Origin of the sequence: Bacteroides sp. AF32-8BH, from assembly GCF_003435205.1 — a bacterium.
GTDB classification, from domain to species: Bacteria; Bacteroidota; Bacteroidia; order Bacteroidales; family Bacteroidaceae; genus Bacteroides; species Bacteroides ovatus.
In genome coordinates, this window is the sequence record NZ_QVLZ01000046.1 from 1 (window position 1) to 55,006 (window position 55,006).

Annotated in this window: 45 protein-coding genes; 33 read left to right on the forward strand and 12 right to left on the reverse strand. The window is 41.1% G+C overall.

What is annotated here, in order from left to right:
• Positions 1-176: 176 nt before the first annotated feature.
• Positions 177-473 carry a thioredoxin family protein gene (locus tag DWZ47_RS24560; protein ID WP_117515006.1) on the reverse strand — a complete coding sequence of 99 codons (297 nt, stop codon included), beginning with the start codon at positions 471-473 and terminating at the stop codon, positions 177-179.
• A gap of 414 nt (positions 474-887) precedes the next feature.
• Between DWZ47_RS24560 and dapF the strand changes: the two genes are divergently transcribed.
• The 6 genes from dapF (at position 888) to DWZ47_RS24590 (ending at position 8,278) form a co-directional block, all read left to right on the forward strand.
• On the forward strand, positions 888-1,697 hold the full coding sequence (dapF, locus tag DWZ47_RS24565) for a diaminopimelate epimerase (protein WP_117515008.1): 810 nt from the start codon (positions 888-890) through the stop codon (positions 1,695-1,697).
• Between the two features lie 59 nt (positions 1,698-1,756).
• Positions 1,757-2,989 (forward strand): LL-diaminopimelate aminotransferase, encoded by a 1,233-nt coding sequence (locus DWZ47_RS24570; protein WP_004303699.1) that lies wholly within the window; start codon positions 1,757-1,759, stop codon positions 2,987-2,989.
• Positions 2,990-3,121: 132 nt separating this feature from the next.
• A complete protein-coding gene (locus DWZ47_RS24575; protein WP_074638830.1) occupies positions 3,122-3,883 on the forward strand; it encodes a hypothetical protein in 762 nt (253 codons plus the stop codon).
• Between the two features lie 144 nt (positions 3,884-4,027).
• The gene (locus DWZ47_RS24580; RefSeq protein WP_004303701.1) at positions 4,028-4,384 is read left to right on the forward strand and encodes a P-II family nitrogen regulator; all 357 of its coding nucleotides are present in this window, start codon (positions 4,028-4,030) and stop codon (positions 4,382-4,384) included.
• Positions 4,385-4,491: 107 nt separating this feature from the next.
• Entirely contained in the window at positions 4,492-5,931 is a 1,440-nt protein-coding gene (locus DWZ47_RS24585; RefSeq protein ID WP_117515009.1) for an ammonium transporter, read from the forward strand.
• A 157-nt stretch (positions 5,932-6,088) separates the two neighbouring features.
• Positions 6,089-8,278, forward strand: coding sequence for a glutamine synthetase III (locus tag DWZ47_RS24590; RefSeq protein ID WP_004303703.1), 2,190 nt, complete (start codon positions 6,089-6,091; stop codon positions 8,276-8,278).
• Positions 8,279-8,440: 162 nt separating this feature from the next.
• Here the strand turns inward: DWZ47_RS24590 and DWZ47_RS24595 are convergent, their stop codons facing one another.
• Positions 8,441-9,019 carry an HdeD family acid-resistance protein gene (locus DWZ47_RS24595; protein WP_004303713.1) on the reverse strand — a complete coding sequence of 193 codons (579 nt, stop codon included), beginning with the start codon at positions 9,017-9,019 and terminating at the stop codon, positions 8,441-8,443.
• A 173-nt stretch (positions 9,020-9,192) separates the two neighbouring features.
• Between DWZ47_RS24595 and DWZ47_RS24600 the strand changes: the two genes are divergently transcribed.
• The 3 genes from DWZ47_RS24600 to DWZ47_RS24610 all read left to right on the forward strand — a co-directional run bounded on the left by DWZ47_RS24600 (position 9,193) and on the right by DWZ47_RS24610 (position 12,986).
• The gene (locus DWZ47_RS24600; RefSeq protein WP_032846627.1) at positions 9,193-11,262 is read left to right on the forward strand and encodes an RNA degradosome polyphosphate kinase; all 2,070 of its coding nucleotides are present in this window, start codon (positions 9,193-9,195) and stop codon (positions 11,260-11,262) included.
• Positions 11,259-12,185 (forward strand): exopolyphosphatase, encoded by a 927-nt coding sequence (locus tag DWZ47_RS24605; protein WP_004317877.1) that lies wholly within the window; start codon positions 11,259-11,261, stop codon positions 12,183-12,185. The genes DWZ47_RS24600 and DWZ47_RS24605 overlap by 4 nt, the downstream gene beginning before the upstream one ends.
• A gap of 153 nt (positions 12,186-12,338) precedes the next feature.
• Positions 12,339-12,986: a GNAT family N-acetyltransferase gene (locus tag DWZ47_RS24610; RefSeq protein WP_004303716.1), complete on the forward strand. Its 648-nt coding sequence runs from the start codon at positions 12,339-12,341 to the stop codon at positions 12,984-12,986.
• A gap of 844 nt (positions 12,987-13,830) precedes the next feature.
• Here the strand turns inward: DWZ47_RS24610 and DWZ47_RS24615 are convergent.
• Entirely contained in the window at positions 13,831-16,176 is a 2,346-nt protein-coding gene (locus DWZ47_RS24615; protein WP_004303717.1) for an LruC domain-containing protein, read from the reverse strand.
• A gap of 366 nt (positions 16,177-16,542) precedes the next feature.
• On the reverse strand, positions 16,543-18,402 hold the full coding sequence (locus tag DWZ47_RS24620; RefSeq protein ID WP_004300098.1) for an SLC13 family permease: 1,860 nt from the start codon (positions 18,400-18,402) through the stop codon (positions 16,543-16,545).
• 337 nt (positions 18,403-18,739) lie between these two features.
• Here DWZ47_RS24620 and DWZ47_RS24625 point away from each other — a divergent pair, with 337 nt between their 5' ends.
• Entirely contained in the window at positions 18,740-20,365 is a 1,626-nt protein-coding gene (locus DWZ47_RS24625; RefSeq protein ID WP_117515025.1) for an ATP-binding protein, read from the forward strand.
• 76 nt (positions 20,366-20,441) lie between these two features.
• Here the strand turns inward: DWZ47_RS24625 and DWZ47_RS24630 are convergent, their stop codons facing one another.
• Both DWZ47_RS24630 and DWZ47_RS30755 read right to left on the reverse strand, forming a co-directional pair.
• On the reverse strand, positions 20,442-21,587 hold the full coding sequence (locus tag DWZ47_RS24630) for an iron-containing alcohol dehydrogenase (RefSeq protein WP_004300100.1): 1,146 nt from the start codon (positions 21,585-21,587) through the stop codon (positions 20,442-20,444).
• A 79-nt stretch (positions 21,588-21,666) separates the two neighbouring features.
• Positions 21,667-21,807 carry a hypothetical protein gene (locus tag DWZ47_RS30755; protein WP_004300101.1) on the reverse strand — a complete coding sequence of 47 codons (141 nt, stop codon included), beginning with the start codon at positions 21,805-21,807 and terminating at the stop codon, positions 21,667-21,669.
• A 359-nt stretch (positions 21,808-22,166) separates the two neighbouring features.
• Between DWZ47_RS30755 and trpB the strand changes: the two genes are divergently transcribed.
• From trpB to trpA, 7 genes are read left to right on the forward strand one after another with little or no spacing between them, the layout of a single operon-like run.
• A complete protein-coding gene (gene trpB / locus DWZ47_RS24645; protein ID WP_004303719.1) occupies positions 22,167-23,354 on the forward strand; it encodes a tryptophan synthase subunit beta in 1,188 nt (395 codons plus the stop codon).
• Positions 23,355-23,402: 48 nt separating this feature from the next.
• Positions 23,403-24,809 (forward strand): anthranilate synthase component I family protein, encoded by a 1,407-nt coding sequence (locus DWZ47_RS24650; protein WP_004311853.1) that lies wholly within the window; start codon positions 23,403-23,405, stop codon positions 24,807-24,809.
• 45 nt (positions 24,810-24,854) lie between these two features.
• Positions 24,855-25,421: an anthranilate synthase component II gene (locus DWZ47_RS24655; RefSeq protein WP_008651733.1), complete on the forward strand. Its 567-nt coding sequence runs from the start codon at positions 24,855-24,857 to the stop codon at positions 25,419-25,421.
• A 4-nt stretch (positions 25,422-25,425) separates the two neighbouring features.
• Positions 25,426-26,421, forward strand: coding sequence for an anthranilate phosphoribosyltransferase (gene trpD / locus DWZ47_RS24660; protein ID WP_004317865.1), 996 nt, complete (start codon positions 25,426-25,428; stop codon positions 26,419-26,421).
• A gap of 48 nt (positions 26,422-26,469) precedes the next feature.
• Positions 26,470-27,252, forward strand: a complete 783-nt coding sequence (gene trpC, locus DWZ47_RS24665) for an indole-3-glycerol phosphate synthase TrpC (RefSeq protein ID WP_004303722.1) — start codon at positions 26,470-26,472, stop codon at positions 27,250-27,252.
• A 26-nt stretch (positions 27,253-27,278) separates the two neighbouring features.
• On the forward strand, positions 27,279-27,902 hold the full coding sequence (locus tag DWZ47_RS24670; RefSeq protein ID WP_004300108.1) for a phosphoribosylanthranilate isomerase: 624 nt from the start codon (positions 27,279-27,281) through the stop codon (positions 27,900-27,902).
• Between the two features lie 18 nt (positions 27,903-27,920).
• Positions 27,921-28,691 (forward strand): tryptophan synthase subunit alpha, encoded by a 771-nt coding sequence (gene trpA / locus DWZ47_RS24675; RefSeq protein WP_004303723.1) that lies wholly within the window; start codon positions 27,921-27,923, stop codon positions 28,689-28,691.
• Between the two features lie 319 nt (positions 28,692-29,010).
• Here the strand turns inward: trpA and DWZ47_RS31140 are convergent, their stop codons facing one another.
• Positions 29,011-29,217, reverse strand: a complete 207-nt coding sequence (locus DWZ47_RS31140; RefSeq protein ID WP_004303724.1) for a hypothetical protein — start codon at positions 29,215-29,217, stop codon at positions 29,011-29,013.
• 208 nt (positions 29,218-29,425) lie between these two features.
• Between DWZ47_RS31140 and DWZ47_RS24685 the strand changes: the two genes are divergently transcribed.
• From DWZ47_RS24685 to DWZ47_RS24710, 6 genes are all read left to right on the forward strand, one after another.
• Entirely contained in the window at positions 29,426-30,466 is a 1,041-nt protein-coding gene (locus DWZ47_RS24685) for an asparaginase (protein WP_004300111.1), read from the forward strand.
• Positions 30,467-30,707: 241 nt separating this feature from the next.
• Complete coding sequence (locus DWZ47_RS24690) at positions 30,708-33,092, forward strand: LruC domain-containing protein (RefSeq protein WP_004303725.1); 2,385 nt, start codon at positions 30,708-30,710, stop codon at positions 33,090-33,092.
• Positions 33,093-33,326: 234 nt separating this feature from the next.
• Entirely contained in the window at positions 33,327-33,692 is a 366-nt protein-coding gene (locus DWZ47_RS24695; RefSeq protein ID WP_004300114.1) for a PleD family two-component system response regulator, read from the forward strand.
• Between the two features lie 17 nt (positions 33,693-33,709).
• Positions 33,710-34,867 (forward strand): sugar transferase, encoded by a 1,158-nt coding sequence (locus DWZ47_RS31145; protein WP_117515011.1) that lies wholly within the window; start codon positions 33,710-33,712, stop codon positions 34,865-34,867.
• Positions 34,868-34,878: 11 nt separating this feature from the next.
• Entirely contained in the window at positions 34,879-35,829 is a 951-nt protein-coding gene (locus DWZ47_RS24705) for a glycosyltransferase family 2 protein (protein ID WP_117515013.1), read from the forward strand.
• Positions 35,781-36,428 carry an acyltransferase gene (locus DWZ47_RS24710; protein ID WP_004303727.1) on the forward strand — a complete coding sequence of 216 codons (648 nt, stop codon included), beginning with the start codon at positions 35,781-35,783 and terminating at the stop codon, positions 36,426-36,428. The genes DWZ47_RS24705 and DWZ47_RS24710 overlap by 49 nt, the downstream gene beginning before the upstream one ends.
• 543 nt (positions 36,429-36,971) lie before the next feature.
• On the opposite strand, the gene DWZ47_RS24715 is transcribed toward DWZ47_RS24710, so the two are convergent.
• Positions 36,972-37,583: a helix-turn-helix transcriptional regulator gene (locus DWZ47_RS24715; protein ID WP_004300118.1), complete on the reverse strand. Its 612-nt coding sequence runs from the start codon at positions 37,581-37,583 to the stop codon at positions 36,972-36,974.
• Positions 37,573-38,277, reverse strand: coding sequence for a hemerythrin domain-containing protein (locus tag DWZ47_RS24720; RefSeq protein WP_004311871.1), 705 nt, complete (start codon positions 38,275-38,277; stop codon positions 37,573-37,575). The genes DWZ47_RS24715 and DWZ47_RS24720 overlap by 11 nt, the downstream gene beginning before the upstream one ends.
• A gap of 208 nt (positions 38,278-38,485) precedes the next feature.
• Here DWZ47_RS24720 and DWZ47_RS24725 point away from each other — a divergent pair, with 208 nt between their 5' ends.
• The 10 genes from DWZ47_RS24725 (at position 38,486) to ccsA (ending at position 50,423) form a co-directional block, all read left to right on the forward strand.
• The gene (locus DWZ47_RS24725) at positions 38,486-39,661 is read left to right on the forward strand and encodes a phosphoribosylaminoimidazolecarboxamide formyltransferase (RefSeq protein WP_004300121.1); all 1,176 of its coding nucleotides are present in this window, start codon (positions 38,486-38,488) and stop codon (positions 39,659-39,661) included.
• 134 nt (positions 39,662-39,795) lie between these two features.
• Positions 39,796-40,302, forward strand: a complete 507-nt coding sequence (gene fldA / locus DWZ47_RS24730; protein ID WP_004311873.1) for a flavodoxin FldA — start codon at positions 39,796-39,798, stop codon at positions 40,300-40,302.
• Between the two features lie 33 nt (positions 40,303-40,335).
• The gene (locus tag DWZ47_RS24735; RefSeq protein ID WP_004300123.1) at positions 40,336-40,698 is read left to right on the forward strand and encodes a DUF2023 family protein; all 363 of its coding nucleotides are present in this window, start codon (positions 40,336-40,338) and stop codon (positions 40,696-40,698) included.
• Between the two features lie 390 nt (positions 40,699-41,088).
• Positions 41,089-42,426: a hypothetical protein gene (locus DWZ47_RS24740; protein WP_117515015.1), complete on the forward strand. Its 1,338-nt coding sequence runs from the start codon at positions 41,089-41,091 to the stop codon at positions 42,424-42,426.
• A gap of 26 nt (positions 42,427-42,452) precedes the next feature.
• A complete protein-coding gene (locus DWZ47_RS24745) occupies positions 42,453-43,607 on the forward strand; it encodes an imelysin family protein (protein WP_008776579.1) in 1,155 nt (384 codons plus the stop codon).
• Between the two features lie 110 nt (positions 43,608-43,717).
• On the forward strand, positions 43,718-45,148 hold the full coding sequence (locus DWZ47_RS24750) for a di-heme oxidoredictase family protein (RefSeq protein ID WP_004311875.1): 1,431 nt from the start codon (positions 43,718-43,720) through the stop codon (positions 45,146-45,148).
• Between the two features lie 27 nt (positions 45,149-45,175).
• Positions 45,176-46,390 carry a porin gene (locus DWZ47_RS24755; RefSeq protein ID WP_117515017.1) on the forward strand — a complete coding sequence of 405 codons (1,215 nt, stop codon included), beginning with the start codon at positions 45,176-45,178 and terminating at the stop codon, positions 46,388-46,390.
• A gap of 23 nt (positions 46,391-46,413) precedes the next feature.
• Positions 46,414-47,127, forward strand: a complete 714-nt coding sequence (locus DWZ47_RS24760; protein WP_117515019.1) for a hypothetical protein — start codon at positions 46,414-46,416, stop codon at positions 47,125-47,127.
• 21 nt (positions 47,128-47,148) lie between these two features.
• Positions 47,149-48,303, forward strand: coding sequence for a Rid family hydrolase (locus DWZ47_RS24765; protein ID WP_117515021.1), 1,155 nt, complete (start codon positions 47,149-47,151; stop codon positions 48,301-48,303).
• Positions 48,304-48,323: 20 nt separating this feature from the next.
• Positions 48,324-50,423 (forward strand): cytochrome c biogenesis protein CcsA, encoded by a 2,100-nt coding sequence (gene ccsA / locus DWZ47_RS24770; protein ID WP_004317851.1) that lies wholly within the window; start codon positions 48,324-48,326, stop codon positions 50,421-50,423.
• Between the two features lie 317 nt (positions 50,424-50,740).
• Here ccsA and DWZ47_RS24775 read toward each other — a convergent pair whose 3' ends face one another.
• From DWZ47_RS24775 to DWZ47_RS24785, 3 genes are read right to left on the reverse strand one after another with little or no spacing between them, the layout of a single operon-like run.
• Positions 50,741-51,349 carry a TetR/AcrR family transcriptional regulator gene (locus tag DWZ47_RS24775; RefSeq protein WP_004300131.1) on the reverse strand — a complete coding sequence of 203 codons (609 nt, stop codon included), beginning with the start codon at positions 51,347-51,349 and terminating at the stop codon, positions 50,741-50,743.
• A 17-nt stretch (positions 51,350-51,366) separates the two neighbouring features.
• Positions 51,367-53,103: an ABC transporter ATP-binding protein gene (locus tag DWZ47_RS24780; RefSeq protein ID WP_117515023.1), complete on the reverse strand. Its 1,737-nt coding sequence runs from the start codon at positions 53,101-53,103 to the stop codon at positions 51,367-51,369.
• Positions 53,096-54,868: an ABC transporter ATP-binding protein gene (locus DWZ47_RS24785; protein WP_004300133.1), complete on the reverse strand. Its 1,773-nt coding sequence runs from the start codon at positions 54,866-54,868 to the stop codon at positions 53,096-53,098. The genes DWZ47_RS24780 and DWZ47_RS24785 overlap by 8 nt, the downstream gene beginning before the upstream one ends.
• Positions 54,869-55,006 lie beyond the last annotated feature (138 nt).

Here is a 55,006-nt window from a genome sequence, read left to right on the forward strand (position 1 = left end):
CAGAACTGTAAAATATAAAAGAGGTTGTGCCAACGTTTTGACACAACCTCGTTTCTTTTAAAGGAAAAATGAGCTTTTATAACAAACTAAATACCAGCATATTAAGAACACTCATTTTTTTCATCTGAAAAAGAAAAGGTCATTTTCATATATGCCAATAAAAGATTACAAACGATTTACTGGAAATCATCTAATACCTCTTTCAGCTCTCCTACCGTAAGCTCTCCTACCTGTCTCCATAATTCATGTCCCTTATGCAATAAAAGAAAGGCGGACACTGTTTCTACATTATGCGCATCGGCTATTGTTCTATTTTCTTCAGCATTCACTCTTATCAATTCTACAGTTCTCTTTTCGTAAGTCCGAAGCACAGGACCTATCCACTCATAATGAGGTGACCAGTCGGCATAAAATACTACCAACACCAAATGGTTGGTCTTAACTGCTGTTTCTAATTGTTTCTCTATATTCATATCTCTACGTTTTTATATTAATGATAGTGCTAAAACAATGAATACAGAAAAAGGTTCTTCAGCATATCCGGTGAGCAATATGATAGATAAATAGGGGTTTTCACTTTCATATCGTCAAAAGGAAAAGGATGTATTTCTTGTTTTTATAGCTGATTTCACCGATTATCAAGGCTAAATATTCTTCATATATTATGGAAGAATATGCAAAACAATTCATCCAAATAACAGTTTATTAATATATAAACAGGTATAATTTCAAATTATAACTAAATGTGGCCGTATATAAAGCGATTATAAGTTTGAAGAAAATAAATAGATATTAGATATACTTTTTAGCAAAATATAAAGCAAAAAGTCATATCTTTGCATCGTAATAAAACAAAAGGTTACAACAATCAACAAATATAAATCAAAATGACAACAAAGATTAAGTTCACAAAAATGCATGGAGCGGGAAATGACTACATATATGTAGACACAACCCAATATCCGATAGCCGACCCTGCAAAGAAGGCAATCGAATGGAGCAAGTTTCATACAGGAATCGGAAGTGATGGACTTATATTGATTGGTGTCTCTGATAAAGCGGATTTCAGCATGCGCATTTTCAATGCGGACGGTTCGGAAGCTATGATGTGTGGTAACGGAAGCCGTTGTGTAGGCAAATATGTATATGAATACGGCTTGACTGACAAAACAGAAATTACGCTGGATACACGATCAGGAATAAAAATCCTGAAACTGCATGTAGAGGGAAAAACAGTTAGTGCAGTCACCGTAGACATGGGTAGCCCGTTGGAAACAGAAGAGATTCAGTGGGGAGGAAAGTATCCTTTCCGGTCAACCAAAGTATCAATGGGTAATCCGCATCTCGTCACATTTGTTGAGGACATCACCCGGATTAATTTACCGGAAATCGGTCCTGAACTGGAGAATCATCCTCTTTTTCCCGACAGAACCAATGTGGAGTTTGCACAGATTGTCAGCAAAGACACCATACGGATGAGGGTGTGGGAAAGAGGATCGGGAATCACTCAAGCTTGCGGGACAGGTGCTTGCGCCACAGCAGTAGCCGCCTTCATCAACGGACTTACAGGAAGAAAAAGCGATGTAATCATGGATGGAGGGACAGTCACCATTGAATGGGATGAAATCTTCGGGCATATATTAATGACCGGACCGGCAACCAAAGTTTTCGATGGGGAGATTGAGGATGAGTATTAAAAAGTATTAAGTATCAGGTATTGAGTATTAGATTTTGCAGAACTTAAAACAATAACAAGATGGCATTAGTAAACGAACATTTTTTGAAGTTACCGGGAAGCTATTTATTCTCGGACATAGCGAAAAAGGTAAATACCTTCAAGATAACACATCCTAAACAGGATATTATCCGGTTGGGTATCGGTGATGTCACCCAACCGCTTCCGAAAGCGTGTATCGAAGCCATGCACAAAGCGGTAGAAGAGCTGGCCAGCAAGGATACATTCCGCGGATATGGTCCTGAACAGGGATATGATTTTCTGATTGAAGCAATTATAAAAAATGACTTTATTCCACGTGGGATTCATTTCTCGGCATCCGAGATATTTGTCAGTGACGGTGCCAAAAGCGATACCGGAAATATAGGCGATATTCTTCGCCATGACAATAGCGTAGGTGTTACAGATCCCATCTATCCGGTTTATATAGACAGCAATGTCATGTGCGGACGCGCCGGAGTGTTGGAAGAAGAAACGGGTAAATGGAGTAATGTTACTTATATGCCTTGCACAAGTGAGAATAACTTTATTCCGGAAATTCCAGACAAACGGATAGACATTGTTTATCTCTGCTATCCGAACAACCCGACAGGAACAACCTTAACCAAACCGGAACTGAAGAAATGGGTGGACTATGCATTGGCAAACGATACATTGATTCTGTTCGATGCCGCTTATGAAGCATATATCCAGGACGAAAATGTCCCCCACTCTATCTATGAGATTAAGGGAGCTAAAAAGTGTGCGATCGAATTCCGTAGTTTTTCAAAAACGGCAGGATTTACCGGAGTACGCTGCGGATATACCGTAGTTCCGAAAGAGCTTACTGCCGCCACATTGGAAGGAGACCGCATCCCACTCAACAGATTGTGGAACCGCCGCCAATGCACCAAGTTCAACGGTACTTCTTACATTACCCAACGGGCAGCAGAAGCTGTTTACAGTGCAGAAGGCAAAGCACAGATTAAAGAAACAATCGGCTATTATATGACCAATGCCAAAATTATGAAAGAGGGATTGGAAGCCACAGGACTGAAAGTGTATGGAGGAGTCAACGCTCCCTACTTGTGGGTGAAAACTCCGAACGGGCTTTCGTCATGGCGATTCTTCGAACAGATGTTGTATGAAGCCAATGTGGTCGGTACCCCCGGTGTAGGCTTCGGACCAAGCGGTGAAGGATATATCCGCCTGACTGCCTTTGGCGAACGTAACGACTGTATCGAAGCAATGAGAAGAATAAAAAACTGGCTATAAGAATTTTGAATAACTTCTCCTAGTCTATTCATAACCAGTGATTTTTCAATTTACTTGATAGTATTTCGCGCGCTACTATATATACATGGACCGTACATCCACATTTTTCTAACTATTAAAGGTAAAAAGACGATGAAAACGACGATTAACAAAAAAATGAGGGTAATAACAGTAGCATTATTACTGTCAGGGCTTGTCCCGTCTACAATGATGGCACAAGATAAGGTAGAAGCTTCCGTTGGAGCAGATCTGGTAAGTGGTTACATCTGGCGCGGCCAGGATTTAGGCGGAGTGAGCGTTCAACCCTCACTGGAAATCTCTTACAAAGGTTTCTCACTCGGAGCATGGGGATCGGTAGGATTCGAATCGACGGACACAAAAGAGTTCGATTTAACTCTTGGTTATTCGATAGGCGGTTTTAGCGTTTCAGTGACGGATTATTGGTTTAATACCCAAGTAGAAACTGGCATAGACGATGATGGAGAAACGATCTTTGCAACTAACAAGTATTTTAAATACGGAGCTCATTCAACGGCTCATGTATTTGAAGCACAAATCGGATATGACTTCGGACCACTGGCAGTCAACTGGTATACAAATTTTGCAGGTGCCGACGGCGTGAAAGAAAATGGCAAAAGGGCTTATTCTTCTTACCTCGCACTTAGCGCACCATTCAAATTGGGAGGTCTCGACTGGACAGTAGATTTAGGTATGGTTCCTTGGGAGACAACTTTCTACAATGGCTATACAAGTGGGTTCTGCGTATCAGACGTAAGTCTCGGAGCTTCCAAGGATATCAAAATCACAGATTCCTTCTCCGTTCCGGCATTTGCCAAGGTATCTGTCAATCCACGGACAGAAGGAGCCTACTTCGCATTCGGATTAAGTTTTTAAGAGAGAGAATATAGAATATCAAAGAGCGTATAGGGATCAGGTAGTTAGAGTTTAGATTTTATCGGTTTGTTGTATGGTAACCTACTATGGCTGCCACACCCTATACCTCTTTCTTTTACAGGTCAACACTAATATTTAAGGTATATGAAAAAGATTGAAGCTATTATCCGTAAAACCAAATTCGAGGACGTAAAAGACGCCCTACTCGAAGCGGACATCGAATGGTTCTCTTATTACGATGTAAGAGGTATTGGAAAAGCACGGCAAGGACGTATCTACCGTGGCGTAGTATATGACACCAGCACCATTGAACGAATTTTGATCTCTATTGTCGTACGCGACAAAAATACCGAGAAAACAGTGCAGGCTATCATCAAAGCTGCACAGACCGGAGAAATCGGTGACGGACGTATTTTCGTCATTCCTATCGAAGACGCTATCCGGATACGCACTGCCGAACGTGGTGACATAGCCCTCTACAATGCAGAACAAGAACGTTAATCGGCAGCGGCAAGGTGCCGCTCCCAGGTTTCCTTGCGGATTATAACGTTTATAAAGAGGTTTACAACATCACTAATAAATAATAGGTATAAAATAAGATAATTATTATGGATACAAAATATAAAAGCCATAGCTTCGTTAAGTTGTGGATAGCCACTACTATATTCATTTTGTGCTGTTTTACTACTGATATGTCGGCACAAAACGCAGCCGCTACCGATACAGTTGCAGCAGTTACAGAAACAATTACCGAAGTCGTTGCAGCTCCTGCCGAAGAAGCATCAGCAGCTCCCGATACGGTTGGTGAATTAGCTCTTGGATTAAATACTGTATGGATGTTGCTTGCAGCAATGCTCGTATTCTTCATGCAGCCGGGATTTGCATTAGTAGAAGCAGGTTTTACCAGAGTGAAAAATACTGCCAACATTCTGATGAAGAACTTTGTAGACTTCATGTTCGGCTCTTTACTATACTGGTTTATCGGTTTCGGATTGATGTTCGGCGCAGGCGGATTCATCGGAATGCCTCACTTCTGCGACCTTTCTTTCATTAATAATGGTTTGCCAACCGAAGGATTCCTCATATTCCAAACCGTATTCTGTGCGACAGCAGCTACAATTGTATCAGGAGCCATGGCAGAACGAACAAAATTCTCCATGTATATCGTCTACACCATCTTTATCAGTGTACTGATTTATCCGATATCCGGTCACTGGACATGGGGCGGAGGCTGGCTGATGAACGGTGAAGAAGGTTCTTTCATGATGAGTCACTTCGGCACTACATTCCATGACTTTGCCGGTTCTACAGTCGTTCACTCTGTAGGTGGATGGATTGCTTTGGTAGGTGCTGCCATTCTTGGTCCCCGTATCGGTAAATATGGTAAAGACGGCAAATCAAAAGCTATCCCAGGCCATAGCCTGACTATTGCTGCACTGGGGGTATTCATTCTTTGGTTCGGATGGTTCGGATTCAACCCCGGTTCTCAATTGGCAGCAGCAACCGAAGCCGACGCAATCGCTATTTCCCACGTATTCCTGACAACGAACCTGGCTGCTTGTGCCGGTGGTTTCTTTGCTCTGTTGGTGAGCTGGATGAAATATGGAAAACCATCCCTGTCATTGACACTGAATGGTATCTTGGCAGGTCTGGTAGGTATCACAGCAGGATGTGACACAGTATCTCCCGCAGGAGCAGCCTTAATAGGTGCGATATGTGGTGTCGTAATGATATTCTCCGTTGACTTCATTGACAAGTTTCTAAAAATAGACGATCCGGTAGGTGCATCTTCTGTACATGGTGTGTGTGGTTTTTTAGGAACAATTCTCACAGGTTTGTTCTCTACCAGTGAAGGTTTATTCTATGGATACGGTTTCGGATTCCTCGGTGCACAACTATTCGGAGCATTGGTAGTAAGTGCATGGGCAGCAGGCATGGGATTCATCATTTTCAAAACGCTTGATAAGATTCACGGACTTCGCGTTCCGGCACGTGTCGAAGAAGAAGGTCTTGACATTTACGAACACGGTGAATCTGCTTACAACTAAGTTACTTATAATTAAAAGTAAGTCTACTCATCAGTAAGTGAATTAGGCTATATAGATTAAAAAGATTTATCCCGGGCGGGCCTGACCGCCTTCCCGGGAACCACACAGAGAAAATTATTTGCTCTAACATATTTAACAACAAATCAAATTAGGTATTATGTCAAAACTTAGATTCAGAGTAGTAGAGACAGCTTTCAAGAAAAAGGCTGTTGAGGTAGCAACACCTGCCGAACGTCCTTCGGAATACTTCGGCAAGTATGTATTCAACAAGGAAAAGATGTTCAAATACCTTCCCAGTAAGGTATACAATGCACTGATTGATGCAATTGACAATGGTGCTCCGCTAGATCGCAGCATTGCCGACGAGGTAGCTGCCGGCATGAAGAAATGGGCTATCGAAATGGGTGTCACTCATTACACGCACTGGTTTGCACCGCTGACCGAGGGTACGGCAGAAAAGCACGATGCCTTCGTTGAACATGACGGCAAAGGTGGTATGATGGAAGAATTTACAGGTAAACTGCTCGTACAGCAGGAGCCGGATGCTTCTTCTTTCCCGAATGGCGGTATCCGTAATACATTCGAAGCTCGCGGATACAGCGCATGGGACCCCTCGTCACCTGCTTTCATCGTGGATGATACACTTTGCATCCCGACTGTATTTATCGCATATACCGGTGAAGCTCTTGACTATAAAGCTCCCTTACTGAAGGCATTGCGTGCTGTAGATAAAGCAGCCGTAGCCGTATGTCAGTATTTTAATCCGGAAGTGAAAAAAGTAGTTGCTTACTTAGGATGGGAACAGGAATACTTCCTGGTAGACGAAGGATTGTATGCCGCACGTCCGGACTTACTAATGACCGGTCGTACTTTGATGGGACATGACAGTGCCAAAAACCAACAGTTGGAGGATCACTACTTCGGTGCTATCCCCACCCGCGTAGCCGCTTTCATGAAGGACCTTGAAATTGAAGCGTTAAAATTAGGTATTCCTGTTAAGACTCGTCACAACGAGGTTGCCCCGAACCAATTCGAGTTGGCTCCTATCTTTGAAGAGTGTAACCTTGCTAATGACCATAACTTACTGATTATGTCATTAATGCGTAAGGTAAGCCGCCGTCATGGTTTCCGTGTACTACTTCATGAAAAGCCATTCAAGGGTGTCAACGGATCGGGTAAACACAACAACTGGTCTTTGGGCACTGATACAGGTATCTTATTAATGGGACCGGGTAAGACTCCGGAAGACAATCTACGTTTTGTTACATTCGTTGTCAATACATTGATGGCAGTTTATCATCATAACGGACTACTGAAAGCTTCTATCTCCAGTGCTACCAACGCCCACCGTCTGGGAGCGAATGAGGCACCTCCTGCAATTATCTCCTCTTTCCTTGGAAAACAGTTGTCGCAGGTATTGGATCATATCGAAAACAGTACGAAAGATGATTTAATCAGCCTTAGCGGTAAACAGGGAATGAAGTTGGATATTCCGCAGATTCCTGAATTACTGATCGATAATACAGACCGTAACCGTACTTCTCCATTTGCTTTCACAGGCAACCGCTTTGAGTTCCGTGCCGTAGGTTCCGAAGCAAACTGTGCTTCTGCCATGATTGCATTGAACTCGGCCGTAGCAAATCAATTGGTGAAGTTTAAAAAGGACGTGGATGCGTTGATTGAAAAGGGAGAACCCAAAGTTTCCGCCATTCTTGAAATCATCCGCGGATATATCAAAGAATGTAAAGCCATTCATTTCGACGGTAACGGTTACAGTGACGAATGGAAGAAAGAAGCTGCCCGTCGTGGACTGGATTGCGAAACCAGTGTTCCTGTTATCTTCGACAATTACCTGAAACCGGAAACAATTGCCATGTTCGAAGCTACCGGTGTAATGACCAAGAAAGAACTGGAAGCCCGTAACGAGGTGAAATGGGAAACTTATACGAAGAAGATTCAGATTGAGGCACGTGTATTGGGTGACTTGGCAATGAATCATATCATTCCGGTTGCCACTCAATACCAGACGGACTTAATTAATAATGTCTATAAGATGCAATCTCTTTTCCCGGCAGAAAAGGCTGCGAAATTGTCTGCTAAGAACCTGGAGCTTATTGAAGAGATTGCCGACCGTACAGCTTTCATCAAGGAGCATGTAGATGCAATGATTGAGGCTCGTAAGGTTGCAAACAAGATAGAAAGCGAACGGGAAAAAGCCATTGCCTACCACGACACGATTGTCCCGGCACTGGAAGAAATCCGTTATCACATCGACAAGTTGGAACTGATTGTTGACAATCAGATGTGGACGCTTCCAAAATACAGGGAACTGTTATTTGTGAGATAGAAAAAAATACGGTGAACGATAAACAGTAAACGGTGAACAAACTGCATTATCATTGCAGAATATTCACCGTTAGCCGTTCACTGTTATTGAAATTATCTATTTCTTTTGTTGGTTGTTTTAAGTTTGCGGGGAGGGGTGCTGTGAAGCAGTCCTCTTCTTTTTTTATTCGATAATCTTTGCGTCTTCAATATCATCATCGTCATGCATAACCGGAGCCTTCGGGCGGCGACGGGCAAACTTGAACCAGTTTATCAATTCGGAAAGAGAATAAACCAAACTGCTGATACCAATAATTATAAATGCAGTATTACGCGCTCCTGTCGGATTGAACAAAGCGATAATACCCGCAATAAGAATCAGCGAAGGAATCAGATAAAAAGCTCCCGGAACGGGCATCCACCGACGAGCCATCGACAAAGAAGCAATCTGTTGCACTCCTCCCATAATCAGGATAAATCCCAATAAAAACATCAGGACGTCTGCAAAGAATTCAGGCATCACAATCAGCCAAAGTCCGAATAATAAGCTACCGATTCCTTCTATCGGAAAACGGGGAGCTGCTTCACCTTCCGGTCTTTTCCGGCCGAAATAGCCAAAAAGGCTGATAACACCGGGAATCAAGAAGGCAACACCTACCGTAATGACAATATAACTGGCAGCCGCATTGGGCCAAATCACGAGTACCAATCCAATCACAAGTGCGAAGAGAATGCGAATAAGGGAATAATTCATTGTTTTCATAAATTCTATATTTTTTAACCGAGTCTGTTCCAATACTTTTGCGAATATAAGTGTTTCTACTGATATATAAAAATAACAAATAAACATTGTAATAAGTTCGTAATAATATCGTTATGACGATTACATCTCACATTGATATTTTTGCAGAAATTTTAAACAGTTCCTTTTTCACAATGAAACAAAGCGAAATAAAAAAGAAATACCCTTATGTAGAGCGTGACATCAGTTGGATGTACTTCAACCAACGTATTCTGCTAGAAGCCGCCCGTCCAGAAGTGCCACTGCTGGAACGACTCACTTTTCTTGGCATCTATTCAAATAACCTGGATGAATTCTTCCGTGTCCGTGTAGCGACTCTGAACCGGATCGTAGAATATGCCGATAAAAACATACAAGCAGAACAAGAAACCGCCGCCTGCACTCTGAAACAAATAGGAAAGCTGCACAATCGTTACTACAAGCAGTTTGAGGAGATATTCGCTTCCATTATGGAGGAATTGAAGAAAGAGAATATCTACGTCATCAAAGATGCGGAAATGACGGACGAACAGAAAGCATTCGTCACTTCTTTCTATCGCAACAAACTGAATGGTTCTACCAATCCGCTTTTCCTCAATGGAACCCGCCCGCTGGACGATCAGACAGATGAGGATATTTACCTTGCCATCCGTCTGCTGCGCAAAGATGAAACGGGAAAGATAAAGGAGAAAGACTATGCAGTGATTGAACTGCCGACCGGAGACTTCGGCCGTTTTATTCAATTACCTGATTCGGATGGAAAAACATATCTCATGTTTCTTGATGACGTGATCCGCTATTGTTTGCCGATGATTTTTGTTGGCATGAAGTACACAGATTATGAGGCGTACACTTTCAAATTCACTAAAGACGCCGAAATGGAAATTGACAGTGATCTGCGGACAGGGGTACTTCAGAAGATTTCCAAAGGTGTGAAAAGCCGGAAGAAAGGGGAACCGATCCGTTTCGTCTATGACGAACAAATTCCTAAAGACTTGCTGAAAAAGTTGACCGGTCGCCTGAACGTGGATAAGAATGACACGCGTGTAGCCGGAGGACGCTATCACAATTTCAAGGATTTGATGAAATTTCCGGTTTGCGGTCATCATGAACTGAAATATCCTGTTTGGGAACCTATCTTCAAGCCTGAACTGAATGGCATGGAAAGTCTGCTCACTTTGATTCGTCGGAAAGATCGTTCCTTACATTATCCTTATCATAGTTTCGATACTTTCATCCGTGTGTTGCGAGAAGCCGCTATCAGTAAAGAAGTAAAAAGTATCAAGATGACGCTTTATCGTTTGGCTAAAGACTCCAAAGTGATAAAGGCTTTAATCAGTGCAGCCAAAAACGGAAAAAAAGTCACAGTAGTTATCGAACTGTTGGCACGTTTTGATGAAGCGTCTAATATCAACTGGAGCAAGAAAATGCAGGATGCGGGGATTCATGTTATTTTCGGAGTAGAGGGTTTGAAAATTCATTCTAAATTGCTGCATATCGGCACTCGGCACGGAGATATCGCCTGCATCAGTACAGGAAATTTCCATGAAGGAAATGCACGTATGTATACTGACTATACCATTATGACTGCTCACCGTCCCATTGTCCGGGAAGTCAATGCCGTATTCGATTTTATCGAAAAGCCTTATACTCCTGTTGATTTCAAAGAATTGCTCGTTTCTCCCAATGATATGCGTAAACGATTCATTGCGCTTATCAACAAAGAGATAAAAAATAAGGAACAGGGAAAAGAGGCTTATATCCTTGCTAAAGTAAATCATATTACTGACCGTGCACTTGTTGAAAAGCTATACGAAGCCTCAACAGCGGGTGTTCAAGTGGAACTGGTAGTACGCGGTAACTGTTCTTTAGTGACAGGCGTTCCGGGTATCAGCGAGAATATACACATCAATGGTATTATCGACCGTTATCTCGAACATTCGCGCATTTTCATCTTCGCCAATGGTGGAGAAGAAAAATACTACATTGGTTCTGCCGACTGGATGCCTCGCAACCTGGATAATCGTATTGAGGTGGCGGCACCGGTCTATGATAAAGAAATCCAGGCAGATTTAAAACGAATTGTCTGCTACGGATTCCGGGATACGGCAAAAGGAAGAATTGTGGATGGTACAGGCGAGAACCGGGAAAAAGAACGGGAAGAGAACAGTGTCCCATTCCGCTCACAAGAAAAATTATATAACGAATACAAGAATACATTATGATAAGTATGAAGAAAGTTAATTATGCGGCAATAGATATAGGCTCTAATGCGGTGCGGCTGCTGATAAAATGTGTAAACGAGGAGAATGCGCCCGAATTAATGAGTAAGGTACAGCTCATCCGTATTCCGTTACGGTTGGGAGAAGACGCCTTTACTGTGGGGGTTATCTCTACAGAAAAAGAGAAGAAACTGATTCGGCTGATGAAAGCCTACAAACAATTAATGAAGATATATGATGTGGTAGACTATCGTGCGTGTGCCACCTCTGCCATGCGTGATGCACGTAATGGCAAGGATATCGTTCAGCAGATCGTCAAAAAAACGGGTATCCGTGTAGAAATCATCGACGGGCAGGAAGAGGCGCATATTGTTTACGACAATCATATCGAACAGTTATTTGCTTCAGGACAAAATTACTTGTATGTAGATGTAGGAGGTGGTAGTACGGAAATTAATCTCATCAGCAACGGTGAACTGAAAAATTCCCGTTCATATAATATAGGTACGGTACGTATGCTTAGCGGTATGGTAAAGGAAGAAGAAAAGGAAGCTTTGCGCACTGACCTGATAGGGCTTGCCACAGAATATACCCCTATCAGCATCATCGGTTCGGGAGGAAATATTAATAAGTTATTTCGTTTAGCGGACAAGAAAGACAAAAAAGCGTCTCTCCTACCCATCGAATCACTGCAAGATATATATGAAACATTAAAAGCCCTCTCTACCGAACAACGTATTAAGCAATATAAGTTGAAACCGGACCGGGCCGATGTTATTGTTCCTGCTGCAGAGATATTTCTCGAGATAGCTACTCATGTAAAAGCTACCGGAATTATTGTACCTACCATCGGACTGTCCGACGGTATTATAGACAGCTTGTACACGCAAAACATGAACAGGCCTGATTCTCCGCAATCTCGATGAATGAATATATAAAAAACTCCTGATACTAAGTCTGGATATACTAGTATCGGGAGTTTTTGTCTCATCTTGCTATAATGTATAGATTCATCTTTAAAAGAGTTAGGTATTCGGATTTTGTTCTTTATATTTGTGCAACTATATATTTGAAACAATATGGATATAAAACTTAGAATTGAGCAATCTTCGGATTATCATGAAACCGAAAACATTACACGGGAAGCATTCTGGAATCATTATTCTCCGGGATGTGACGAACATTACCTCCTTCATATTATGCGTAACCATCCTAAGTTTGTGCCGGAGCTCGATATTGTTGCAGAACATAATAACAAGATTGTCGGTAATGTTGTCTGCCTCAAATCATTTATCATGGCAGATGACGGTAACCAATATGAGGTTTTGAGCCTGGGGCCCATTTCTGTCCTCCCCGAATACCAACAGCAAGGTATCGGAGGAAGAATGATTGCACTTACCAAAAAATTAGCTTCCGAAATGGGATTTCGTGCTATTTTACTTTGTGGTGACCCGGATTATTATCTCCGACAAGGATTCATTCCTGCCGAAACATTAGGGATTCGCACTGAAGACAATATGTATGCTACTGCTCTTCATGTTTGTGAATTATATGATAATGCTTTAGCCAATGTAAAAGGCCGTTATATAGAAGATAAAATATATCAGATTGATAAATCTGCTGCTAATGAGTTCGACAAGCGATTTCCTCCAAAAGAAATTGTAGTTGGTACTCCGTCACAAAAACGGTTTAATCAGATAGTAGTGATGCAGAAAAAAGCGAATTAAGGTTGAATAACCTAAATCGCCTGATTTGTACATCTCTGGAGCTCGGTCCTGCTATGATATTAAGCAACTATCATTCAATATAGTTACCATTCTTCGTATCTTTGCAGTTACAAAACATTCAACATGAGAAATTTGAATTTACAAAAAGATACTACTGACACTTTGTAATTCTTAATCTATCAGGGATCGCTTCTTTCCTCCCTTTGGCTGAAGTAAAATTTTTCTGCCACTGTAGAGGGCTTTATTCAATTCACTATTCTACAATTAAGCATGATATATATACATTTTAATACGCGCACAGCATTTCTACAATCAAACGGGCATCACATGTACTAATAAAGTTCCCTTTTACTTTTTTCTTTTTACCATTATCAAAGCCCCAAATAGAAAAATCAATGGAAAGAAAGTAGGAAATTCTAACAACATTTACGATATAGCGACACTATCCCAATGGTTTGTTTACTTCATCCATAGCTTTTGATGACATTATCCGCATCTTTTACTTACTTTATCCTTATGTTTTTTACAAATATAGCGGCGCTTTTGATGTAAATATGCGGTGCTTTACGCAATAAAGGCATTGTTTTTCAATAAATCATGGGGATTTTCCTGCTAATAGAGAAGAATGATAGAACATGAGAGATAGCAAAACCCTTGATTACACGAACAATCGTCAGAATAATCAGAGATTCTAAAACTTTATGTATTTACTTTGTCATCGAATGGGTAATTACATAAAAAAGGAGAGCATTAAGGCAGCACTTACTTCCTACAATCTCCCCATAATCAATGCACACAAGTTCTTTTCGAATAAAACTGTTTGCAATATTTCTCTTTAATAGTTTTAGTACTGAATCACTTTATCACTACTAACTGTCTTATACCAATCAGTAGTTGAGCTCTGATCGTGTGCCCAATCTGCAAATTTAGAATATGCGTTCGTTATCACTGTTGTTTCTGTTGGATAAGCAAATTTATCAGGAACACACAAAGCCCATGTATTATTAACTGCCTTGATTACCTCAAGCACCTCATTATCCGCCAATTGTCCATTCGCCGTAGCCGAATTAAAATGAGTCAAATGAATTTCTGTTCTCTTTTGACCTATCCCCTGATAAGCAATGAAGAAGTCTAAACCATCTGTCACACTAGGGACGGATATTTCATTTTTAAGTTTGACGTTCACTTCAAGAGTATATATATCTGTAAGAGGAGTGCTAGCATTCCCAGTATTCAACATGGGGCGTTGTGCTCCTGTATATCCATATACATAATGTGCGTCTCCAAATAAAGGAATCACAAGTTCATTGCCATTGGCTTCATAAGATGCATTTTCAAATATACCAGAATTTAATGAGCCGGTACGTTGAGCAGCGCCTGCACCAAAACTTATCTCTTCCACATTATTTTTGTCTATTCCTCGTATTCTCAAACCAGCACCTAATTGTTTCACGGCACCAACTGCCCGAAGGTCAATTTTATATTTTAGTTCTTTCACATCATTACCGGCTGCAGGCAAAGTTACATTCAACACAATATCATTGAAATCGTAATCTCCTGCTTTCGGATAGTTATCTTCGAAAGCATAAGAATAAACTGCATATCGAATTTCTACATCATCCGGTTTTTCATCAGAGTTATACCCTTCTTTAACACAGTCACCGTCAGCAGGAAGTATAAATTCTGCTTTGCCCGGATTACAATAGGTAGCACCTTGCTGTAATCCCTTATTTACTAGCCATGCAAAAGGAGACCAGTTATAATGTGCTTCGCCTTTATATGTTTGATCTGTTATTTCACAAATGATATTATTACTTACTTTAGAAGCAGATTGAGCCAGACCGGAAGTATTATCTATTTCGTGAATTCTTAATAAGGCAGTTCCTTGTGTCGGACCGGTAACTGTTCTGAATAAATTAGCTTTGCCCGTACAAGTCAACATGGATTGTGCTTCCATCACGATATTATTATCATTTCCATTACCCGTCAATTCTTTGCAAATAGCTTCGGAAGTATTTCCCATAACAAGCGTACCAAATTGTAATTTTCCAGCTTTCAGATAACAACCGTTTTTAATATTAGTATTATTGTTGCCATCTATATTTTCGACTTCAATGGTTCCATGATTTATCAATGTCGTACCATTTGTAGAAGCATTATAAGAATTCAGTTTAAGTGTTCCATAATTCACAAAATCAACTCCGTTTCCACTTCCATCAATTTTCAAAAAGTCACAATCAATCGTACCCGCATTATAGTTTGTACGCCCAGCCGAACTATTTGTTATCTGAATACCTCTGTCACCAACAATACTTCCTCCCTGCATCACAGTTATATAAGAAGCCCGCGTTAATATCAGACTCCCATTTTTAGCAATCTCTATCTTTCCACCATTCTCAACGATAATTTCTGTAATATCAGAAAATTGATTACTATTCTCTATAACCCATGTGCTTCCTTGAGGAACGATTACTTTCACAGCACTTATTTCTCCATCTCTATTTCCAGTTGCACTAAATCCAGCTTTAAAAGTTCCTTCCTGAATCTTAAACCAACGCTCACTTTCTGTAAAAACAGGAAATTGACCATAACTTCCACCCCAGCCAGACTTTGCAGAAAGATCCCAATTAGCCTGAATGACAGTAGAAATTGCCTTTTTAGCACTAATAAAATCGGCTGTATAAGGAGCTTCCATGACTGGTATACTAGTCGTCACAGCTCGTGATATAGAACGTGTTGGCGTACCTTTGTCTCCAAAGTGCGCTGTCACTGTACCATTTTCAATCGCTGTCGGTTGGACCAGATAACGTTTGTGTTCATCTATACGCGCAACAAACACTTTATCAAGAGATGTTGCGCAATCCATCACCACATCCAAAGTCATACTTTGAGTGACAGTTCCTTCCGCTAAGAGTTTTGCTGTACTTTCCGGGCTTAATGGATCGGCATCAAATATCTGTATCTTATAATCTACTCCTTGATCCCCATTGATTGACACATGTGCCGTTACACTTCGTGACATTGTCCAATCACCATCAGAGTCGATGTTTTTTACAGGAAAAGTTTCTTCGTAAATTTGTTTCAGTTGATCTGCATTAAACAGATTTTTCTCATTATCAACGCAACTAATAAAACTGATAGAAGATACTAACAACGAAAAAGTGAAGATTTTTACAATGCTTTGTTTCATAATCTTTAAATACTTAAGTTTGCTTTATTTGCACAAAAAATAAAAATCATTACGAATCAACAATCAGCAATGAATGTACAAAGATAGTTGTATTTACAAATAAGAAACGGATAAAGTTGTATTTTTCGACCTACGGTTAACATCTTTTAAAAGATAAGGCTTTAATTACTCCCAATAAAAAACGACCTATTACATTATTGAATATTAAAAGCTTAGAAGTACAAATATGCAATATGCAATCAAAAAAAAGAGTTGCAGATTCTATGCAACTCTCAATTAAACGACAAAGATCCAGTGTTACAAAGCACTACAACTACAAAATACCGAGCTCTTTCATCTCCTTATTAAAAGGATAAAAATTAAAAACTAAAAGGGGAAAATCAATGGTAATACAAAAATCATCACGATTCCCATAATAATCTGCAACGGCAATCCTACTTTTACATAATCCATAAAAGTATATTGACCGGCAGGCATCACCAGGGCGTTAGGCGGTGTAGAGAATGGAGAAGCGAAACACATACTTGCACCTACCGTCACAGCAAACAAGAAGGGAACCGGACTTACTCCGATCTGTATGGCACTTTGCAGAGCAATCGGTGCGAGTAAGACAGCCGTAGCTGTATTGCTGATAAACATCGTCATCAACGAAGTCGTAAAGTAAATACCTGCCATCAACGCAACAGGTCCGTATGATCCCAAGCCGTTAACCAGCGTATTGGAAATGTATTCCGAAGCTCCCGTTTTCTCCAATGCCAGAGACATAGGAAGCATAGCTGCAATCAATACAATACTCTCCCAGTTGATCGTTTTATAAGCTGCTTCTACATTACGGAAACATCCGGTTAATACCATCAATATACCCGCTATCATAACGGCTGTAACCGGAGCAACCGGAATAAAATCGAATACCATCATTACTACCATTAATACCATAATAGCAGCCGCTACCGGAGCTTTATAATCTAATGTAACTTTAGCCGCTTCCGCCAAAGGTTGTCCCAAAACAACCCAATCAGAATCTTCCTTGCTAAGACGAGCTATATTATTCCACGTTCCCTGAACCAGAAGCACATCACCACTATGAATCCGCTCATTTCCCAAATCCTGCAACAAGTATTCCTTTTTACGACGGATTCCTAATACGTTCACATTAAACTTATCACGAAAACCGGCTTCCTTAATTGTTTGGTTTATCAAATTAGAAGCTGGCATCAACACTATTTCAGCAATACCGATGTCATAAAAATCCAGAGAGTTAGTTGCGCTTTGAGTTTCTTCCGTTGCATGGTCACCTAAAATCTCTAGCAGGAAATCTTCTGCAAAAAGCTGTACCTTATCAAATTCTCCTGTCACATACAAAATATCCTCGGCTTGCAACATCGTGTCCGGTGCAGCAAACTTCTGGGTAATCGTTTTCAGAAAACGATGTTGCGATGCATCACCACGACGCACTTCCATGATATTCAAACCATATTTGCGACGAATATCCAAGTCAATAATCGTCTTGCCCAAAAGCCGGGAATCTTTTATTACCTGCAAACGAAACAGATTGCTAGAAAGCCCATATTCATTTACCAACTGTTTCAGTGACTTACCCGAACGTTTATTATCATCTTTCTGGCCTTTTTTAGAAAGAAACCATTTGCTAAGTGGCATCAATACCAGCGTACCGACAATCACACAGACAATGCCGACAGGCAGGAAAGAGAAGAAGGAAAGCGGTTCAAGTCCGGCAGAAGTCAACGTATTTTGTATCACAAGGTTCGGCGGAGTACCGATTAAAGTCATCATACCTCCCATACTACTTGCAAAAGCCAACGGCATCAACAGCCTGCTCGGATTCATACCGGCACTCATTGCCAGACTGACAACAATAGGAAGCATCAGTGCCACCGTTCCTGTGTTACTGACAAACGCACCAATGGCCGAAGTCACCAACATCACCAACAGAAATAACCGGATCTCACTGGTTCCCGCAAGTTTAAGAATACGGGAACTAATCATCTTTGCCAATCCCGTTTGAAAGATAGCCCCTCCCACTACAAACAATCCGATCATCATAATGACTACCGAATTAGAAAAACCGGAAAGTGCTTCATCAGGAGTTAATATCTGAAAAATAAGTAAGGCTATCAGTGCACACAGTGCCACAATATCCGAACGAACCTTGCCGTTCACGAAAAAGACAGCCGAAAGAACGAGAATAATAATGGTTATTAGCATACGTAATTAAATGATTGTTTTATTTTGACTCTATCAAAACTTATTTAGGTGAACAAAAATAGAAAATACTCCAGCGTTATTAAAACAAACTAGAAATGATTTTAGTTCATGAGACATCATTTAATATTTTAATACATTTTCTTTCTGAAAAAAGACTCGAAATCAAGCAAAATATGATACCATACAAGAACCACAAGACACCATACCTCCACTATTTCTTCATCGCATATAATTACAGTCTCACAATATAATGTTGAAAGACAATATATTTATGTATTATTTTTTGAAAGTTAAAGAACAATTCATATCTTTACACCTCATTTATATCAAACATTTTATGGCAAACAATTATTTGTTAAATTATTGGATTAACGAAGTTCATTGGGGTTATAATTATTTACTAGTAGTTATTTTGCTCCTTGTCATCAGCATCTTACTATATAGAATCCGAAAATTGCAAAAAACGATTAAAAAGACCAATCATTCCTACCGTTTCTCCTTTGATATTCTCGATAACCTTCCTTTCCCCATCTTTGTAAAAGATATTACAAACGATTTCCGATACTATTACTGGAATAAAGAATCAGCCGCTCAATCCGGCATTAGCAGTGAAGAGGCCATCGGACATACTGATTATGAAATTTACGGAGAAGAAAGAGGTGAAAAATACCGGCATATCGACAAAGAACTCATACAAGCAGGCAAAGTATATCGCAAAGAAGAGAAATACACCACTCCCGATGGAATCACCCATGATACTATTGCCGTTAAATCTATTATTTCATGGGAAGGAGAAAAGAAATGGCTGTTGGCAACCCGGTGGGATATCACACAACTCAAGAATTATGAAAGAGAATTAGTTGCCGCCAAGGAAGAACTGGAAAAAGCATTGAAGAAGCAAAAACTAGCTCTAAAAAGTATCGACTTCGGCCTTATCTATATTGATAAAAATTACCGGGTACAATGGGAGGAAACAAGACAAATAGCCAGCCTGGTAAAAGGCAGACGATACATACCGGGAAAAATTTGCTATCAGACCAGTGCACTTCGTAATGAACCGTGTGGACAATGTGCTTTCAAGAAAGCTATCGAACAGGGCAAAATTATCCGGCATACCATCAGAGTAGACGATGTAGATTTTGAAGTGACCGCAACACCTGTATTCGGCGATGAAAAGGAAACTGAAATTATTGGAGGATTACTTCGTTTTGAAAACATCACTGAAAAATTAAAGATGGACAAAATGCTGCAGGAAGCAAAGGAAAAAGCCGAAGAATCCAATCGGCTCAAATCTGCCTTTCTCGCTAATATGAGCCATGAAATACGAACCCCGCTAAATGCGATTGTAGGATTCTCCGAAATGGTTTGCCAAACGGAGGAAGAGGAAGAGAGAAAAGATTTTGTAAAAATCATCTCCAGCAACAATATCTTATTATTGCAACTAATAGACGACATCCTCGATCTTTCTAAAATTGAAGCCGGTACTATGGAATTCACATTTGCACAGACTGATATCAACGAATTGATGGAAGGTATTTGCAGACAAATGCAAGAAAAGAATTCTTCCCCAGACATTCAAATCTTATTCACAGAGAAAGCAGATCAATGCATGATGTATACCGACCGCATACGTCTATCACAGGTTATCATCAACTTTACAAATAATGCTTTGAAATTCACCCCTAAAGGTTCTATCGAAATGGGATACCGGATTGAAGAAGCCAAAGATGAAATATACTTTTATGTAAAAGATACAGGTATCGGAATTCCTGCTGACAAGATAGATAAAGTGTTTGAGCGCTTCGTCAAACTGAACTCCTTTATTAAAGGGACAGGACTCGGACTAGCCATCTGCCGTGTCATAGTAGAAAGACTGGGCGGGGTTATCGGAGTGGAATCTAAAGAAGGAGAAGGCTCTCGCTTCTGGTTCAGAATTCCAAGGTCAGAGAAAATTGAGAAATAATAAAAAGAAAAGAGGATATTGTGAAAAGTATGTTCCAATATCCTCTTTATCCTATATTTTTAATGTAAGAGTATACTTAAAGTGCAGTCTCTAATATCCTGCGGGCAACAGCACCCGTTACATTTCCATTCTCTCCATATTTAGCACCACGTTCATTGAATCGGCGTTCGATTTCCAGAATAGTATCCTGTCCGATGTTCTCTTCATGCAAACGTGTAGTCAGCCCAAGCGAACGAAAGAACTCTTCGGTATGACAAATCGCTTCATCAATCCGTTCTTCTCGCGTACCGGAAGTAATTCCCCAGACTCTTTCACCATACTGCAAAAGTTTATCTCCTTTTTCTTCATGAAGCACCTGTAAAGTGGCAGGAAGAACAATGGCTAACGTATGACCATGTGTCAATCCGTGCAAAGCAGTAATTTCATGACCAATCATGTGAGTTGCCCAGTCTTGCGACACTCCCATAGCAATAAATCCATTCAATGCCATTGTAGCCGAAAGCATAAAATCAGCCATCAGTTGATAATCATGCTGGTTTTCACGGATTTTCGGAGCTATTTCTACCAAAGTTTGTAAAATGCCTTCCGCCCAACGATCCATAATGCGGCTCTGCCCGGGAGTAGTCATATATTGCTCCATCACATGAACAAAGGTATCAGCCAAACCACAGGCCACCTGATGAGGAGGCAAGGTAAAAGTTACTTCCGGGTCAAGAATAGAGAAGATTGGATAGTTAGCATAAAAAGGATATTTCTCTTTTGTTTCACGACGGGAAATAACTGCCCCGTTATTCATCTCCGAACCGGTAGCGGGCAAAGTCAATACAGTGGCAAGAGGTACAGTATGAGTGACTGGACGTCCGGCAAGTACTAAATCCCAGGCATCACCATCATACAGGATTCCTGCGGAAATCAATTTCGTACCGTCAATAACGGAACCACCACCAACAGCCAGCAGATAATCTACTTTCTCTTCTTTTCCCAAAGCAATAGCTTTACGGAGAGTTTCAATGGCAGGATTGGGTTCGATTCCCCAGAATTCTACTGTAAAATGATTCTTCAATGCTTCCTTTACCTGATCGTACACTCCGTTTTTCTTCACGCTTCCACCGCCAAAAGTAATCATAATACGCTTGTCGGACGGTATTTCTTTAGCCAACCGAGCAATCATCCCTTTTCCCATTATCAGTTTCACGGGATTTTGAAAAATAAAATTTTCCATATCTTAGTCTATTGTTATTATTTTGGTTATTAGTCACTATCCTTGCAAAGATATATGATTTATCCGAACCCTGTCAGAATCAAGCGAAGAATTGTTGTGCCACGGAAGGAACCATAGCCGACAACCAGGGTTTCATATCCTCTGCTACCAATAACCAATACAATAATAATATAATGAAAATGGCAATAGCGATACCTACTAAAACTTTTCTCTGTTTCATAATTGTTTTTGTTTAAATATTCAATATTTATAAGAACAGTTCAGGTTGAAAATTGTTCTATATCAGAAAAATGAAGGCAAAAGAGAAAAAAAGTCATTTTTTGTTTGCTGTTTCAAACAAAGTGTCTATATTTGCCCTCATAAAATTACAAAAGACAATGAGAACAATGTTAGTAAATACATATTGGTGGTGGCACCCGTTACAACTCCGACAGTCGTAAGGGAGCAGTGCTCGTATGTATATACCTCATTAAAGATATAACAGATTTGAAAGAGCCCTGTCGCAACTTGCGACAGGGCTCTTTTTATTTGCCCATTTTCGAACAGATTTAGATAATAACATAAAAAATAGATAGGATTATGAAAAGTTTTTTAGTTGACCAGGATGGCTATTACGGAGAATTCGGTGGTGCTTATGTACCGGAAATCCTCCACAAATGTGTTGAGGAACTGACGAACAAGTACCTCGAAGTGATTGAAAGCGAAGAATTTAAAAAGGAATTTGAGCAGTTATTACGCGACTACGTAGGACGTCCTTCCCCACTCTATCTGGCAAAACGCCTTTCCGAAAAGTATGGTTGCAAGTTGTATCTGAAACGGGAAGACCTGAATCATACCGGTGCACACAAAATCAACAACACCATCGGACAAATCTTGCTGGCACGCCGCATGGGAAAGAAACGCATCATCGCCGAAACCGGAGCCGGACAACATGGAGTAGCAACAGCTACCGTATGTGCGTTGATGGATATGGAATGTATCGTTTATATGGGAAAGACGGATGTAGAACGCCAACATATCAATGTGGAGAAAATGAAAATGCTGGGAGCTACCGTTATTCCCGTTACTTCCGGAAACATGACCTTGAAAGACGCAACCAACGAAGCGATCCGCGACTGGTGTTGCCATCCTGCCGACACTTATTATATTATCGGCTCTACCGTAGGCCCTCATCCTTATCCTGATATGGTGGCACGCCTGCAATCTGTTATCAGCGAAGAAATAAAAAAACAACTGCAAGAAAAAGAAGGACGTGACTATCCGGATTATCTGATAGCCTGCGTTGGAGGAGGAAGTAATGCTGCCGGAACGATTTATCATTATATCAATGATGAACGGGTAGGCATCATTCTGGCGGAAGCCGGAGGTAAAGGAATAGAAACCGGAATGACCGCCGCCACCATCCAACTCGGTAAAATGGGAATTATCCACGGAGCGCGTACTTACGTCATCCAAAACGAAGACGGACAGATTGAAGAGCCTTACTCGATTTCCGCCGGACTGGATTATCCGGGCATTGGTCCGATACACGCCAATCTTGCCGCACAAAGACGTGCCAACGTTTTGGCAATCAATGACGACGAAGCAATAGAAGCCGCTTACGAACTGACTAAACTCGAAGGTATTATCCCTGCACTGGAATCCGCCCATGCATTAGGAGCTTTGAGAAAATTGAAGTTCAAACCGGAAGATATCGTTGTATTGACTGTTTCAGGACGAGGAGACAAAGATATTGAAACCTATTTATCGTTTAATGAACAGCAATAAGTAATTAGTAAACCATCATTCGTAATCAATAATCAAGCAATTATAGAAATGAAAACATTTAATTATACAACTCATAGCAAACAAGTGCTCGGAGATATGCATACTCCTGTCAGCATTTACCTGAAAGTGCGCGACATGTATCCGCAATCTGCATTAATGGAAAGTTCCGACTATCATGCCGGAGAAAATTCCTTGTCATTTATAGCCCTCTGTCCCCTGGCAAGTATCGGTATAAATGGCGGCATTGTCACTTCCAACTATCCCGATAACAGCCGCACGGAAGAACCCCTGACAAAAACCTTCCATGTAGAAAAGGCCATGAACCGGTTTATCAATCAATTCCAGGTGACCGGGGATAATAAGAATGTATGTGGACTTTACGGATACACGACGTTCAACGCTGTGAAATACTTCGAGCACATCCCGGTGAAAGAAAGTCACGATGAGCAAAATGACGCTCCGGATTTGCTATACATATTATATAAGTATGTCATTGTTTTCAATCATTTCAAAAATGAATTGACACTCGTTGAAATGTTGTCCGAAGGAGAAGAAAGCGGCTTACCGGAACTGGAAGCAGCCATCGAAAACCGGAATTATGCTTCTTACAACTTCTCTGTAACAGGTCCCGTTACTAGCCCTATCACCGACGAGGAGCATAAAGCCAATGTCCGCAAAGGAATCGCGCACTGTATGCGTGGAGATGTTTTCCAAATCGTACTTTCCAGAAGATTTATCCAACCTTATGCCGGAGATGATTTCAAAGTGTACCGCGCACTCCGCAGCATCAATCCTTCTCCTTATCTTTTCTACTTCGATTTCGGAGGATACCGCATCTTCGGTTCTTCACCGGAAACACATTGCAAAATCGAAGATGGTCGTGCTTACATCGATCCGATTGCCGGAACTACCCGCCGTACCGGAGATGTAGTAAAAGACCGGGAACTGACAGAAGCTTTATTGGCTGACCCTAAAGAAAATGCAGAGCATGTCATGCTGGTTGATCTTGCCAGAAACGACCTTTCCCGTAATTGTCATGATGTACGCGTACTATTCTATAAGGAACCACAATATTATAGTCATGTCATTCACCTGGTAAGCCGTGTCAGCGGTATGTTGAATGAGGGCGCAGATAAAATAAAAACGTTTATTGATACGTTTCCTGCCGGCACATTAAGCGGTGCTCCCAAAGTACGCGCTATGCAGTTAATCAGCGAAATCGAACCACATAATCGTGGAGCCTATGGTGGCTGTATCGGTTTTATCGGATTGAACGGCGAATTAAATCAGGCTATCACTATCCGTACTTTTGTAAGCCGCAACAATGAACTCTGGTTCCAAGCCGGAGGAGGTATTGTAGCACGCAGTCAGGATGAATATGAACTGCAAGAGGTGAACAACAAACTGGGAGCACTGAAAAAGGCGATTGATTTAGCTGTCAAATTAAAAAATTGAAAGCAGAGATAGTATTTGAACAACCATTTTACAATGACAATAAAAATGAAAATATTACTTTTAGATAACTACGACTCTTTCACTTATAACCTACTGCACGCAGTGAAAGAATTAGGGGCTACAGATGTAGAAGTAGTCCGCAACGACCAGATAGAGCTTGATGAAGTAGACCGATTTGATAAAATCATCCTGTCTCCCGGACCGGGCATACCCGAAGAGGCCGGACTGCTATTACCTATTATTAAAAGATATGCTCCGACCAAAAGCATTCTGGGTGTCTGCCTCGGTCATCAAGCCATCGGCGAAGCTTTCGGAGCACGTCTGGAAAATCTCAAAGAAGTATATCATGGGGTACAGACTCCGATTACCATCCTTCACCAGGATTTGCTTTTTGAAGGGTTGGGAAAAGAAATCCCTGTTGGAAGATACCATTCCTGGGTAGTCAGCCGGGAAGGTTTTCCCGATTGCCTGGAAATAACGGCAGAAAGTCAGGAAGGACAAATCATGGCAATCCGCCATAAGACCTACAATGTACATGGTATTCAGTTCCATCCCGAATCAGTATTAACTCCGCAAGGAAAAGAAATTATTAAAAACTTCTTAAACGATTAAACTTATGAAACAGATTCTATACAAACTTTTCGAACATCAATATCTGGGACGCGATGAGGCTCGCACCATTTTACAGAACATCGCACAAGGAAAATATAATGATGTACAGGTAGCCTCTTTAATTACCGTCTTTCTGATGCGTAATATCTCTGTGGAAGAATTATGCGGTTTCCGCGATGCATTGCTTGAAATGCGTATTCCGGTTGATTTAAGTGAATTTGCTCCGATAGATATCGTAGGAACCGGAGGTGATGGAAAAAATACATTTAATATTTCTACAGCTTCCTGTTTTACTGTTGCCGGAGCCGGTTTCCCGGTTGTGAAACATGGTAATTACGGAGCAACATCAGTCAGCGGTGCCAGTAATGTAATGGAGCAACACGGTGTAAAGTTCACCAGTAACGTCGATCAACTGCGCCGTAGCATGGAGAAATGTAATCTTGCCTATCTGCATGCTCCTTTATTCAATCCGGCATTAAAGGCAGTTGCTCCGGTTCGTAAAGGATTGGCAGTGCGCACTTTCTTTAATATGCTCGGTCCGTTGGTTAATCCGGTATTACCGGCCTATCAGCTTTTAGGAGTTTACAACCTCCCGTTACTTCGCCTCTATACCTATACTTATCAGGAAAGCAAGACGAAATTTGCCGTTGTTCATAGTCTCGACGGATATGACGAAATCTCTCTGACAAATGAGTTTAAAGTGGCGACCAGCGATCATGAAAAGATTTACGCTCCCGAGAGTCTCGGATTCTCCCGCTATAAGGAAACTGACCTGGATGGTGGACAAACACCGGAAGATGCAGCTAAGATTTTCGACCAGATCATGAATAACACGGCTACAGAAGCTCAAAAAAATGTAGTGGTAGTCAATTCAGCTTTCGCCATCCATGTGATTTGTCCGGAGAAGACTATTGAAGAATGTATTGCTCTCTCCAAAGAGTCATTGGAAAGTGGACGCGCATTAGCTACCCTAAAAAAATTCATTGAATTGAACAGTTAATGTTTTATTTTTGCAAATCCATCATTTACAATTAATAATCCCACATCAATGAAAGATATATTATCAGAGATTATAGCAAACAAACGATTTGAAGTTGACCTGCAAAAGCAGGCTATCTCCATCGAGCAATTACAGGAAGGTATCAGCGAAGTTCCGACCTCTCGTTCTATGAAGCAGGCATTAGCCTCGTCTGCATCGGGTATTATCGCTGAATTCAAGCGTCGGTCTCCATCCAAAGGATGGATAAAGGAAGAAGCATGCCCGGAAGAAATTGTTCCCTCCTATGCAGCAGCAGGAGCTTCTGCCCTTTCCATCCTCACCGACGAGAAATTTTTCGGAGGAAGCCTGAAGGACATCCGCACTGCACGCCCTTTGGTAGAGATCCCCATTCTTAGGAAGGACTTCATCATTGACGAATACCAGCTTTATCAAGCCAAAATTGTCGGTGCCGATGCCGTACTTCTTATCGCAGCCGCATTAGAACCGGAGAAATGTAATGAACTTGCAGAAAAAGCTCATGAACTAGGTCTGGAAGTTCTTCTGGAGATTCATAGCTCCGAGGAATTAATATACATCGACAAGAAAATAGATATGGTAGGAATCAACAATCGTAATCTGGGTACTTTCTTCACTGATGTAGAAAACTCTTTCCGCTTGGCCGGACAGCTTCCCCAAGATGCTGTATTGGTATCCGAAAGCGGCATCTCCGATCCGGAAATAGTAAACCGACTTCGGGCAGCCGGATTCCGTGGATTCCTGATCGGTGAAACATTTATGAAAACACAGCAACCGGGAGAAACTTTACAGAATTTCCTGCAAGCAATCCAATAAACTAATTATTCAAAACGGACAGCCCTATGATTAACGGAAAAATTATCAAAGTATGCGGTATGCGTGAAGCTGAAAACATACAGGACGTAGAGTCTATCGAAGGCATAGATATGCTGGGATTCATCTTCTATCCTAAATCTCCCCGATATGTCTACGAGCTTCCGGCTTACTTGCCCATTCATGCCCGGCGTGTCGGAGTTTTCGTCAACGAAGACAAGCAGACAATCAGCATGTATGCTGATCGTTTCGGACTGAATTATGTACAGCTCCACGGAAATGAATCACCGGAATACTGCCGGTCCTTACATTCCACTGGATTGAAAATCATCAAGGCCTTTTCAGTAGACCGTCCCAAAGATTTGAGAAAGGTATATGACTACGAAAAAGTCTGTGATCTTTTTCTGTTCGATACCAAATGCGAACAATATGGTGGTTCGGGAAATCAATTCGACTGGAGCATCCTGGATATGTACAATGGACATGTACCCTTCCTATTGAGCGGAGGCATTAACTCATACAGTGCCAATGCCCTGAAAGAGTTTAAACATCCCCGGCTTGCCGGATACGATCTCAACAGCCGTTTTGAATTGAAACCGGGAGAAAAGGATCCGGAGCGTATCCGGACATTTTTAAACGAATTAAAATCATAATCTAAAAATTCCAACGTCATGAATAGAATTAATCAACTTTTCAATAGCAACAAGAAAGACATACTTTCTATTTATTTTTGTGCCGGTACTCCTACTTTGGATGGTACCGCTGATGTAATCCGCACGCTCGAAAAGCACGGAGTGAGTATGATTGAAGTCGGCATTCCTTTCAGTGATCCGATGGCAGATGGCATTGTTATTCAGAATGCCGCTACGCAGGCATTGCGCAATGGTATGTCTCTAAAACTCCTTTTTGAACAATTACGGGATATTCGCAAGGACGTAAAAATCCCACTTGTGCTTATGGGATATTTAAACCCAATCATGCAATTCGGATTTGAGAATTTCTGCCGTAAATGTGTGGAATGTGGTATCGACGGCGTCATTATCCCTGATCTCCCTTTCCGTGATTACCAAGAACATTATCGTATCATTGCCGAACGCTATAACATCAGAGTGATTATGCTCATCACACCGGAAACCAGCGAAGAACGGGTACGCGAGATAGATACACATACCGACGGATTTATTTATATGGTTTCATCAGCAGCAACCACCGGAGCGCAACAAGATTTCAACGAACAAAAACGGGCTTACTTCAAAAAGATTGAAGGTATGCATCTGAACAATCCGTTGATGGTGGGATTTGGTATCTCCAATAAAGCAACATTCCAAGCAGCTTGCGAACACGCTTCCGGAGCTATCATCGGCAGTAAGTTCGTCACTCTGCTCGAAGAAGAAAAAGACCCGGAAAAGGCGATTACCAGACTGAAAGAAGCCCTGAAGTAAGAGCCTCGGATGAAAATTTCCGCAAACCGTGGGGCTATTTCTGCAAGCCGTGGGGAGGCCGTACTTCACCCGTGGGACGAGCAGAGACAAGCCGTGAGCTGAACAAAAACAAGACGTGGACTGAACAGGATCGAGGCGTGGGCTGACAATCTCGTTGCCCCTGTCATTCACCGAATCCGAAGTCCGAACAACAACAGCAGCAGTCTTCCTTTCCTCGCCAATATTGCTGCTGTTGTTTACAACAGTAGTAATATTTCTCTTCTCTTCTACTCTACTCTCTTGGGTTTCATTCGGTTTTTGCCCTTTATCCATCGGCGTTTCAGAGTTTTTTTTCCACTGCACTTTTTTCCACTGGTTTTTGCATACTATTAACCACTGATTTGCTGTAGTCATTCTTTGCACACAGATACAGCAACAACACATAAATCCCTACAAGTTGCACTCCCCCTATCTGATACATCATGACGCTCAAATTGTCGCCTGCCCAAAAACAGATTTCTAACGGAAAATACCGGTCATTTTTCATTTTCTCTTTCGTTTTTTATTTAAAGCCGGACACTTCGTCCAACCTGCCCCAAAGATGGGGACATTTTTTCATACTACATATCGCAAAAATGCAACATAGATATTTTTTATAGTCTTGTCCTTCCAACTTTATATAATTCGTCGTTTAGCACTCATTATTCGCATTTAATCCGTATCTTTGCCAATGTTTTAACAGTAATTCAACAATTATGAGAGCAGAAACTCCTTCCGTTTTGTTAATTTACACGGGTGGGACTATCGGAATGATAGAGAATCCGGAAACAGGTGCCTTAGAAAATTTCAACTTCGATCATTTGCTTAAGCACGTCCCCGAACTGAAAAGATTCAACTACCGCATTTCCTCCTACCAATTCGATCCCCCTCTCGACTCTTCGGACATGGAACCTGCTTACTGGGCAAAACTGGTAAAGATCATCAATTACAATTATGATTATTTCGATGGTTTCGTCATCCTTCACGGAACAGACACAATGGCTTACACTGCCTCTGCACTAAGTTTCATGCTCGAAAATCTAAGCAAACCTGTCATCCTCACAGGTTCCCAGCTCCCGATCGGGACTTTGCGCACAGACGGAAAGGAAAACCTCATCACAGCCATCGAAATTGCAGCAGCTAAAAATCCGGATGGTACAGCCATTGTTCCGGAGGTTTGTATTTTCTTTGAGAATCATTTGATGCGTGGCAACCGTACCACCAAAATCAATGCGGAGAATTTCAATGCTTTCCGCTCTTTCAATTATCCGCCATTGGCACGGGTAGGTATCCACATTAAATATGAGCCTAATCTCATTCGAAAACCAGACCCGACAAAACCGTTAAAGCCGCATTACCTGTTTGACACCAATGTAGTTATTCTAACGCTTTTTCCGGGCATTCAAGAGAGTATCGTGACTTCTCTGCTTCATGTTCCGGGATTGAAAGCGGTTGTCATGAAAACCTTCGGTTCGGGAAATGCTCCGCAAAAAGAATGGTTCATCCGCCAACTAAAGGAAGCTACCGATCGTGGAATTATCATTGTCAACATTACACAATGTGCCTCCGGAGCAGTAGAAATGGGACGTTACGAAACAGGAATGCATCTTCTGGAAGCAGGTGTAATCAGTGGATATGACAGTACCCCCGAATGTGCCATAACAAAGCTCATGTTTTTATTGGGACATGGATTACCCAACAAGGATATCCGATATAAAATGAACTCCTGCTTAATAGGAGAAATCACCAAGTCTTAAGTTAAATCCATCTATTGTAACCCCCTGATTTTCATTTTAAACAGTTGTATAAAAGTGAAAATCAGGGGATTTCTCTTCATCATCATCAAGACCGAATCAAACCTAAAAGAGCCAAAGAAGAACCAAAACGGAAGTATAGTTGTTTTCACTCCATAAAATAACAGAAAAAACATTTCCAATAAAAGATATGCAGTTATTTTTGTGATGGATTTGGTTACAAACAATCAAGCAATAATACATTATGATGAAGAAAACAATTCAATTTGTACCCATCATTGCAATAGCGATGGCAGGTACTATGTCTAGTTGTGTTGACTCTGGAAAGGATCTCTATGATCCGTCTTACGAAACACCTAACCCGATGGGAGATGGCTTTGCTGCTCCCGATGATATCGATTGGAACATGATAACCACTAAAAATGTCTCGGTCGAAGTGAAAGATGAAGAAGGAGGACTATTTGCTTATTTAGTTGAAATATATGCAGAAGATCCTTTGACTAATGAAAGCGCCTCCGTGCTCGCTGCAAGGACAGCTAATAAAGAAAACAACTTTAAATTTACAACCGCTGTCAGTCTGCTGCCAACTCAAAAGGGTATTTATGTGAAGCAAACCGACCCTAGAGGACGTGAACAGGTATATCAGTTCGATGTGCCAGAAAACAGTGATAATATTACCTGTAAACTCTATTATGCAGGATCTACTGCACAAAATAGAGCGTTGATGAGTCGTGCCGCTGCTACAAGAGGCCTTTCATTTGAAAAGCCGGATTACTATTCCATACCTGCTAATGCAAAAGAAGTGACTGAAATGTCAGGAACCACTTTGCTGCGTGATGCTTCTTACAAAATCACCTCTGACTATGCCGGCACATTCAAGTTTGACGGTTATGACGGTGAAATTGCAACCAAAGTTTATGTAGATGCTAAATGGACGATTCCCGCAACATTCCAATTCCAAAACGGTATTGAAATCATTGTGATGAATAATGCTAAAATTGAAGCATCAGGAACCATGACGTTCATTAGAAACTCCATGTTGACCATTATGGAAAAGGGAGAAGTGAATGCAGAGGATATATCATTCACCAATGGAGCGCCTGCTGCATTAAGAAACTGGGGTGCACTGACTGTAGCGAACACAATGACACTACATTCCGGTGCAACACTCTACAACAAAGGAACCATAACCAGCAAGAATATCTCAATCAATTCCAATACGAAAATTGTAAATGACAATAAAATCAGTTTGGAAGGAGAATTAAATCTGCCGTCTAATTTCTCTTTGGAAAATAACGGAGAGATTTATGGAGAGAAATTAATTGCAAATTCCGACGCTGTTGCTACCAACAACAACATCATGAAGTTTACAACCATCAGTCTCACCAATACGACTGTCAACAACGCTTGTAGCATGGAAGCAACGACTTCTTTCTATGCCAACGGAGCGACGTTTAACTTTACTCAAGGATATTTGAAAGCTCCTAAAATGGAGTTTGTTAATGGAACAGTAAATTTAAGTGATGGTTCTATGCTGGATGCTACGACAAGTATCAGCATACCTCCCGGTTATGCCAAGTTTTATGGAAAAGGCGAAAATACTTCTATGATAAAATCACCGGTTATCACCGGACAAGGTTTCACATATGATGGAAATTTGGTTATTGAATGTGACAGCCACGTTGAAAAGAACCAATGGTGGGAAAACTTCCATGTACTGAATGGCGCATACTTCACCAAAATGGGAGACTCTAAAGTCATCATCGATGTTTGTACAGGAATTAAAAATGGTGGAAATGAAGGAGGAGATCCTGAAGATCCTAAGTTCCCGATCATCATGGATGATAATCGCAATTATGCTTATCTGTTTGAAGACCAATGGCCTTTATATGGGGATTACGATATGAACGACCTTGTTCTGATTATCAAGGAAAGAAAGATCTCCATCAATAAGAGCAATAAGGCAGAAGAGTTCACGTTAAGTCTTGATTTATCGGCTGCCGGAGCTACCAAGAGTATTGGAGCTGCTATCATGCTGGACGGTGTTCCTGCCAGTGCCATTACGCAGCCGGTGGAATTCAGTGACAACTCTCTTTTTAAAGGTTTCAATGTGAATAGTAATCTGATTGAGAACGGACAGGACTATGCGGTTATTCCATTATTTGACGATGCTCACAAAGCATTGGGAAGAGACCGTTACGAACAAATCAATACGATTGCAGGTCACTCTGCCAATACGAGTCCTAAAAATATCAGTTTCACTATAAAGTTCAGCAATCCTATCTCTGTGGATGAGCTTAATATCAATAAACTGAATGTTTTCATTTTCGTAGAAGGAAACAGAAACCAGCGTAAGGAGATTCATATTGTCGGTTATCAACCAACTAAGTTGGCAAATACCGACTTGTTCGGAGGCAACAACGACGATAGTTCTACTTCCCGCAAGAGATATTACATCAGCAAAGATAACCTGGCATGGGGAATCATGGTTCCGACAGACTTCAAATGGCCTTTGGAATATGTGAATATCAAATCAGCTTACTCGTTATTCGAAAGTTGGGTGACCAGTGGCGGTACTAAGAATGAAGAATGGTGGAAAACTTTTGATTCATCAAGAGTATATAAATAAGCCTAACAATTAATCTTTAACACGGATTCCAGTTTTTATGGAATCCGTGTTTTTTCATTAAGATGCTGTAAGTTGCAATTAATAGAAAAAAAAGATATATCACGAATTTTACTCTCCTGATTGGGGATTATTCTAAAATAATATCTATATTTGCAGTGTATCACAAATATTATGTGACAACAATCTTAATCTATAAATCAAATAACAAAGCAAGCGATAGAAAGGTCTATTCGTATGAAGAAAAAAATATTACTAGTCGACGATAAATCGACAATCGGAAAAGTGGCCGGTGTGTATCTAGGAAAAGAGTATGATTTTACCTATTTGGAAGATCCCATCAAAGCAATAGAATGGCTTAATGAAGGCAATGTACCTGACCTCATTATTTCAGACATTCGTATGCCTCTCATGATGGGGGATGAATTCTTAAGATACATGAAGAACAATGAATTATTCAAGTCAATTCCTATCGTTATGTTATCCAGTGAGGAAAGTACAACGGAAAGAATCAGACTATTGGAAGAAGGAGCAGAAGACTATATCCTGAAACCATTCAACCCTTTGGAACTCAAAATCCGAATCAAAAAGATTATTGACTAATACCGGGTCTTCTACACATGCAATATTTTGTTTATATAGGCAGAGATAGCAAAACAATAGAACTACTCTCCCGACTAAGTATTGGGGTATTCTATGCTGCACCCAATTGTAGCAAAGCTGTCAAAGTATTGGAGAAAATACGCGAAAAATATGACGCAGCTCTATTTTTCGAACAAGTGAACATATCCAAAGATATTGCAGATATCCAATACATGTGTAAAAAGTATCCGGGGCTTTATATGGTACTCGTTATCGACTCCTTATCTAAGGAAGAAGCATCCGAATACCTTAAAGCCGGTATCAACAATACGATAAAATATGAAACAAGCCAGGAGGCTTTAAAAGATTTATCAACTTTCCTTAAACGAAGAAAAGATCAGAAAATAAAGGCACTTCAACTTAAAGCACAAAATATAAATGCTTTCCGCCTGCCTTTATGGAAAAGAACCTTTGATATTTTCTTTTCAGGAATGGCGATATTATGTCTTTCTCCTCTCTTAATATTTACTGCACTAGCTATCCGGATAGAAAGTAAGGGTCCTATTATCTACAAATCCAAGCGCGTAGGAAGTAATTATCAGATATTCGACTTCCTTAAATTCCGTTCGATGTATACTGATGCAGACAAGCATTTAAAGGATTTCAATGCCCTTAACCAATATCAGCAGGAAGATGAGGATATTTGGGGAGAAGAACCGGAAGCGGAAGTGAATGAAGAAATCGATGAAGAAGAAATCCTCTTGATATCTGACGATTTCGTAATCTCCGAAGAAGACTACATAAACAAGAAGTCCAAGGAAAAAAGCAATGCTTTCGTTAAGCTGGAAAATGACCCTCGAATAACTAAGATTGGACGTATTATACGTAAATATAGTATTGACGAGTTACCCCAGCTTATTAATATTTTAAAAGGGGATATGTCAATAGTAGGCAACCGCCCTCTCCCACCCTATGAAGCCGAGTTGCTGACAAGCGATGAACACATCGACCGTTTCATGGGTCCGGCCGGATTGACCGGTTTATGGCAGGTAGAGAAAAGAGGCGAAGCCGGTAAACTTTCTGCTGAAGAACGCAAGCAATTGGATATCACCTATGCAAAGACATTCTCTTTCTGGTTGGATATAAAGATTATTCTGAAAACAGTTACTGCATTCATTCAAAAAGAGAACGTATAATCTCCTTCCAGATGATAGACTCTTATATCTACATAATAGATGATCTGATATTCTTCTGTACAGGGCTTTTGCTCCTATACCTCTTTGTGATGGCCATAGCCTCACATTTCAAACATATCACCTACCCGAAGGCTCAAAAGGAATATGGTTGCGCCATTCTCGTTCCGGAGGGAAGTATTCTTCCGGATGTGTATAAAGAAGAAGAAGAGTACGAGTTTATCACATACAGCGATCTATATCAGGCAATCAACAGTTTAGACCAGGAACGATACGACCTGGTCCTCTTCCTGTCCAATACAGCATGCGCTTTATCTCCGCAACTCCTGAATAAGATATATAATGCCTATGATGCCGGTGTACAAGTCATCCAACTACATACGATAGTAGAAAACCGCAAAGGCATCCGTAATCGCTTCCGGGCTATACGTGAGGAAATAAAAAACAGCCTCTGTAGAGCCGGCAATACACAATTCGGACTGTCATCCAATTTATTGGGGACTAATATGGCAATCGACCTAAAATGGCTGCAAAAGAACATGAAAAGTTCTAAGACTAATATCGAACGAAAATTATTCCGACAGAATATATACATTGACTACTTGCCGGATGTGATTGTTTATTGCCAGTCCGTACCCGCCTGTCCTTACCGTAAACGTATCCGGAAAACAACTTCCTACTTACTCCCTTCCATATTTGAAGGAAACTGGAGTTTCTGCAACCGGATCGTACAACAATTAACGCCTTCTCCACTTAAATTATGTATCTTCGTAAGTATTTGGACTTCGTTGATTACCGTATATAATTGGACCTTATCATTCGGATGGTGGATTGCACTTTTCGGTCTATTAATCACTTATAGCCTGGCAATTCCTGATTATCTGGTAGAGGACAAAAAGAAGAAAAAACATTCAATATGGAGAAGAAAACACTTAAACAGCGAATTAAAGAAAACCCCGGCTTAAAACAGGCTGTACATCGTTTTATCATGCATCCCGTTAAAACTCGCCCTAATTGGTGGATACGGCTCTTCGATTTCATATACCTGAAACGCGGAAAGGGTTCTGTCATCTATCGGAGTGTACGCAAAGACCTCCCTCCTTTCAACCGATTCTCTTTGGGTAAATATTCTGTTGTCGAAGACTTCTCCTGTCTGAATAATGCAGTTGGCGACTTGACAATCGGAGATTATACACGCATCGGATTGAGAAACACAATCATAGGTCCGGTTAATATTGGCAATCATGTCAACCTGGCACAGAATGTAACGGTCACAGGACTCAACCATAATTATCAGGATGCAGAAAAGATGATTGACGAACAAGGTGTCAGCACACTGCCTGTTGTCATCGAAGATGATGTATGGGTAGGTGCCAATTCGGTCATTCTACCGGGAGTAACTTTAGGGAAACATTGCGTAGTGGCCGCCGGAAGTGTAGTCAGTCATTCCGTCCCACCCTATTCAATATGTGCCGGATGCCCTGCAAGAATCATAAAAACATACGATTTCGAGACTAAAGAGTGGAAAAAAGTAGAGAAAACACCTGCTACTAACCATAAATAGTGAGAATAGCTACAGAATATACCTCATAAAGGTGATTGTGACACATTCTGAAACGCATTATCTTTGCAGTATCAGAATTGAATTAATTAGTCATAATTTTATTACGTAGCCACATTTAAGTAAAAAATGAAATAGAGTCCCGCCGAAGCGATTTCGTCGGGATTTTGTTTTTTATTACCTTAATCCAATCCACAGACTTAAATCCCATATAAATAAAAAACGAGCTAATTCTTTTTATAGAACCACTCGCCACTGCATCAGAAAAGCCTAAAGGCTTTTCCATAGTACCTCAAATTTCCTGAAAACTAATCTTCTTTTTACCTAAAAACGTCTTACCTATTGTTATCCTTTTACCTTCTACTAAAAACTTATCCTATTGAACTAAACTAAAAAACTTTTAATACCTTAAACTGTCTAATCTAATACCTTATTTAATATTTTCTTTTACCTTATAAACTAACAGCAATTTCTCAACTGCTTTGCAAAGGTACGAATATCTTTCGTGTGCGCAAACGGTTTTATATTTTATAACACTTCCGCAGGCTATAAATCTTTCACATCGCTCAATGCAACCAGCTTATTTACAATAGCATAGATAGTCAAACCGGCAGCACTATGTATTTGCAATTTTTTGCTAATATTTCTTCGGTGTGTAATCACTGTATGAATCGACAAAAAAAGCTTTTCCGCTATTTCCTTATTTGTCATTCCCTTCACCACACAGATGACGATTTCCTTTTCCCGCTGGCTAAGCGTATCCTGATTATCCATCTCTTCTTCTTCGGAAACCACATTCAATAAACCTGCAATTTTCTTAGAAAGAGTTTCCAAATCATCGAATATCGAAATAGACTCATCATACTTACCCAATAATGAAGCATCTACAAAAGAAGTAACCAACGCTATTAAACGTATTCTTTTACCGGATATTTCTTCTCGAAACTTAGCTACATCAAAGTAATCACCAAAAGTAGGATTGACAATCAACATCTCGGGACATTGCGTTCGGACGCAATCGTGCAAAGCTTCAACAGACAGTAATTCTATTGGTTGTACTTTTACGTTAGAAAGACGCTTCAATGCAGCAGTCAACCCACCACGAATAATTACAGAGGTCTCTGCAATAGCTATTCGAACTACTTCGTTATTTTTCATTTTCCCTAATCCTCCTTTCCAAATTCAGAATAGCAGGAACAAAAATATAGTCCTCAACCTTGCAATGAGATTCCAGTCCGGCTTCGCAAGCATATATGTCGAAAAGAGCCGCGTTCAAAAGATTTTCATTTGTTTTGGCAGGGCAATATTTAATAATGATATTTTTCAGTTCTGTCAATTTCTCCCCTACCTGATCGTGATGCTTGGAAAATGTACTGATCTGATAGTTTTTGGGAGCAACTCCTTTAATCAATGAATCGACATACTTAAATACGGTTTTCTCTTCATAATCCATGTGCTTACGCACCTCTCGTGTATATTCATCGAAAAACTTAAGGATGAGAAAAGCAACATCGTCTTGCGAACAGTCGATTGCCTCGATCAATTTACGACGAATAGCGGGAAGAGAAAAATCCAGAAAATAAATATGTGCCTGCCGCAGATAATCAATCAATGCAGGTATGGAAATATCATCTTTATCTCCATCGAGCCGGGAAAAGCCTTCAGCCATAAAGTTGACTACAATCAGAAAGGTCCGGCAGTCTACTCCATTCAGTTCACACACCTCCTTGACTGTCTTGTCACCGAACCCCAACGAAAGCCCAAAACGACTCATCACTTGCAACAAAGAATAATTATCGCTGATGAGATCAATCATCTTATCAGTTGGCTTATATTTTTGTAAATTATCCATCATACCTATTTATATTAGAGACTGCAAAGGAACGGAATATTTTGCTGAAATACAATCATCATTTATAGGTATTTTAATTCGCCGGAAATAGCCAAATACTAATTATATGCTACTATTTTGTAGCGTAACTTTAGGCAAGCTAGTCTTTTTTTAGTAATTTTGTCGCTATCAATTTGTAATTAGTAACTCGTAATTTGTAATTAATAAAATGGCAAACGAACTCGAACTGAAATACGGCTGCAACCCTAATCAAAAGCCTGCCCGTATCTTCATAAAAGAAGGCGAACTCCCCATCGAAGTATTGAATGGACGTCCCGGTTATATCAATCTATTGGATGCATTCAACAGTTGGCAACTAGTGAAAGAACTGAAAGAAGCTACCGGACTGCCGGCTGCCGCTTCTTTTAAACATGTCAGCCCTGCAGGTGCTGCTGTTGCGGTAGAAATGAGCGACACGCTGAAGAAGATTTATTTTGTCGATGACATGAAACTATCTCCATTGGCTACAGCATACGCCCGTGCACGTGGAGCAGACCGTATGTCGTCTTACGGAGACTTTATCGCATTGTCCGACACTTGTGACGAAGAAACAGCACGCATCATCAACCGTGAAGTATCCGACGGCGTCATTGCTCCTGACTATACTCCCGAAGCACTGGAGATTCTAAAGAATAAAAGAAAAGGAACCTATAATGTAATAAAGATAGATCCTGCATACCGCCCGGCTCCTATCGAACATAAAGATGTATTCGGAGTAACTTTCGAACAAGGAAGAAACGAATTGAAGATCGATGAAAGTCTTTTGAAAGAGATGCCTACGCAGAACAAGGAAATCCCGGCTGATGCAAAACGCGACTTAATCATTGCCTTAATCACTTTAAAATATACACAATCCAATTCTGTATGTTATGCCAAAGACGGACAGGCAATCGGTATTGGCGCAGGCCAACAGTCACGTATTCACTGTACGCGCCTGGCAGGAAATAAAGCAGATATCTGGTATTTACGCCAACACCCGAAAGTGATGAACTTGCCATGGATTGAAAAAATCCGTCGTGCAGACCGTGACAATACGATTGACGTTTACATTTCGGAAGATTATGACGACGTACTGGCAGACGGTATCTGGCAACAGTTCTTCACTGAAAAGCCTGAAATACTGACACGCGAAGAAAAACGGGCATGGTTGGATACGATGACAGGCGTAGCTTTAGGATCAGATGCATTCTTCCCATTCGGAGATAATATAGAACGCGCACACAAGAGTGGCGTCAGCTATATTGCACAACCGGGCGGATCAGTACGTGACGATCATGTGATTGGAACTTGCGACAAATACAATATGGCAATGGCATTTACAGGCATCCGCTTGTTCCACCATTAAAAAGATCGACCATTTTTATTCCATATATCCCCATTTATAATGAGAAGGAGACAAATCTTCCATTATAAATGGGGATTTCCTATTTCTTTAAGACCCTCTATCTTTGCAGCGTTACATTTAAAAACGAATCAAAGATGAATAAAATTGGTGTATTTTATGGTTCCACAACCGGAACAACAGAAGACCTTGCCCGTCGAATTGCAGAGAAATTAGATGTACCATCGGCAGATGTATTTGATGTATCCAAGCTAACAGAGGCATTAGTCAATGAATATGACGTATTGGTGCTCGGCTCTTCCACATGGGGAGCAGGCGAACTTCAAGACGACTGGTACGATGGAGTAAAAGTTTTAAAGAAGTGTGATTTATCCCACAAATCTGTAGCCTTGTTCGGTTGCGGCGACTCTGACTCGTATAGCGACACATTCTGTGACGCAATAGGTATTCTTTATGAAGATCTGAAAGATACCCACTGCAAATTCTGTGGAGCAACAGATACTGCAGGCTATACCTTCGATTCTTCCATTGCCGTCGTAGACGGTAAGTTTGTAGGTCTTCCACTTGACGAAGTCAACGAAGATAGCAAAACAGACGAACGTATCAGCGCATGGGCTGAACAAGTGAAACAAGAAATTAGCTAATTTTACCTTAACATAAAAAGAATACTTTGCATCATGGCAACTGAAAGAATCATCCCCGGCGAAATCCGAATTTTTCTTAATCATATTTATGAGTTTAAGAAAGGCGTACGCAACATGGTACTTTACACAATGAGTAAAGAGCACGAAGAATTTGCCATCCGCCGATTGAAAAATCAAAAGATCAGTTATATGATACAGGAAGTAGGTACCAATAAAATCAACCTGTTTTTTGGAAAGGCAGAATGTATGGAAGCCATGCGGCACATCATCATCCGTCCTTTAAACCAACTGACTGCCGAAGAAGATTTTATTTTAGGAGCCATGCTGGGATATGACCTTTGCCAGCAATGCAAACGATATTGCAGTAAAAAAGAAGGTATAAAGATGGCAGTTTAAGCGATAACCTTAGCATAAGTTTAGCTTTGTTTGTATGTAGTTTGTCTGAGTTGAATCGTTTCTGAAAAGGTAGTTTCCTGATGGTAGATATACTCAAGGAAACTGGTTGTAGAAGAAACGATTCGCTCAATTACAAACAAAATCGGTGACACTATGAAATAATAAAGACAACTCTACACACTAACAACAGACAAAGGTGTATATCAGTAAAAATTATCATACTGAAATACACATTTGTCTGTTTTATTTTATCTACTACTATATTTTTTTTACTCTTTAGATTAAAATTACCTACATATACTGAATTTAAGAAACAACTATGCCTAATATTAGGTATTGCCACATTTTTTAACCTCATCTAACTTTGCAGCCGATAAAATTATTAAAAAGATGAGAAAAATAACAGCAATCGTTATTCTTAGTCTCCTACCTTCTCTTACAATTCCAGCACAGGAGACAAAAGAAATTTCCAAAAGTAGTAATTCTTCTACAGAAGAATATACAAAATTCCGTTTTGGAGGATACGGTGAAATGGTCGCTAATTTTAAAGATTATGGCATCAACCGTTTCTATGGAGGAAACGATGGTAATCCAAAGAAAAACAGGAATACCATTTCAATTCCCCGTTTCGTTTTAGCTTTTGATTATAAGTTCAATTCCAAATGGATACTCGGTGCAGAGATTGAGTTCGAATCTGGTGGAACAGGTACAGCTTTCGAATTAGAAAACACCGAAAACGGTGAATACGAAACAGAAGTTGAAAAAGGAGGTGAAGTAGCTATCGAACAATTTCACATCACACGTTTAATTCACCGCTCCCTCAATGTACGTGCCGGACATATTATTGTTCCGGTAGGATTGACTAACGCACACCATGAACCGATCAATTTCTTCGGAACTTCACGCCCGGAAGGTGAAACAAGCCTTTTGCCTTCTACCTGGCATGAAAATGGTCTGGAAATCTTTGGTTCTTTCGGAAAAGGGTATGCAAGCTTCGATTATCAAGCTATGGTGGTAGCAGGCCTGAACCCTAATGGATTCGATCGTAACACATGGGTAGGTAGTGGCAAACAGGGAATCTTTGAGGAAGACAACTTCACTTCTCCCGCGTATGTATTTCGTTTAGATTATAAAGGAGTTCCCGGTTTACGTGTAGGTGCATCATTTTATTATTGTGCAGATGCAGGAGCCAACTCTGATAAAGAACAGACTTATGCAAGCTATGGAAAAATTCCGATAAGAATCTTCACCGCAGATGCACAGTATCGCAATAAATATGTAACGGCACGCGGTAATATCTTATATGGAAATTTAGGAAATTCATTAGGAGTAAGTCAGGCAAATGTCAAATTATCCAATAAATCGCCTTACAGCCGTCTGGCTCCGGTAGCGAAGAATGCCGTAAGTTATGCAGCAGAAGCCGGTATTAATATCCGCTCGGTCTTCGGAGGCAATAAAAAGATTCCGGTAATCTATCCATTTGCCCGCTATGAATACTACAACCCACAAGAGAAAGGGGAAAAAGGGCAAACGATGGAAAAACGTTGCCAAGTAAGTATGTGGACAGCGGGATTAAATTGGTACGCTTTGCCAAACTTAGTGATAAAAGCAGACTATGCAACCCGCCAGATTGGTACAAATAAAGTTTTTGGCGTATCAAAGTCATACAACAGTGAAAACGAATTTTCTATTGGAATTGCCTATATAGGATGGTTTATTAAGAAATAACAAATAATCAATTATTTAATTTTTATATGATGAAAACAAAATTCTTTTATGTCGCAGCCCTAATATTGGGATTAGCATTCACAACAACTTCTTGCAGCAGTGATGATGACAACCCAACAGTAGATCCTGCCAATATTGATTACACTCCTGAAAACGCATCAAGCTGGCATAACTACATGAGAAATGTAGCAGCACTTCTAAAAACAGATGCAACCAATCTCTACAACGCATGGAATTCAAGCTATAAAGGAGGTGAAAGCTATGCTTCCCTGTTCAAGGCTCATAGTGGCTCTCCTTACGCAAGCGCCTTGAGCTGTGTGGAAGAAATCGTGGATAAATGCGCGGAAATTGCCAATGAAGTCGGTACTGCCAAAATTGGTGACCCATACAACTTGTATAAAGCCGGAAATACTGAAGAAGCATTATATGCTGTGGAATCCTGGTACAGCTGGCATTCTCGTGATGACTATACCAATAACATTTATTCCATCCGGAATGCATATTACGGTTCTTTAGACGGTAATATAAATGCTAATTCTTTATCTACTGTTATCGCCGGTGCTAATTCATCATTAGATACCAAGATAAAGAATGCTATCCAAAAAGCGGCAAAAGCCATTCAGGATATTCCGCAACCTTTCCGTAATCATATTCCCAGTAACGAAACGGTAGCAGCTATGGATGCTTGTGCAGAGCTGGAAAGTATACTGAAGAATGACTTAAAATCCTATATTGCAAATAATAGCAACAATATCAATACGGACGCAGTACTTAATCCTGTAGTAACACAATATGTAGATGCAGTAGTAGTGCCTACCTACAAAAGTTTGAAAGAAAAAAATGACGCTCTCTACAATGCAGTAATAGCCCTTGCAGACAATCCGTCAAATAGTGCTTTTGAAACAGCTTGTGATGCTTGGATCACTGCCCGTGAACCATGGGAAAAGAGCGAAGCTTTCTTATTCGGTCCGGTAGACGAAATGGGACTTGATCCTAACATGGACAGCTGGCCTTTGGATCAGAATGCTATTGTACAAATACTGAATTCTCAAAGTTGGAGTGATCTCGAATGGAGTGAAGGTGATGATGAAGCTGCTGTCGAATCGGCACAAAATGTACGCGGTTTCCACACATTGGAATTCCTTCTCTACAAAAACGGTGAACCACGTAAAGTACAATAAAGCTTTATCTTAGCTAAGATATTATTGAGAAGTAAAGGTTGGAATTCAATGATCCACCTTTACTTCTTTGGTATGTTTAAAACATATTATTGAAACAAAGTCAATAAACAATGAATCACTTTCTAAAATATTCATTCTCTTTCTTTTGCCTGTTGGCATGCTCTGCCTGTGATGATGACGGAATTGACATATTGGATATCGAGATTCCGGAGGGCTATGCTCTATCAGCCGGAACATCAACTATTTTCTTGAATTCGTCTGTTGCTTATGACACGCCTGCAGATTGGATAACAGGAGCATACGATGTACGTTTCACCCGAGGTGACAGGCTATATGACGATGTACGTACAAGTAACAACGGTCATGGCGGCGGACTTGGTCCCGTTTATGCCGGTTATTCGTGCGGCAGTTGCCACCGGAATGCGGGACGTACCAAACCCTCTTTATGGACAGAGGGTGGATCGGGCAGCTATGGATTCTCTTCCATGCTAGTCTACATATCCCGTAAAAACGGAGCTTTCTTTCAAGATTATGGACGTGTGCTTCATGACCAGGCAATCTATGGAGTGCAACCGGAAGGCAAACTGTCTGTGGAATACACTTACGAGACATTTTCTTTCCCTGATGGAGAAGCCTACACACTTTGCAAACCCAATTATACTATATCTGAATGGTATGCCGAAGAAATCAAACCGGAAGATTTGTTTTGTACCGTACGTATTCCATTACGCCATGTAGGCATGGGGCAAATGATGGCACTAGATCCTGTTGAAATTGAAGCACTTGCAGCAAAAAGTAATTATCCCGAATATGGAATCAGCGGACGATGTAATTACATCACCGAACGCGGAGTGAGAAGTCTGGGATTGTCCGGCAACAAAGCTCAACATGCCGATTTAACTGTAGAATTGGGATTCTCCAGTGATATGGGCGTTACCAACAGCCGCTATCCGGAAGAAATCTGTGAAGGACAAATACAAGTAAACCAAGGTAGCATGATGGGGCTTTCTTACGACCAACTGGATGTCAGCACAGAAGAGATGGAAAACGTAGATCTCTATATGCAAAGTCTTGGTGTTCCCGCCCGGCGTAATGTAAACGATCCGCAAGTAATCAAAGGGGAACAGAACTTCTATAAAGCCAAATGTCATCTCTGTCATGTGACCACTTTACACACTAAGACACGTGGTAGTGTTTTATTAAATAATACTCAACTCCCGTGGTTAGGCGGTCAAACGATTCACCCTTATTCTGATTATCTATTACATGATATGGGTTCTGAAATTATGGGAGTCGGACTGAACGACAACTATATAAGCGGGCTGGCACGTGGAAACGAATGGCGTACTACCCCTCTTTGGGGAATCGGCTTACAAGAAAAGGTCAACGGACATACTTATTTCTTGCATGACGGACGTGCCCGCAATCTGACAGAAGCCATCATGTGGCATGGCGGAGAAGGAGAAGCATCAAAGAACTTATTTAAGAATATGAGTAAGGAAGACCGGGATGCGCTGATTGCATTTTTAAATTCACTTTAAACTAAAAGTAGTATATATAAAGTAATTATGAAGAGATTTATAATCATTGCCATGCTGACTGCCATAATGCCTTTGGCCGCTATGGCACAACATGAAGAAGATACAGAAAATGGTGTAGTATCATTAGCTGGAAGAGAAGGATTCACTATCGAAACCAAGAAAGGAGATTTTGTATTCAAACCCTATCTGCTCGTACAGACCAGTGCAAACTTCAATTGGTACGACGATGAAGGACTGGATAAAGCATACAATCAAGATAACATAGCCAACTCCGGATTTTCAGTTCCTTACGCCGTACTCGGATTCACCGGAAAGGCTTTCGATAAAGTATCTTTCAACCTTTCCATAAATGCGGCAGCCAGTGGAGGCGCATTACTTCAACAAGCCTGGTTTGATGTTCAACTGAAAAAGCAGTTTGCCATCCGGGTCGGTAAATTCAAAACTCCGTTTTCACATGCCTACCTGACAACACTGGGAGAAACATTGTTACCTAGTTTGCCAGTATCACTGACTACTCCCGTTATCCTCCCCTATTCTTTGAATGCGGTAACACCCAATATTGGCACCGGATTCGATTTAGGTGTAGAGATTCACGGTTTGGTAGCTGATAAATTCGGGTATGAAATCGGTTTATTCAACGGTACGGGTGCAGCGGTAAATACAGCAACAAAAACATTTAGTGATGACTGGCACATTCCGTCTTTACTGTACGCCGGACGTTTCACCTATATGCCTAAAGGAGTGATGCCCGCTACACAGGGAAATCCGAACAGGCTGAATGAAGACAAAATCATGTTTGGTATTTCTACCTCTATCAATGTAGAAAGTGAAAATGAAAGTACCAATGATTATCGTGCCGGATTGGAGTTTGCAATGCTAAAGAACAAACTTTACCTGGGTGCTGAAGTCTATTATATGAATGTTGGCTTCACAAAAAGACAAAAGATTTCCGAGTCATATAATTACCTGGGCGGCTATGTACAAGGTGGTTACTTCGTTGCCCCCCGTCTGCAAGCAGCTGCACGCTATGATTTCTTCAACCGTAACGGAATGGACACCAATGGTTTTCTAAATATGCCAGCCGTGGGTATGAACTATTTTTTCAGGAACTGTAATCTGAAGTTACAAGCGATGTACCAGTATATTGCCCGTAAAGGTCATGATACCCAACTTGATCGGGATAACGACGATTTAGGTTTGGCAGTACATTCGGCCAGTATTCTACTTCAGTATACATTCTAAATAGCACAAGAAAGGATTTGTTTATGAAAAAATACATTCTTTTCGGGGGGTATCTACTGTTATTGGCATACATCACATCATGCGATGACGGACGTATTTACGAAAAGACAGAGACCCTATCAGAAGAAGGACGCACGCTGAAGATGAGCGGTAAGATCAATGGTATCAGTAAATGGCCCGATGGTTATAGTGTTGTAGTGGCAGGCTTCAGTGATGAGAGCGAGTATGCCGTTGTCACCAAAACAATTCCGGCGGTCGAAGATGATGAGATCCAGGTTACGATGACAGGAGTCAGTGATAAAGTAACCACTATTGAATTGTGCGTTATTAATAAATTGAGAAAACGAGTTATCAGTTTTCAGTCAATGGACGACCTTACAGCAGTTGACGACACCATCCTTATGGATGTGGGAACTGTAAATGTAGGTATGTACCATGGCATTCAAGAAAAAGTATTTAATACGACATGCGCACACTGTCATGGTGGAAGTAGTTCGGCAGCAGCCAACCTGTATCTGACAGAAGGCAAAAGTTACGAGGCACTGGTCAACCGCCCGTCGAAGAAAGTAGATGGCATGTTACTCGTCAAGCCGGGCAGTGCGCAAGAAAGCGTATTGCACACATTATTGAATACCACTATTAGTTCAACCTGGGGATACGATCACTCAAAAGAAATAGTATCATCTCCGATTTTGACCCTTATTGGCGACTGGATCAATAACGGTGCGCAAGAATAAATAGTTATTTACCCAACTGATATGAACAACAAAAAACAACAGAATATTCAGTCTGAAAAGACGCTAACAGAGATTTTTAAATATAATGCAGGAGGAGAAGCTTCAGAGTATCATATTATCATTCATTCTACTAAACCGGAAGATACATACGAAGAACAGCTGAATGCAGTATTAAACACCTACGATTATTTACTTACCCAAGAATTGAAAGGAGCAGTTGCCATCCTCAAACGTTATTTCCTTAGTGACGCTGCCAATCAGGCAGATACACTACTGGCATTGACAACCGAAGGTTCGGACTGCGCACTTTCCATTGTGGAACAGCCCCCGCTGGACGGAACAAAAATTGCCTTATGGGTTTACCTGTTGACAGATGTACAGACACAAGTCTTACATAACGGGCTTTTTGAGGTGAAACACAGTGCCTATCGCCACTTCTGGGGCGGTAGTGCATTCAATCGTGCCGCCAATTCGGAATACCAGACCCGTCTATTATTGAACGACTATGTGATGCAACTCATGGAACAAGGTTGTAAACTGGCAGACAATTGTATCCGTACATGGTTTTTCGTGCAAAATGTAGATGTGAATTATGCCGGAGTAGTGAAAGCACGTAATGAAGTTTTTGTCACCCAAAACCTGACAGAAAAAACACATTATATTTCCAGCACAGGCATCGACGGCCGGCATACCGACCCGAAAGTACTAGTACAAATGGATACTTACGCTGTAGCAGGACTGCAACCGGAACAGATTCATTTCCTCTATGCTCCTACCCATCTGAACCCAACTTATGAATATGGAGTAAGCTTTGAACGTGGTACGTATGTAGATTATGGAGACCGCCGACAGGTATTTATTTCAGGAACGGCAAGTATCAACAACAAAGGCGAAGTGGTATATCCCGGCAACATCCGCAAACAGACAGAACGAATGTGGGAGAATGTGGAAACCCTGTTGAAAGAAGCGGACTGCACGTTTGAAGATTTGGGACAAATGATTGTATATCTGCGTGACATAGCCGACTATACAGTTGTTAAAGCAATGTATGACAAACGTTTCCCACATACTCCTAAAGTATTTGTTCATGCTCCGGTATGCCGTCCCGGATGGTTGATTGAGATGGAATGTATGGGAGTGAAAGAATGTAAGAACAAGGAATACGCTCCATTTTAATATCATAAAAGATTATACAGTTGAAAAGGTTACTTATTATCTTATATATCTGTCTGGTGGGACTACTCGCTGTGACTACTTTCGTAGAACAAGCGTATGGGACAGATTTTGTAGAAAGAAATATATATCATACATGTTGGTTTTGTTGTTTGTGGGGAACAATTGCCACCATTGCACTTGTTGCTCTCATCCGACGCGCTTTATGGCGACGGTTCCCCATATTGTTGTTTCATGGCTCCCTCCTCGTTATCTTGGTGGGGGCCATGATTACGTTTATCGGAAGCAAAAAAGGATACGTACACTTGCTTCCAGGGGCAACGATAGACAGTTTCCAGGAATCGGAAAGCGGCAGAAAAGCTGATCTGCCATTCACAATACAACTAGATAGTTTCCGTATAGCATACTATCCCGGAACAGAAGCACCGGCAGACTACATCAGCTATATCACCTACTCTCTTCCCGGACAGAAAAATGTTCTATTACACGAACAGATTTCAATGAATCGTATATTTACATCACAAGGTTTCCGTTTCTATCAGTCATCTTTCGATGATGACGGAAAAGGGAGCTGGCTGACTGTCAATTATGATCCATGGGGAACAGGAGTGACTTATGCAGGATATATCCTGCTCGGTCTCTCCATGATTTGGCTACTATTTTCCCGCAGTAGTGATTTCCGACGCCTGCTAAACCACCCGCTACTTAAAAAAGGAGGTGTATTTATACTGTTTATTTTCTGCCTTGCAGGTAACATGCAAGCACAAAAAAAACTCCTTCCTGCATTGAAACAAACACAAGCGGACAGTTTAGCACAGGAACAGGTTATTTATCACGACCGGGTAGTACCTTTCAACACATTAGCCCGTGATTTCATTCAGAAACTGACAGGAGAAGCTTCATATAAAGGATTGACACCTGAACAAGTGATAGGTGGCTGGTTACTTTATCCGGAAGTGTGGAGAAATGAGCCATTGATATACATCAAAAATACAGAATTACAGCATTTATTAAACTTACAAACACCTTATGCTCGATTAACTGATTTATTTGACGGTTCTGTTTACCGTCTCCGTGAACATTGGCAACGTGAACAAGGACAACAAAACAAACTCGCCAAAGCAATCCAGGAAACAGATGAAAAAGTAGGCCTGATCCTGATGTTGGAAAAAGGAACATTCATCCATCCATTACCCACTGATGGCAGCGTGCAACCTCTCTCCGAACTGGAAGTGAAAGCAGAATTACTCTACAACCGGATTCCGTTCAGCAAGATTCTTTTTATGATAAATCTGTCATTGGGAGTGTTGTCTTTCCTGCTTCTACTTCATAACAGCCTGCAAAGAAATATCCTCTCGCCCAAAGCCAAAACGATTTCCCGCACAGCAGGAACTTTCTTTTCTGTTGCACTCTATCTTGCTTTCATATTCCATTTAGCAGGATATTGCCTGCGCTGGTACATCGGCGGTCGTATTCCACTTAGCAACGGTTACGAAACCATGCAGTTTATGGCTCTTTGTATTCTTTTGATAGCCTGTCTGCTCCATCGAAGATTTTCATTTATACTTCCATTCGGATTCCTCCTCTCCGGCTTTGCTTTGTTGGTTTCCTATCTGGGACAAATGAATCCCCAGATAACCCCATTAATGCCGGTGCTCGTCTCTCCATGGCTAAGTATTCATGTTTCATTGATTATGATGTCTTATGCCCTATTGGCATTCATCATGCTAAACGGAATACTGGCATTATGCCTCCGGAAAAAAGAATCGGAAAACAATGTCTCCGGAAACGACGCTATACAAGACAACCGGATAGAACAGTTGACGCTAGTCAGCCGCTTGCTGCTCTACCCTGCCACCTTCTTTTTAGGAGCAGGCATCTTTCTGGGAGCAGTTTGGGCAAACGTTTCCTGGGGACGATACTGGGCGTGGGACCCGAAAGAAGTATGGGCACTGATTACTTTTCTGGTATATGGAGTAGCCTTCCATTCACAAAGTCTGCGCATTTTCCGCAAGCCTCTATTCTTCCATATCTATATGATTCTTGCTTTCCTGACCGTCTTAATGACCTATTTCGGGGTAAATTATGTTCTTGGAGGGATGCATAGTTATGCAAACGCCTGAACCACTATATATAGCTAGTAATTGATAGAAGAATACCCATTTTAGGGGATTGCGGGAAAAGCGGAAAGCCCCTATCTTTGCAGTATCAGAATTAAATTAATTAGTCATAATTATATTACGTAGCCACATTAAAAATACATAGAAATCGGCCGAAGTGATTCACCCGCATTTCTTTTATTTGGTTGTTAAGTTGAAAAACCATATAATGTATTCATTTTGGAATATGAATAGATGACATATTCTAAAAGAGGCAAGGACGTCCGGCTTGTGAAAGCCGGACGTTTTTTTATATCAGTAAGAGAATAAAGTGAGAGAGCTCATGCATTCATGAGCTCTTTCCAACCAGCCGTTTCAAAAGCGATATACTCCGCTATAAACTTCTCCATCTCTTCTTTCTTCACAGGATGCAACACCAGCTCTTCGAGTAGGGCAAACAACCATACCGTATTCAGGTGAATAAAGAAGTTAGTTATTGCTATATTGATATGCGGATATTTCTGCTTCATTCCTTGAAAAAAAACAGAAATCGTACGCGTCATCAAATCTGTATATTCAGAACGGAAGTTCTCCAAAACAGAACCTTGTGCCTGAAAAAGCAGCAACCGCAAACGGTCACGATGTTCAGAGACCAATCTGATATATTCCCGTACAGACATTTTCTGATAATCCGAATCCATAAAGACGTCTATCGTCATCTGATCTGCATCGTGATTATAAATCATAGCATACAGATCATTCAATACCGGTTTCAGAATCGTACGGAATATCTCATCCTTATTGGTGAAATAATGATAGATATTACTCACCGTCACCCCTGCCCTCGAAGCTATTTCACGCATAGAGGCATCCTTGTATCCCTTTTCCAGAAACACTTCTTCGGCTGCCTTCAAGATTCCCTCTTGTATATCTCCTTTCAAAAATTGCATAGTATCGTTGCTACTTATCAATTCATATTTGTAACCTGTCTGTTCACCATCCGGGCAAATATACCATTTTTCTTTTTCAATTCCTCCGGTGTTCCCATTTCAGCAACACTTCCATTCTCCAATACTACAATTTTGTCGGCATTGGCAACGGTGCGCATACGGTGCGCAATAATCAGCACCGTTTTGTTACGTACCAATTCAGATATACCTGCCTGTATCTTGGTTTCATTCTCAACATCAAGCGAAGCCGTAGCCTCATCCAACAGAACAATCGGAGCATCCTTCAACAAAGCGCGGGCAATGGAAATACGCTGACGCTCACCGCCGGATAATGTTTCTCCATTCTCACCGATAATCGTCTGGTATCCCTGCGGCATTTTAGTGACAAACTCATCACATTGTGCCAAGCGGGCAACTCTCCGGACTTCCTCATCCGTAGCATCCCGTTTGCCAATACGGATATTATCCATAATGGAAGCATTGAAAAGAACTACATCCTGAAAGACAACGGAATAGTTTTTCAACAAAGTTTCAGGATCAATCCGACTGATATCCTGCCCGCCGAGGGTAATCTTTCCCGACTGGATATCCCAGAAACGTGCCGCCAACCTGGCCGCCGTACTCTTGCCACTACCTGAAGGACCAACCAAAGCCGTTTTTTCACCTTGCCGGGCAATAAAAGACAAGTTATTCAGAATTTGTTTTCCCTGCTCATAAGCAAAGTCTACCTGTCTGAATTCGATATCATAACCTTGAGGAGTGAATTCGGTAGTCCCGTTTTGTACCGGCAATGCTTCCATCTCATTCATTCTATTGATGCGCACATCCAAATAGAACAAAGCGGCAATATTATTCATCACCTCACTGACCGGAGCATACACACGCGACCCGATAACCATAAATATAAGATAGGTAAACAAATCAACCGTACCCGAAGCCAAGAGATTGGCACCAACGATAATAACGCTTGCCAGTCCGAGTTTCAATACACTCTGGGAACCGTTTACCAACATGCCGAGCACCAGTTCATTACGAGTCAATACCTTTTCATAGGTATCAATGCTCGCATCCAGTTTTTCCAGATAGTCTCTCTCCTGATTGTAGGATTTTATCTCCTGAATGGTATCGAGTCCTTCCTGGATATGCTCGGTCACCATCCGCTTGTTCAAATAATTACTTTCATTGCTTTTCTGTATTTCCTTCTTCGAGAAAAGAAGGATTGCGGCAGCAAGCGGCACTACCCAGAACAAAGCAATCGTCAACTGCCAGTTATAAAATGCCATGCCGACGGTAATAAGCAGAATACTGATAATGGAAGCAAACAACTGGGGAACCGCATGCGAGAAAGTATGCTCGAGATCAGTGCAGTCATCCATAATCGTGGCGGTGAGGTCGGAAAGATTCTTTTCGCCAAAGAAAGCCAGAGGCAACTTGCGAAGTTTTTCCGCCAATGAGATACGCCGGTTTGCACTCTCATCATAAACGGTGGTATAGGTACTACGATATTGCAATACCGCAAATATATACATGACTATCATAAAGACAATACCGAGTATGCTATAATAGAGAATACCATGCGTCGCCGAAGCCGAAGGCTGAAACACAGGACGAAGATATTCCTCAAGAAAAAGAAAAACAAATACCGCCGGCAACATCAATACAATATCGAGCAGTGTAGTGAAAAACACACCTTTACAGAAATCTTTCGCTCCTTTAGTTGAAAGGGCAAAACGTCTTTTTATTACTTCAATCATTAGAAACCTCCTTTCCTATTGTCCAGCGAACAGATTGCTGGTATTCATTCCACATATGATAATAGATGCCTTGTTTTCCAAGCAGGTTGGCATGTGTACCTTGTTCCGCAATCTTCCCCTTGTCAATGACGAGGATATTGTCGGCATCAGTGATGCTTGAAAGACGATGAGCAATCATCAATACGGTTTTTCCTTTTGTCAGTTCTTTCAAGGCTTGCTGGATGAGATGCTCATTTTCGGGGTCGGCAAAAGCAGTCGCCTCATCCAGTACAATGATGGGAGCATTTTTCAGGATTGCACGTGCCAGTACGATCCGTTGCTGTTCCCCGCCGGAGAGATATGTTCCCTCCGTACCAATCTTCGTATTCAGTCCGAGCGGAAGTTTATTGATAATTTCCCGGCATTGTGCCATATCTACTGCCCGTTCCACTTCCTCCATTGTCGCGTCGGGATTACCATATTTGATATTTTCGAGCAGAGAAGTCTTGAACAGCTTTGTATTCTGGAACACGAAAGAAATATATTTCATCAGTTCTTCGGGAGCGATTTCTCTTACATTGATGCCACCTATTAAAACTTTCCCTTCCGTTGCCTCCCAGAAACGGGGAACTAGACGGGCAATCGTTGTTTTCCCTCCGCCCGAAGCTCCGACAAGAGCTACTGTGTTTCCTTGCGGAATAGTGAAACTAACATCATCCACCGCCTTTTGATTAGCTCCCGGATAGCTGAAGGAAACTTTTTCGAACTGAATACTGAATTCCTTTACCGGTTGTGGATGCTCTACAACAGTCAGGTGCTCATAAGCAACCAGATTCTCAAGACGTCCGATAGCTTCACTCGCCTGCCCCAAAGCCTGATTGAGATACATACTCTTCATGATACTTTGGGAGAATACAGGAGTAATGAGAACAAACAGGAAGAAATTAAGTAATACCGATGCATAATTACCTGAATAACCAATCAGCAAAATAGCCAACGGAGCAAGGAAAAACACAAAACCATTGATTATTACGGTATAGAGCGACATCGGCTTCTCCCACATTCGTGTATAGCCGAATACCATTTTATTATAATTCATGATACAGCGGTGAAAGTTTTTGAAAGAGTAAATAGTCTGCTGGAAAACCTTCACTACGGGAATTCCTCTCACATACTCTACAGCTTCGGTATTCATTTCCTCCAGAGAGGTCATGTAGCTTTTCATAAACTGCCGTCCCTCCGCATTCATCATAAAACCCATAACCAGCATGGCAATAATTACAGGGACGATACATGCCAGACCGAGTATCCAATCGAACACAAAAATCAGTATGGCAGCTACCAACGGCACTAGAAAAGTAGCCGCAAGGTCGGGCAACTGATGTGCCAGAAAACTATGGGTAACCCCTGCATTGTCATCTATAATCTTGCGAATACGTCCGCTCGTATTAATGTCAAAGAAGCCGAGAGGCATACGCACTATCTGGCGCATGGCTTCTTTACGCAAATTCGATTCAACCCGAAAAGCTGCAAGATGCGAAGACATCAATGCGGCAAAATAAAGGACGATGCTCGCCACGGCCATGCCTGCCGCCCACCAGGCATACGTCACCACATTACCGGAAGAGGTTATCTCTCCGTGTTCAAGCAGTTCTCTCACAATCAGCCAAATAAGGATATAAGGCAACATGCCCGCCAGGGCACTTAGGGCAGACAGCAGCATTGCCGCAGGCAAAAGCACTTTCCGTTTACCCATGTAGTTCTGAAGTTTTTTCAATGTACTCATAACGTACGTTCAATCTATATTAAGTTCGACAATCATTTAACTTATCGCTTGTTTTCAAAAAAGAACAATATTCGAAATCGTTCAAAAAAAAGAGGTTGTGTCAAAACGCTGACACAGCCTTTTTTATGCGCAAAGCCC

Bases quoted from the DNA above. Each gene is read 5' to 3' on its own strand.
- DWZ47_RS24610 (WP_004303716.1), top strand. From the start codon at position 12,339: ATGGATATAAAACTTAGAATTGAGCAATCTTCGGATTATCATGAAACC.
- DWZ47_RS24560 (WP_117515006.1), bottom strand. From the start codon at position 473: ATGAATATAGAGAAACAATTAGAAACAGCAGTTAAGACCAACCATTTG.
- DWZ47_RS24600 (WP_032846627.1), top strand. From the start codon at position 9,193: ATGAAACAAAGCGAAATAAAAAAGAAATACCCTTATGTAGAGCGTGAC.
- DWZ47_RS24650 (WP_004311853.1), top strand. From the start codon at position 23,403: ATGAAAACATTTAATTATACAACTCATAGCAAACAAGTGCTCGGAGAT.
- DWZ47_RS24735 (WP_004300123.1), top strand. From the start codon at position 40,336: ATGGCAACTGAAAGAATCATCCCCGGCGAAATCCGAATTTTTCTTAAT.
- DWZ47_RS24780 (WP_117515023.1), bottom strand. From the start codon at position 53,103: ATGATTGAAGTAATAAAAAGACGTTTTGCCCTTTCAACTAAAGGAGCG.
- DWZ47_RS24765 (WP_117515021.1), top strand. From the start codon at position 47,149: ATGAACAACAAAAAACAACAGAATATTCAGTCTGAAAAGACGCTAACA.
- trpD (WP_004317865.1), top strand. From the start codon at position 25,426: ATGAAACAGATTCTATACAAACTTTTCGAACATCAATATCTGGGACGC.
- DWZ47_RS24570 (WP_004303699.1), top strand. From the start codon at position 1,757: ATGGCATTAGTAAACGAACATTTTTTGAAGTTACCGGGAAGCTATTTA.
- DWZ47_RS24750 (WP_004311875.1), top strand. From the start codon at position 43,718: ATGAATCACTTTCTAAAATATTCATTCTCTTTCTTTTGCCTGTTGGCA.
- DWZ47_RS24715 (WP_004300118.1), bottom strand. From the start codon at position 37,583: ATGAAAAATAACGAAGTAGTTCGAATAGCTATTGCAGAGACCTCTGTA.
- DWZ47_RS24690 (WP_004303725.1), top strand. From the start codon at position 30,708: ATGATGAAGAAAACAATTCAATTTGTACCCATCATTGCAATAGCGATG.
- fldA (WP_004311873.1), top strand. From the start codon at position 39,796: ATGAATAAAATTGGTGTATTTTATGGTTCCACAACCGGAACAACAGAA.
- DWZ47_RS24710 (WP_004303727.1), top strand. From the start codon at position 35,781: ATGGAGAAGAAAACACTTAAACAGCGAATTAAAGAAAACCCCGGCTTA.
- DWZ47_RS30755 (WP_004300101.1), bottom strand. From the start codon at position 21,807: ATGAAACAGAGAAAAGTTTTAGTAGGTATCGCTATTGCCATTTTCATT.
- DWZ47_RS24745 (WP_008776579.1), top strand. From the start codon at position 42,453: ATGATGAAAACAAAATTCTTTTATGTCGCAGCCCTAATATTGGGATTA.
- DWZ47_RS24670 (WP_004300108.1), top strand. From the start codon at position 27,279: ATGATTAACGGAAAAATTATCAAAGTATGCGGTATGCGTGAAGCTGAA.
- DWZ47_RS24720 (WP_004311871.1), bottom strand. From the start codon at position 38,277: ATGGATAATTTACAAAAATATAAGCCAACTGATAAGATGATTGATCTC.
- DWZ47_RS24590 (WP_004303703.1), top strand. From the start codon at position 6,089: ATGTCAAAACTTAGATTCAGAGTAGTAGAGACAGCTTTCAAGAAAAAG.
- trpA (WP_004303723.1), top strand. From the start codon at position 27,921: ATGAATAGAATTAATCAACTTTTCAATAGCAACAAGAAAGACATACTT.
- DWZ47_RS24755 (WP_117515017.1), top strand. From the start codon at position 45,176: ATGAAGAGATTTATAATCATTGCCATGCTGACTGCCATAATGCCTTTG.
- DWZ47_RS24785 (WP_004300133.1), bottom strand. From the start codon at position 54,868: ATGAGTACATTGAAAAAACTTCAGAACTACATGGGTAAACGGAAAGTG.
- DWZ47_RS24595 (WP_004303713.1), bottom strand. From the start codon at position 9,019: ATGAAAACAATGAATTATTCCCTTATTCGCATTCTCTTCGCACTTGTG.
- DWZ47_RS24740 (WP_117515015.1), top strand. From the start codon at position 41,089: ATGAGAAAAATAACAGCAATCGTTATTCTTAGTCTCCTACCTTCTCTT.
- DWZ47_RS24615 (WP_004303717.1), bottom strand. From the start codon at position 16,176: ATGAAACAAAGCATTGTAAAAATCTTCACTTTTTCGTTGTTAGTATCT.
- DWZ47_RS24775 (WP_004300131.1), bottom strand. From the start codon at position 51,349: ATGCAATTTTTGAAAGGAGATATACAAGAGGGAATCTTGAAGGCAGCC.
- DWZ47_RS24655 (WP_008651733.1), top strand. From the start codon at position 24,855: ATGAAAATATTACTTTTAGATAACTACGACTCTTTCACTTATAACCTA.
- DWZ47_RS24580 (WP_004303701.1), top strand. From the start codon at position 4,028: ATGAAAAAGATTGAAGCTATTATCCGTAAAACCAAATTCGAGGACGTA.
- DWZ47_RS24685 (WP_004300111.1), top strand. From the start codon at position 29,426: ATGAGAGCAGAAACTCCTTCCGTTTTGTTAATTTACACGGGTGGGACT.
- DWZ47_RS24705 (WP_117515013.1), top strand. From the start codon at position 34,879: ATGATAGACTCTTATATCTACATAATAGATGATCTGATATTCTTCTGT.
- DWZ47_RS24575 (WP_074638830.1), top strand. From the start codon at position 3,122: ATGAAAACGACGATTAACAAAAAAATGAGGGTAATAACAGTAGCATTA.
- DWZ47_RS24695 (WP_004300114.1), top strand. From the start codon at position 33,327: ATGAAGAAAAAAATATTACTAGTCGACGATAAATCGACAATCGGAAAA.
- DWZ47_RS24585 (WP_117515009.1), top strand. From the start codon at position 4,492: ATGGATACAAAATATAAAAGCCATAGCTTCGTTAAGTTGTGGATAGCC.
- dapF (WP_117515008.1), top strand. From the start codon at position 888: ATGACAACAAAGATTAAGTTCACAAAAATGCATGGAGCGGGAAATGAC.
- trpB (WP_004303719.1), top strand. From the start codon at position 22,167: ATGAAAAGTTTTTTAGTTGACCAGGATGGCTATTACGGAGAATTCGGT.
- DWZ47_RS24620 (WP_004300098.1), bottom strand. From the start codon at position 18,402: ATGCTAATAACCATTATTATTCTCGTTCTTTCGGCTGTCTTTTTCGTG.
- DWZ47_RS24760 (WP_117515019.1), top strand. From the start codon at position 46,414: ATGAAAAAATACATTCTTTTCGGGGGGTATCTACTGTTATTGGCATAC.
- DWZ47_RS24605 (WP_004317877.1), top strand. From the start codon at position 11,259: ATGATAAGTATGAAGAAAGTTAATTATGCGGCAATAGATATAGGCTCT.
- DWZ47_RS31145 (WP_117515011.1), top strand. From the start codon at position 33,710: ATGCAATATTTTGTTTATATAGGCAGAGATAGCAAAACAATAGAACTA.
- DWZ47_RS24630 (WP_004300100.1), bottom strand. From the start codon at position 21,587: ATGGAAAATTTTATTTTTCAAAATCCCGTGAAACTGATAATGGGAAAA.
- DWZ47_RS31140 (WP_004303724.1), bottom strand. From the start codon at position 29,217: ATGAAAAATGACCGGTATTTTCCGTTAGAAATCTGTTTTTGGGCAGGC.
- DWZ47_RS24725 (WP_004300121.1), top strand. From the start codon at position 38,486: ATGGCAAACGAACTCGAACTGAAATACGGCTGCAACCCTAATCAAAAG.
- DWZ47_RS24625 (WP_117515025.1), top strand. From the start codon at position 18,740: ATGGCAAACAATTATTTGTTAAATTATTGGATTAACGAAGTTCATTGG.
- trpC (WP_004303722.1), top strand. From the start codon at position 26,470: ATGAAAGATATATTATCAGAGATTATAGCAAACAAACGATTTGAAGTT.